Source organism: Nocardioides sp. NPDC057767 (assembly GCF_042798275.1).
GTDB lineage: Bacteria > Actinomycetota > Actinomycetes > Propionibacteriales > Nocardioidaceae > Nocardioides.
Genome location: NZ_JBHVKJ010000003.1, coordinates 1 through 56066, shown reverse-complemented (window position 1 = coordinate 56066; position 56066 = coordinate 1). Strand labels below are relative to the sequence as shown.

Genomic DNA, 56066 nt, shown 5'->3' with positions numbered 1-56066 from the left:
TGAGCGGCGAGGAGGTCGGCGAAGCGGAGCATCCGCTCCCGCCGGAAGGCGACTCCCGCGCGCGACCAGCCCCCGTCCTCGTACGCAGTCCGTGCCGCCCGCACGGCGGCGTCGACCCCGGCGGCGCCGGCGTCGGCGACCTCGGCGAGCAGGGCCCCGGACGCGGGGTTCCGGTTCTCGAAGGAGCCCTCCGCGGTGTCGACGGAGCGGCCGCCGACGAACGCTCGCGTCCGGGGGCGGACCTCGGTGGCAATCTCTCGCCAGTCCTGGTGGGTACGCACAAGCAAGTCCTTTCTTTGCGCTTCACCGCAAATATGAGGCGCGCCACACCAGGTGTCAATCGTCCGCCCACAGATTTCACATACGCGTTACGGTTGAGCATGGCTCGACGCAAGGACCAGGCCGCTCGGCGCGAACACCTGACCGCGGCAACGCTGACCGTGATCGCCGCTCACGGGTTGGCCGGCGCCACGATGAAGAACATCGCCGCCGAGGCCGGCATCTCGCCCCGCCTGATCGCCTACTACTACCCCGAGCTCGACGGCCTCATCGAGGCCGCTCACCAGGCCGCGACCGACCGCTACTACTGGTCGCGACAGGCAGCCATCGAGGGCGATCTGTCCCCCGCCGAGAAGCTCGGCCGCCTGATGTACTCAGGCCTTCCCCGCGGTGAAGACCTCCTGCTGAGCCAGGTTCTCGACGAGATCTCGGTCAACGCGAGCCGCAGCCCGATGCACGCCACCCTGATGACGCTGCTCTTCGACCGCGAGGTCTCGCTCTACACCGCGGTGCTCGAGGTCGGCCGCGCGACCGGCGCGTTCTCGCTGACCGACTCGGCCGAGGCGATCGCGCGCAACTTCGTGGCCCTCGAGGACGCCTTCGGCCTCCATCTGCTCGCCCACAACTCCTCGCTCAGCCTCGAGCGCGCCGAGCAGCAGCTGGCCAGCTACGCCCACTCCGCGCTCGGCGTCCGGGTCACTCCGATCGACCCGAACTTGCCGAAGGACGCAAAGAATCCGCCGGCTGCGAGGTAGCAGTCAGGCGGTCGCGACCTGGGCCGGCCGCGCGGTGCGCGACAGTGCTTCGACGCCCCAGCAGACCAGGCAGCCGACGAGCGGGATGGCCACGCTCGACACCATCATGAAGAGGTCGGTCACGAACGTGTCGCCGACCATCGACTCCCAGACCCTCCCCGACCAGGTGATCCACACCATCATCAGCACTGCGGGGACGATCAGCCCGGCCAGCCACAGGAAGCCCTGGCGGCGCGCGATGCCCCACGCGGCCACGAGGCAGAGCACCGTGACCACCATCTGGAGCCGGATCATCCACAGCCACCACTCACCGTGCGGCAGATCGAACGCCCCACGTGACTGGAGGAAGTTCGCCACCAGCCAGAACGCGTCGAAGAACCACGGCACGAGCAGGAGGAGAGGCGCCGTCATCCGACGAAGGACCGTTCGTCCGCGCCAGACCAGCACCGCTGCGTACGTCAGGTAGACCAGCGTGAACAGCACGCCCTGGAACGCGTAGATCTCGGGATAGCCGAGCTCCCACTGGAGCTGGCTCAGAAGCACCAGCCGCAGGGCCTCTGCCACCGCGACGACCACTGCCGCCACCACCGAAAGCCCGACCCGATTCGTCCGCTCCGCGGTTGTCGTCATGTCCAGCAGTATCGCGGGTTCGCCGACGTACGCGTCGGTAGAGGACCGCCGTGTCGGTCATTTCGCGACACGGCGAGCCGGATGATCAGTCCTCGGCGCGGTCCCCGATGATGACCGGGCGGCCGGCGACGTACCCGGCGACGAGCTGGACCACCGCGATGCCCAGCAGCAGCGCGATCGGGACCGACCACGATCCGGTGGACTCGCGCAGCAGCCCGACGAGGAACGGGCCGCCGGCGGCGAGCAGGTAGCCGATGCTCTGCCCCATCGAGGAGAGCGCAGTGGTGCCGGCGGTGGTCGCGGTGCGGATGCTGAACAGGGTGAGGACGACCGGGAAGACCGCACCGCCGATGCCGATCAGCACCGCCCAGACCCAGGCGCCGGCGACGGGGGCGATCCAGAGCCCGGCGAACCCGATCGCGAGGAACGCGGTCAGGACCGCGACCAGGTGGCCCTGCGACGATGCCCGGATCGCGAGCGAGGGCGCCAGGAAGAACACCGGTACGCCGACGAGGATGCTCACCGCGAGCAGCAGCCCGGCCGTCGCGTGACTGAAGCCGGCGTCGGCGTAGATGCTGGGCAGCCAGCTCATCACGACGTACGCGAACAGCGACTGGGTGCCGAAGAGGATCGTCACGGCCCATGCCACCGGCTCGCGCCACAGCGAGACCCGGGTCGCGGCACCGCGGCGGTGGCCGTGGTCGCGCAGATGCGGCACCCAGGCGAGCAGGGCCAGGGCGGCGAGCAGTGCCCAGACGCCGAGACCGACCCGCCAGCTTCCGGCCGCCTGGGCGATCGGCACCGTGACCCCGGCCGCGATCGCCGCACCCAACGACATGATCGCGCTGTAGGCACCGGTGACCGCGCCGACCCGGTTCGGGAAGCCCTCCTTGACCACGGCCGGCAGCAGCACGTTGGCGAGCGCGATGCCCGCGCAGGCGACGAAGGTGCCGGCCAGCAGCAGCCAGGGGTCGCCGATCACTCTGACCAGCAGCCCGGCCACCAGCAGGCCGAGCGCGACCCCGATGCCCCGATGCACACCGAGCCGGCGCGCGAGGGTCATCCCGGTCGCACCGACGACGGCGAAGCACAGCACGGGAAGAGAGGTCAGGAACGACCTGGTTCCGGCAGAGAGCCCGTCGAGCCCGTCGAGCAGCGCACCGAGGGAGGTGATGCCGCCGCGCAGGTTCGCAGCCACCAGCAGGACCGCGACCAGGAGCCACACCGTCGACCTCAGGTTCGACGGCGGAGCATCGGGGCGGGACTGGAGTCGGGAGGTCACGCCCCCTAGGATGCCAGACATCGGATGATTGGATGAAAGGACGGCATCGTGCCGCTCTCCACCACCACACCTCGCTCCCTGGTCGACCAGGCGATCGACGGCATGCGCGCGCTGCTCGCCGACGGCGAGTGGGCCGTCGGCGCCCGCATCCCGCCGGAGCCCGAGCTCGCCGCGGCTCTCGGCGTCAGCCGCAACACCGTGCGCGAGGCGGTGCGGGCGCTGGCCCACACCGGCGTGCTGGAGGTGCGGCGTGGGGACGGGACGTACGTCGCCTCTTCCAACGAGGTCGCGGCGATGATGCGGCGGCAGGTCGGCCGCGTCGACCTGCGGCACGTCCTCGAGGTCCGCCACGCGATCGAGACCCAGGCGGCGGCGCTGGCCGCCGAGCGGCGCTCCGACGACGACCTGCGGGCTCTGACCACCGTCATGGACCGGCGTGCCGCGGCGGTCGAGGCCGGCGACGCCGAGGCCTTCGCCGAGGCCGACGCGGAGTTCCATCTCGGCGTGGTCACCGCGACCCACAACCCACTGCTCATCGAGCTCTACGCAGGCTTCGAGGACACCCTGCGCGCGACCATCCACCTCGACGACGAGACCGCCGAGATCGCCGACGAGCACATCGCCGTCTTCGACGCGATCCGCGCCCAGGACCCCGACGCCGCCGCGGCCGCCGTCACCGGCCTGCTCCACACGCTCGCCCGCTGACGCCTGAACCAATCAACCTGGGGAGGGCTGTCCGAACCTGGTTCGGACAGCCCTCCCCAGGTTCGCTCGGTGCCGGAGCAGATCGCCGGCATCCGGGGGATCGCCGAGCGTCTCGCCCGCCGGCGCCGGCTCCGCTAACCGCGAGGGAGTTCGACCCGGATGAACTTCGGCCGGTAGAGGAGCGGGTTGCGGAGCACCGCGCCGAAGTCGGTGCTGTTGCGGCTGTAGGACACGATCACCGAGCCCGGCTCCTCGAGGATGTCGGGGTGGGCCAGCGGCATGTAGCGCAGCTCGCCACGCGCCACCCCGGAGGGCAGGGTGCCGACCGGGGGCTGCGCCCGGAACGGTCCCGTCGGTGACGACGAGGTCCAGAAGACCAGGTCGTCGCCCAGGAACTCGCCGCTCTTGCTGAACGCGTACCAGCGACCGTCGCGTTCGAAGACGCTCAGCGTCTGGGAGACGCCGTCGGCGGCGGGGATCAGCTCGCTCGCGGCGCCCGGCCGGCGGCCCCAGCGGGCACCGTCCCAGTAGGTCCAGCGGTCCGGGTCAGCGACGTGGTCCGGCTCGACCCGGGCGACGTGGAGCGAGAAGCCGGTGCCGAGCTCCGGGTCGGGCTCGCGCGCGGTGCCGTAGAGGTAGAGCCACTCCCCCGACACCGCCGCCGCTGCTCCCCACATCGGCCGGCGGGTGTCCGCGTCGTCGGCACCGACGTCGGTCACGGCGATCAGCTGCGGGACGCCACCGTCGGGGACGACGAACTGCGCGATCGAGGGCCCGAGCGCCTCGAAGCCGAAAACGTCACCCGAGCCGGTCGCACGCACCCGCTGAGCCGCCACGACGACGAGCGCGTAGCCGGGCTTGTCGAGGGTGGTCACCGACATCGGCCAGTAGCCGACGCCGTCGTCGCGGTCGGGGATGATGGCGCCGCCGGACTCCGGCAGGACGACGCGCAGGCAGTCGGGCTCGACGAGCAGCATCGAGTTGCGTACGAAACCGGCGCCGGGGAGCTCTTTGGCTCTCAGGGTGTCGCCGAACATCCAGATGCTCCGTCCGTCCGCCAGGGTGGCGCTGACCCCCACGTCACCTCCCTGCAGGGCCGGTTCGGCGCGCAGCCTGGTGATCCGGTTGAGGTCGTCGACGTCCTCGACGGGACCCGAAGGTACGCACTGGGTCGTCGAGGCGAGACTGGGCAGCGGTCGCGGCACGGTCTCGGCGCGCAGCGCGGAGGTCAGCGCGGTGGCCAGCACCGTCAGGCAGGTGGCCGAGACCAGGACCAGGCCGAGGGTCCTGCGCCACCCGCTCACCGAGACAGACTCTCCTTCGGGGGCGAGGAGACCTCGGACCAGCCATCGGGTCGCCACCAGCACGACCAGCCCGAGCAGGGCCGAACCAACGATCGTCACCAACGGTTGAGCGATGCCGGTGCGGGTCTCGACGGCCCACAGCAGCGACTCGGCCGCCCCGGTGACGGTCCAGCGGGAACCGGTCGCCCACGGTTCGGCGAGCAGCAGAAGGTCGCCGGCGAGGACGAGGGGCACCGGGCCGGCGACGATCACCGCTGCCGCGAACAGCAGTCCCGGCAACCCGCCGACGACCTCGCAGGCGAAGGTCAGCGCGCCCGCGGCAACCACCGTCGCGGCGAGGACGGATGCGACGAGCATCCGCTCCCCTGCCGGTGCGGGCGCGGCGAGGAGCCACCCCCAGATGCCTGCGCCCACCGCCAGCGTGGCGAGCGCGGTCAGCCGGGCCAGGAGCCGGGGCAGCGTACGTGCCAGCGGCCCCCACACGAGCGAGACGACGCACACCAGCAGAAAGCCGGCCAGCGCGGCGGAGAAGGTGACCGGGGCCCACGACCGCTCCTCGTGCCGGTCGTCGGTCGGGGCGAGCGCGACCGTCCGGCCGCGGGTCTTCTCGATCCGCGTGACCTCGGCATGGATCTCCCGCGCGAGCTCGGGCCGGTGGGCGGCCGCGATCCGTAGCTCGTCGCGCGTCCCGGACAGGTCCAGATGGAGCGCCGCGACGACGTCGCCGCGCTCCAGCAGATCCGCCGCCTCGGCGGGGTCGTCGACCCCGCCGGCCGTGAACGGGTGCCCGGGTACCGCGTTGACCTGCTTCACGAGCGGCGCGGTGACGACGTCGGGACCGACCAGCACGACCGGCGCCTCGTGCACCTCACCGGAATCGGTACGCAGCCCGGTGACGATCCAGCCCAGGGCGATCAGCACCAGGACGGCGCACAGCACGACCTCACCACGACTCCCCGGCCGCACCGCTCACCGCCCCTCCTCGGTCACCGCACAGCGCGGCGCTCATCGAGGGTCATGTAAGCAGTGCGACCGGGTCGCCCGCCACCGGCCTAGTTCGCAGTGGCGCGCCAGCGCTGCGAGCCGGCCGCGGCGTCGGTCTGCTGGATCACCAGTCCGTCGGCGCCGGCCGCGAGGCTGAGGCCGCTGTGCTTGGCGGAGATCTTCAGGGCCGGACCGTCAGTCACGATGACCCAGCGTTGGTTGGGCGTGCCCGTGCAGGTGTACTCCACGACCGGGTCGCCGCTCGTCTTCGAGCTGTAGGCGACGTCGGCGCACAGACCGGTGCCGGCGTTCTTCAGCTGGTAGCTCCCGTCGTCCTCGTTCCGGGTGACCACCCACTTCTGCGACGCCGCCGCCCCGACCGCCGAGGTGGTCAGCTGACCGTTGCTCGATCCCGTGGCGGCGTCGAGCGCGAGCCCGGAGGCGGCGTTGCCGAGCGAGTACTGGCCGTCCGCCAGCGCCGGCGGCACGACCTCCTCGTCACCGACCGTCATCGCGAAGACGTGCACCGCCGCGTTGGCGGGCAGGGTGACCGCCGCGATCTCCTTGGCCGGGTCGGTACGCAGCGTCTTGGTGAACAGCCGGTAGGAGACGGTCGGGTAGGCCGGGCCGCTCGGCGTGTTCTTGCCCAGCGTGGTGACGGCCACCTTGGCGCCGTAGCTGTCGGTCGCCGCACAGCACCAGTTGGGGAAGCCCAGCGTCCCCGTCGAGGAGGTGCCGTCGGCGTAGTGCACCGTGGCCTTCCCCGATGCCGACAGGCTGGTGCCGGTCCCCAGGAACGCCAGCGCGTTGCCCTTGCCGCTGATCCGGATGGTCTCGCCGCCGGAGGCGACGTTGTCCTTCGTGCCCGGCACCGAGTCCGGCCAGGTGAAGTCGAAGCCGCTCGCGCTCACCGTCGCCCCTGGCGTGACTCCCTTCTCGGCGAGCTTGCCGGCCAGGAAGCTGCTGCCCCCGCCGTCGATGTCTCCCGGCGCCGGGTCCTCGGCCTTGGTCACGCCGACATTGTTGAACGCCGACGCGAGGTCCGGGTGGGCGACGGTGGTCGTCGCCGAGTCGGTCACCGTGTACGTCCGGTCGTGGGTCACGTACGTCGCGTTCACCTCGATCCGGACGCGCCCGGGTTCGGCGTCCGCCGGCGGCGTGACGCCGAAGGTCGCGGTGCGGGAGGCTCCCGGAGCGAGCCCACCGGAGACCCCGGCAGCCGGACGTACGTCCCAGCCCTCGGGCGCGGTGGCCGTGATCGACTCGAGCTGTACGCGGGAGTCGGTCTCGTTGGTGAAGGTGGCGCTGACCTCCGCCTCCTCACCGGCGACCGCGATCGCGGCGGTGGCGGCGTCCAGGCCCACGTTGCGGTCGCCCGGGTGGCTGCCGCCGACGGCCGAGGAGCCGTTGAGCGCGACCACGGCCGCCGCGGACGTGGACAGCTTCCCCGTCTTCACCGACGTGATGCCCGTCGCGGAGTCGTGGAACCACCCGGTCGCGGCGCCCTCGAGCTCGGCGGCGGAGCCCCGCTGCGGCAGCTCCTCACCGTCCAGCTCCACGCTTCCGGGCTCGGCATCGGCATGCACAGTGAGGCCGTACTCGCGCGAGGCGGGCTTGCCTGCATAGGAGCCGTCGACCTCCCCCAGCCGCACCTCGACACGGCCGCGGCCCTGCTCGGGGGCGTCGACCTCGAACTCCTGGGTGGCGGACTCGCCGGAGGCGTGCGCCTGGCTGCGCCCGTCGTCCTCGTAGTTCACGAACGACGAGGAACCCTGCGGGTAGACGTCCAGGTCGAGGCGGCCCGACTTCTTGCCCTGCTGCCAGTCGAGCGTGCCCTCGGGGAACTGCGGCACGACCGCCCCGGCGCGTACGAACAGCGGCAGCGTGTCCAGCGGAGCCTTGTAGCCGTCGATCGTGGTCGGCCCCTGGTGGACCCGGCCGCTCCAGTAGTCGACCCAGGTGCCCTCGGGGAGGTAGATCCCGTCGCGGGTCGAGGCGTCCTCGTAGACCGGGGCGACCAGGAAGTCGTCGCCGGCGAGGAACTCGTACTTCACCGCGTCGCCCCAGGTCTTCGGGTCGTCGGGGTAGTTGAGGTAGAGCGGCTTGACCGCGCCGACACCGTTGCGGTTCGCCCGCATGGTGTGGGTGTAGAAGTAGGGCAGCAGCCGCTCGTGCAGGCTCAGGTACTTCCGGTTGATCGAGGTGTAGGGCTCGCCGTAGCGCCACGGCTGCTTGTCGGAGGCGGCCCACCCGCTCATCAGGTAGGTCATCGGCAGGAACATCTTCCACTGCATGTCGCGGACGTACGTCTCCGCGCTGCCGCCGAAGATGCCGTCGACGTCGCCGGTGGCGAGGTGCTGGCCGGACATGGTGGAACCGGCGTACGTCGGGATCTGCCAGCGGATGTAGTCCCAGCTCCCGGACTGGTCGCCGCTCCACACCGCGGCGCAGCGCTGGGTGCCGGCCCAGCCCTCGACGGTGAGGACGGTGGCGCGGTCGGCGCTGTTGGACTCGATGCCGTCGCGGGCCTGCTCGCAGGCGTCGAGCGCGAAGCGGTAGCCCGGGCCGACCCACGCGACGTCGGTCTTGCGGACGCGTACACCGGCCTGGACCTCGCTCTCCTGCTCGGTGAGGTCGTCCTCGGTCCACAGGCCCAGCTCGGCGCCGTGGCCGCCCAGCATGTCGCCGGTCTCGGCCAGGTCCTCGTAGCCGCAGCCGTAGCCGTCGTTGACCAGCATCCAGCCGAGCGGCAGGTCGTGCTCGGCGTAGCCGTCGGCGATCGCCTTCGAGTCGCGCAGGGTCTCGCGCTCGCCGCGGTTGGCGTTGTGCAGGTAGCAGTCGGCGTCGCCGACCTCGAGGGCGTACATCGGGACCGCGACCGGCCGGCCGGTCAGCTCGGTGTAGGAGTCGATGACTCGCTCGGCGTCACCGACGAAGTAGTAGGCGTCGAAGCGCTGCTCGTCGTGGGTCGTCGTGGTCGGCGCGCCGAAGTCGTAGCTGCCGGGCGCGAAGGTGTTGCGCAGCACCCCGTAGCCGCGGGAGGAGACGTAGAACGGCACCGCGTTGGGGTTGCCGCCGTCGTTCCAGTTGAAGTCGCGCGAGATCTTGATCGTCTCGCCGCGGTGGCTGAACCGGCCGTTCTGCATGCCGCCGCCGAAGAACTGCTCCTCGGCGCCGCGCTCCAGGTGCTGCGCCGTGCCGTCGTCGTCCCAGGTCAGCGGGGAGGACTCCGCCATCAGCACGCGCCCGCTCGGGTCGGTGAGGCGCAGGGTGATCGGCCGCTTGGTCACCGTGAGCACGGCTTCGCCGGTGCTGATGACGTACGCCGCGTCGGTCTCCTTCACCTGCGACTGCCCGCCGGGGTAGTCGCGCTTGACGACGATGTCGGCGTCGGGAGCGTCGGGGTCGGTGGGGTCCTCGTTGGCCGGGTCGTCGAACTCGCCGTCGGGGGCGAGGCGTACGCGCACCATGTCGGCGTCCTCGAAGGTCACGCGCAGGGCGGCCTCGCCGGACTCGAAGGTGTAGCTGTCGCCGTCGCGCTCGAAGCCGGTGACGTCGCCGAGCTCGCCGGTCGCCTCGGCCGCCACCGAGCCCACCGGGCTGAGCGCGACCAGGCCCGCCGCCAACGCGACTCCCGCGACCAGAGACCGTCTGAGTGATTGATTGAACATGATCGCATCACGCCCTAATTAGTCAGAATCAATCGAAGTCGAGGGCGACTGTAACGTAGGTCACACAGCCCGGTCCACCTTCGGTCCACCGATCAGCGCGAGCAGTCGCGCGGCTTCGCCTGCGACCGCATCGCGACCAGCGCCGAGGTACTTGCGCGGGTCGACCTTCGTCTCGTCCATCAGCACCGCCCGCACCGCGCGAGTGAACGTCGCGTTGAGATGGGTCGCGATGTTGACCTTGGTCATCCCCGCGACGACGGCCGCGACGATGCCCTCGTCGGGGACCCCGGAGGATCCGTGCAGCACGAGCGGCACATCGACGGCGTCGGCGAGGCGAGCGATGAGCTCGTTGTCGAGCGAGGCCGTGCGCGTCGTCATCGCGTGCGAGGAGCCGACCGCGACCGCGAGCGCATCGACACCGGTGGCCTCGACGTACGCCGCGGCCTCGTCCGGCCGGGTGCGCACCCCTGGCGCGTGCACCCCGTCCTTGCCGCCCACCTCGCCGAGCTCGGACTCGACGGAGACACCGCGCTCGTGGCACCAGGCCGCGATCTTGGCCGTGGCTGCGACGTTCGAGTCGTAGTCGAGCTTGGAGGCGTCGAACATCACCGAGGGACAGCCCAGCTCGACAGCCTCCTCGACGAGCTCGACCCGGGTCGCGTGGTCGAGATGCACGCACACCGGCACGGTCGCGCGCTCGGCGATCGCGAGGGTGGCGCCCAGAAGCGGCGCGAGGCCGCCGCGGTAGTCGGCGGTGTTCTCGGAGATCTGGAGGACGACCGGGCGCCCGGCCTGCTCGGCGCCGGCCACGATCGCCTCGGCCAGCTCGAGCTGGATGACGTTCATCGCACCCAGCCCGCCTCCGGTCCCGCGGGCGTTGTCGAGCAGCAGCGACATCGGTACCAGGGGCATCTCAGGGCTCCTCGTCGATCCGTTCGACCCTGACGCCCGCCAGGACCGAGGCGTACGTCTCGGTGTCGATCTCGCCCGCGACCGGCGTGGCCACCGCGGCGGCACCCAGCGCGGCGGCATCGCGGAGGATCTCCGGCCACGGCCTCGCGTGGGCGAGGCCGCGGGCGATCCCCGCGGCAGTGGCGTCGCCGGCGCCGGTCGGGTTCCCGGCGACCCCGGCGGGCGGGCTCACCTCCCAGCAGTCGCCGTCGGCACAGGCGATCAGCCCGAGGCGTCCCCGGGTCAGCACGACCGGTCCCCCGTGGCGGGTGGCGAGCTCTTTCACCGCGACGAAAGGATCGTCCGGACTGTGCCCGAGAAGGCGTGCGGCCTCGTCCTCGTTGGGCGTCAGGACAGCGCCGGTTCCGACGGCGGCCGCGAGGGCCACGTCGTCGAGATCGAGGAGCACCGGGACGCCGGCGGCAGCGGCGAGGCGCGCGATCCGCGCCGGAAGGTCGACGGGCACGCCGGGCGCCAGGCTGCCGGAGACGGTGAGAGCCGTCGCGTCCACGACCCAGTCCCCGAGGAGGTCGAGCAGCCGCAGGTCGGCGCCGGACGCGGCCTGCCTGCCCGGCTCCCACAGCGAGGTCGTCGACTCGGTGGCGGCGACGACCACGGTGCGGCGTACCTCTTCGAGCTCGGGCAGGAAGGTGGAGGGCAGCTCCCCCGCGAGGGCTTGGGCGAAGGCCTCGTCGGCGAGACCGACGGCGTGCGTCGGCTCCCCCAGCTGATGCAGCACCCGGGCGAGGTTGACGCCCTTCCCGCCGAGCCGGGTGGTGACGTCGGCGATCCGGTGGACCTCGCCGACGGTCAACCGGGGCAGCCGGTAGGTCACGTCGATCGCCGGGTTGAGCGTGACGGTGATGATCATGGGTTCGTCCTCACCGCGGCCAGGGCCAGCCTGGCGGCACCGATCAGGCCGGCGCGGCCGCCGAGGGCGGAGAGGCGCACGGGCGGGACGGCCGTCACGCCGGCCCGCTCCCGCATCCGGACCTGCAGCGGGTCGAGCAGCGCTCTCCTGGCCTCGGCGACACCACCGCCCAGGATGATCTCGGCGGGCGCGAGCAGGGCACCGACGGCGAGGAAGCCGTCGGCGAGGGCGGTGACCGCCTCGGACCAGACCTCGGCAGCGAGGCGGTCGTACTCGGCCCGCGCGACCAGCTCGGCGACGCCGGAGACCTTGGTGTCGCCGCCCAGCGACGCGTACCTCTCCAGCATCGCGCGCGCACCCGCGTACGCCTCCACGCAGCCGCGCAGTCCGCAGCCGCACCGCGGCCCGGCCGGGTCGACGACCAGGTGGCCGATCTCACCGGCCTGTCCGGAGACGCCGAGGATCGCCCGACCCTCGACGTACGTCACCGCAGCGACACCCGTCCCGAGGACGGCCACGAACGCGGAGGCCGGCGAGCCGGCGTCGTCCCAGATCGCACCGGCGGCAGCGGCCGTATCGTGCGCCACCGTGACCGGAAGGCCCAGGTGCTCGGAGAGCGGGGCCGCCACGAGAGTGTCGACGAGACCGAGGTTGACCGCCCTGCGGGAGATGCCGGCCTCGGTGTCGACGAGCCCGGGGAAGGCGACCCCGACCGCGGCGACCTCTGCCCGAGCCGCGGGACTCAGGCCGGCGAGGAGTCCTTCACCCAACCGCGCGATGTCATCGAGCACCGCCGGACCGATCCGGGTGGCCACCCGCGACTCGGCGAGCACCACGTCAGCGGCGCCGACCACCGCTCCGCGCACCGAGGTGCCGCCGACGTCGAACGCGAGGGCGAGAGGTCGCATCACGCGGGCGGAGGAGCAGCCGGGCTGAGGATGATCGAGCGCGTGAGGTTGCGCGGCGCGTCGGGATCGAGCCCGGCTCGCCGGGCCCGCTCGACGCAGAGCAGGTGCACGCGCACCAGCTCGGCGAGCGGGTCGACCTCGTCGTGGATCAGGTCCGCGCCGGTGACCGCGACGTCCTCGGCGAACCCGGGCACCAGGTCGCCGAAGGCCCACACGACCCGGCCGGGAGCGCTGATCGAGAGCGGACCGTGACGGTATTCCATCATCGGGTAGGACTCGGTCCACAGCTGCGCGGACTCCCGCAGCTTGAGGGCCGCCTCCTGGGCCACGCCGTTGGTCCAGCCGCGGCCGACGAAGGTGAGCTGGTCGGCAGTCAGCGCCGGACCGAACCCGCTGACACCGGCGTCGATGATCCGCTGGGCCTGCTCGGCAGCCAGGCCCAAGTCGTGGCCGAGATGCCATCGCAGCATGGCGAGCGCGGTGGTCGCGAAGCGGGTCTGGACCACCGACTTCTCGTCCACCTCGGGCATCAGGATCGGCTCCGCCAGCTCGAGCGCCGGGGTGCCGGGCGAGGAGGAGATCACCGATGCCGGGATCGTGCCCTCGACACGGGTGAGCAGGTCGATGACCTCGGTCGTGGTCCCGGACCGCGTGATGGCGAGCAGCCGGTCGTAGCCCCGGTCGATCCGAGCCTCGGTCGGCGTCCAGGCGTCGGTGACACCCTGGCCCTGCTCCTCCCGGAGCGCGGCGTAGGCCTGGGCCATGTAGAGCGAGGTGCCGCAGCCGACGACCGCGACCTTCTCCCCCGGCTGCGGCAGGGCGTCGGCGAAGTGTTCGGCGGTGCTCCTGGCGGCCATCCAGTTGGCGGGCTGGGTCGCTATCTCGGCAGCGAGATGCGTCGTCGGTGCGGATGCGGTCATGTCTGAATCATCCAACGGCGTGATCGTTTATGTCAACATCAGTGCCCAAGTGATCATTTTCGCTCAGTCGCGATCACGATCTCCGTCCCGTGCTCGGCCAGCGCCTTCGCGAGCGGCTCGGGCACCGCACGGTCGGTGACGAGCATGGAGACGCAGTCGAGGTCGCGGATGCGCGCGAACGTCGGGTGCTCGAGCTTCGTGCTGTCGGCCACGACGATGGTGCGCTGCGCGGCCGCGATGAAGTCGGCACTGATCTGGGCCTCGGCCGGGTGGATCGTGGTGAGCCCGGCACGTGTGCTGATGCCGTCGACGCCGAGGATCGCGGTGTCGATGTGGATCTTCGACAGCACGCCCTCGCTCAGCGGGCCGACCAGCTCGTAGGACTGGGTGCGGGCGGCCCCGCCGGTCACCACGATGTTGACGTTGGGCCGGATCGAGAGCTCGTAGGCGATGTTGAGCGCGTTGGTGACGACCGTGATGCTGTCGTCCTCGGCCAGGTCGGGGTGGCGTCCGATCGAGCGGGCCACCTCGCTGGTCGTCGTCCCGCCGTTGAGCGCCACGGTCTCGCCCGGCACGAGCAGGTCGGCGACCGCGGCCGCGATCGCCCGCTTGGCCTCGGCCTGGCGGCCGATCTTGTACTGCAAGGGCAGCTCGTAGGCCGAGCCGAGCGCCGTGGCGCCGCCGTGTGTCCGGGTGACCAGCCGCTGGTCGGCGAGGTGCCCGATGTCGCGGCGGGCGGTCGCCGCCGAGACACCGAGGGCGCTCTCCACCTCTGCGATCGAGACGTGCCCGTGCTCGCTGATCAGCTCGAGCAGCTGGTTGAGTCGCTGTTGCCTCATGGGCCCCCTTCCTGGGTCCCGGACAGCCTACGCAGTTCCGGCGCCTCAGGAGCCGCAGTGGAACATCGCGTCGGCCCAGTCGGCGTGGTCGTTGCCGTTCCCGTCACCGGCATCGCCCACCACCAGGTCGACGAAGTCGGCACCGGTGAGGTCGGCGGTGATGGTCGCGGTCGCGCTGGCCGGCCCGAGGGTGCCGGTCTCGGCGACCGTCTGCCCGTCAGCGACGACGGAGAACCTGACCGACCCCCGGGAGGTCTGCACGTCGTCCACCCCCACGTCAGCGGTGAAGCCGGTGCAGTTGCCGGCCAGGTAGTAACGGACCTTCGAGACCGCGTGCGCGCCCAGCCCCTTGGCGTAGACCTTGCCGGCCAGCGTGATCGGACCGCCGTCGCCGGCGGCGTTCTCCCCCACGCTGGTGTCGCGCTCGACCGGCCCCCAGCCGTTGGTGGCCGAGATCCAGCCGAGGTCGCTGGCGTAGGTGTCCGCGGTCGGCGGGGGCGGCGCGGTCTGCACCGTGGCCGACCGGGTCACCGTGCGCGTCGCACCCCCGATGTCGTACGTCGCGGCTGCGTCGAGCGGATAGCTCGACTCGGCCGCGTCGGCCGGCGGTGTGACCTTCCAGGTCACAGCGTGGCTCTCGCCCGGAGCGAGCGAGTCGAACTCGGCCGGCGTGGTGGCCTCCGCCGTCCAGCCGTCGGGGACGTCGAGGCCGATCGACCCGGCGCCGGTCGCCGACGCTTCGTCGCTGGTCAGCGTGGTGGTGACCTCGGCGGTCGCGCCCGGGAGCAGCTTCTCGTCGCCGGCGTCGACGGCGAGAGTGGCGCAGGCGGGCAGGTCGGCAGCCGCACCGAGGTCCTCGACGGTGAAGTCGTCGATGCTGATGTCACCGTTGGCTCCGTTGTCGTCCACGGTCCGCAGGCCGACCCAGTAGTCACCGCAGCCACCGGCCACGAACTCCTCGCTGAACCGGGCCGTCTCCACCTGCCTGCCGATCGGGCGGGCAGCGACTTCGACCGAGCGCGGCTCACCGCTCGCGACCGAGTCGTAGCCGGTCACCCACTCGTAGTCGTCGGCCCGCTCGGTCTGGTGGTCGAAGGAGACCCGGTAGCGGTGGCCGGGCTCGAGACGTACGGTCTGCGGGACGGTGCGGTAGACGAGGCCGCCGTTCTCGGCGTGCGACTTGAGCGACCAGTCGCCGCTGATCACGTCGTCGGTGACCTTCCCGTTCCAGCCGCTCTGCGTGTACGGCTCGTGCCGCTCGGCCAGGTGGGTGCGCGGGTCGGTGACGCCGCCCGAGGTGCCCTTGACGAACGGCGACCAGCCCTGGACGACCTCCTCGAAGTCCTCCTCGACGATGACCTTCGCCCCCGGCGCGGCCGGCAGGTCGCGGTCGATCGCGACGACGCGTACGTCATCCAGGCGGACGCGACCCGAGCCCGCCTCCGCGGAGATCTTGACGGTCGCGGTGCCGTCGCCGGCGGCGTCGAAGGGCACCTCGACCCGCTGGAAGTAGGTGCTGTGCAGCTCGTCGGCGGCGACCAGGTTCTTCGCGGTCGAGCGCTCGACGCGGTTGGTGTAGGTCTTCCCGCCCGAGGTGACGGCGACGGTGGTGGCCCGGCTCCGGCCGGGCTCGACCTCGACCCAGACGCCCAGCGCGTTGCGGCCGCTGCGCAGGCCGGTCAGTCGCTGGCTGATCGCGGCCTTCCCGCCGGCGCCGAGGACGGCGACCTGCTGCCCGGTCGAGGTGCGTCCCGTCGCGGCCGGGCCGCTCGGGTGCCACGCGTCGAGGTTGCCGGCGTTGAAGCCGGGGTCGGCGATGTGGCTGCCCTGACCCCACTGCGGCGCGGGCGAGCCAGCGGGAGCCTTGGTCAGGACGTACGCGGTTCCGGGCTTCGCATCGAGCGTGACCTTCCCGGAACGGACCGGCACGCTGCCGGCCGCGACCCGGCCCTGCTCGGTGAGCTCGTAGACGTTGAGCCGGCTGCTCCCGCTCCACGCGTCGGTCAGGCTCCAGGTGGTCCGGCCGCCGTCGGTGTTGTGGTGGTAGAGCTTCGAGTCGTCCTGCCACGGGAGCAGGTAGGCGTCGCCGTCGAGGACGAGATCGCCGTCCTGGTAGACCTTCCGGGTCGCCTCGGTCGTCCCGGTGTTGACCACCCGGACGCCACCGTCCTGGACGATCTCGTCCGGGCTCCAGCGCAGGATCGGGTTGCGCTGCAGATACTTCGTGGGCAGGTTCGTCCGCCAGATGTTGTCGTAGAAGGCGTCGACGTCGTTCTCGCCGGTCCACCCCTCGAACTCGACGATCTCGGTGTGCCCGAGCAGCTTGTGAGGGTTCCAGGTGTCCTTCTGCCCGTTGCGTACGAACCGGATCAGCTGGCTGTTCAGGCCCTTGTTGGTGGACCCGCCGTAGGACTCGTCGTTCGCCCAGTGGGACCAGAGCGCGTCCTCCTCGAAGTGGTAGGACCACTCGGTGCCGATGTTCCAGCCCTGCCCGCGCAGCTCCTGGGCGAGCCGTTCCTGCAGCCAGCCGTAGGAGTAGTAGACGTCGATGTAGAGGAAGTCGAGGTTCTGGTGCGTCTCGCGGCGCAGCTGCGCGAAGCGGTCGACGATGTTCTTCGTCGCCAGGTCGGTGCGCTGGTCGATGTAGTAGGACTGGTCGATCCAGTCCCAGCCAGGCTTGCTCTCCTCGACCAGGGTCTCGTCGAACGTCTTGGCCTCGGGATAGGCCTCGGTCGCGTTGACGTGGACGCCGAAGTCGGCGCCCCACTTCTCGCCCTCACGGGCCAGTGTGTTGAGGTCCTCGAGCCCACCGGCCCGGGTGTTGTAGTTGCCGCCGTAGTCGGGGTGCGCGGAGTCGTGGCCCTCGGAGCCGTAGCCCTTCAGGACCGCCAGCTGACCAAGCCCGTCGGTGGCCAGCGAGACCCGCTTGACGTCGTCGAGCGTACGCAGGAACGGATGCGTCGCCTGGCTGGCGAAGTTGAACGGGATGTGGGTGACCACCCGCTCGGGCGTCTCGTCCGCGCCGTTCACCGGCCGCTGGATGTCGCGCAGCGCGATCGCGCCGTCCTGCCAGTCGACCCGTTCGTCGCCGTTGGCGTCAGGAGTGACGGTGACCTTCGCCCACGGAAGATCCTCCGTGTAGGGCGAGCCGGCCGCGCGGTAGGTCCACTGGCCGCTCCACAGCCCGACCCGGCGGCCGTCGTCGGTGGCACTCACGCTGCGCCAGATCCGGCCGCGCTCGTTGGTCGCGTCCCCGCCGCTCTGGTCGTAGACCGAGTTGGTCTCGATGGCGGCGGCCAGCTGGTCGGTGTCGACGATGGCGTACGCCGACCCGACCGGCTTCTCGGTCGTGGCCAGGTCCGCGGTCACCTCGGTGTGGGTGTCGCCGTTCTTGGTGCGGTCGGCGCTCACGACGGCGGTGCTCACCGTCGCGCCGGCCTGGTCCGAGCTGACCGAGAGGAGATCGTGTCCGGGGATGTCGAGGGTGCCGACCTGGTGCTCGGCGGTGTCGGTGACCTCGGTGACGGCGAAGGTGACGACGTCACCGGCCACCTCGAGCTTCGCGTCGAGCTCGACGCCGGGTAGGTCGGCGAAGGTCAGCCGGTAGGTCGCGGTGTCGGCGTCGACCTGGGTGCCGACCACGGTCGCGGTGTGCGCCGTGCCGTTGATCCGTACGGCGGTCGGCGTGGCCGCCGCGCCGCCGATCTCACCGCCGGCGGTGTGCAGGTAGCCGAGGACGGCCGGGAAGTCCTCGGCCACCTGGACGCTCAGCACGGGCGAGGTCAACGTGAACCCGCCCACGGGGGCGGCATGGCTTTCCGGGGCGATGGCGACCACGCCGGCGAAGGCCGTCACGGACGCGAGGAGGGCGGTGGGGAAACGCTTCGGCATCGTGACTCCCGATGGTGGGGGTGGGCCTGACGAGGTCCGTCCATCATGCAGAGTTTTGCGCGAATTGGCTACGTTCTGAGCAAAAGTTGTCATAACCTCGGTCGGGTGAGCCCCACCTTGACCTGGCGCGACGGCGAGTTCCTGAAGCACGGCGTCCCCCACCGGATCGCGTCCGGATCAATCCACTACTTCCGCATCCACCCGGACCTGTGGGAGGACCGGCTGCGCCGGGTCGCGGCCACGGGGTTCAACACCGTCGACACCTACGTCGCCTGGAACTTCCACGAGCCCGACGAGGGATCGGCGGGCTTCACCGGGCCTCGCGACCTGGCCCGCTTCGTCACCATCGCCGGCGATCTCGGGCTCGACGTGATCGTCCGCCCCGGCCCCTACATCTGCGCCGAGTGGACCAACGGCGGGCTGCCGTCGTGGCTGACCGCGCGCACCCGGGCACCGCGCAGCACCGACCCGGTCTACCAGGACGCGGTCTCGCGCTGGCTCGACGTCCTGCTCCCCCACCTGGTTCCGCTGCAGGCGGCCCACGGCGGGCCGGTCGTGGCGGTGCAGGTGGAGAACGAGTACGGCTCCTACGGCGACGACGCCGCGCATCTGACCTGGCTCCGGCAGGCGCTCCTCGACCGCGGCGTCACCGAGCTGCTCTACACCGCTGACGGCCCGACCGAGGTCATGCTCGACACCGGCATGGTCGAGGGCACCCTCGCCGCGGCGACCTTCGGCAGTCGCGCCACGGAGGCCCACGCGATGCTGCGGTCGCGGCGGCCCGGCGAGCCGTTCCTGTGCGCAGAGTTCTGGAACGGCTGGTTCGACCACTGGGGCGAGAACCACCACGTACGCTCCCCCGCCAGCGCCGCCGGGACGCTGCGCGAGATCATCGACCTCGGTGGCTCGGCCAGCGTCTACATGGCCCACGGCGGCACCAACTTCGGGCTCTGGGCCGGCGCCAATCACGACGGCCGCCGCATCCAGCCCACCGTCACCAGTTACGACTCCGACGCCCCGATCGGCGAGGACGGCCGGGTCTCGGAGAAGTTCGGGCTCTACCGCGAGATCCTGGCGCCGGCCACCGGGCGCACCGTCGACGAGCTGCCCGCGCTGCCGCCAACGCCTCCGCGTCACGCGTCTGCCTCCGCGCCGGTGTCACCCGGCGTGGACCTGCTGTCCTTGGTGACGGGCGCGCCGGCGACCCGCGCTGCGCAACCGCTGAGCTTCGAGGAGCTCGGTATCGACACCGGCCTGGTGACGTACCGGTCCTCGGTCACGCTCCCCGGCCACGACCTCCATCTCACCGTGCGCGGGCTGCACGACCGGGCGTACGTCTTCCTCGACGGGCACCCGCTCGGCATGCTCGAGCGCGACGACGCCGAGCCTGCGGTGCTCATCCTTTCAGGCCTCGGCCGGGTCGCCGAGCTGACCCTGGTCGTGGAGGCGCTCGGCCGGATCAACTACGGCCCGCTGCTCGGCGAGCACAAGGGGATCCTCGGCGGCGTCCAGGTCGACCGCCGGCTCGTCCACGGCTGGGACCACCACCCCGCTCCCCTCGACCGCTGGGACGACCTCGACCGTCTCCCCCGTGCCACCTTCGAGGTCGAGTCCCCCGCCGACGGCTGGCTCGCCGTCCCCGGCGACGGCGACCGGTACGTCTGGCTCAACGGCACCCTGCTCGGCCGCTTGTGGGGTCGCGGCCCCCAGCGACGCCTCTACGCCCCCGCTCCCCTGTGGCGGGCCGGTGCCAACCAGATCGCCGTCCTCGACCTCACCGCCGCGCCGACCCACGTCGAGGTGCACCCGGACCCGGACTTCGGGCCGAACGAGGAGTACGTCGAGTCGCTGCCGACCGGCCTGGACACGTGACTCGAGAGCAGGACGAGACAGCCCGGCTCGCTTGACCTCGTCGAGGTCACCACACGGTTAGCCTCGTACCTGTGAACCCACTCAGCCCCGACACACCTGACATCAAACCCAGGTCGCGCGCCGTCACCGACGGCCTGGAGGCCACCGCTGCCCGAGGCATGTTGCGGGCCGTCGGCATGGGAGACGACGACTTCGCCAAGCCGCAGATCGGCGTCGCGTCGTCGTGGAACGAGATCACCCCGTGCAACCTGTCCCTCGACCGGCTCGCCAAGGCGGTGAAGAACGGCGTCCACGCGGCCGGCGGCTATCCGCTGGAGTTCGGCACCATCTCCGTCTCCGACGGGATCTCGATGGGCCACGAGGGCATGCACTTCTCGCTGGTGTCGCGCGAGATCATCGCCGACTCGGTCGAGACCGTGATGAGCGCCGAGCGGCTCGACGCCTCCGTGCTGCTCGCGGGCTGCGACAAGTCGTTGCCCGGCATGTTGATGGCGGCTGCCCGGCTCGATCTCGCCTCGGTCTTCCTCTACGCCGGCTCGATCATGCCCGGGCAGCTCGACGGTCGCGATGTCACGATCATCGACGCCTTCGAAGCCGTCGGGGCCTGCCTTGCGGGGAAGATGAGCCGCGACGAGGTCACCCGCGTCGAGAAGGCGATCTGTCCCGGTGAGGGCGCCTGCGGGGGCATGTACACCGCCAACACGATGGCTGCTGTCGCCGAGGCGATCGGCATGTCGTTGCCCGGCTCGGCCGCTCCCCCCGCGGTGGACCGGCGTCGCGACGGCTTCGCCCACCGCTCGGGCGAGGCGGTGGTCGGGCTGCTGCGGAAGGGCATCACCGCGCGCCAGATCATGACCAAGGAGGCCTTCGAGAACGCCATCGCCGTCGTGATGGCCCTCGGCGGCTCCACCAACGCCGTGCTGCACCTGTTGGCCATCGCCAACGAGGCTGAGGTCGAGCTGACTCTTGACGACTTCACCCGGATCGGAGACAAGGTCCCCCACCTTGCCGACCTCAAGCCGTACGGCAAGTACGTCATGAACGACGTCGACAGGATCGGCGGGATCCCGGTCGTGATGAAGGCGCTCCTGGACGCGGGCCTGCTCCACGGCGACTGCCTCACGGTGACCGGGAAGACCATGGCGGAGAACCTCGCGGAGCTGAGCCCGCCCTCGCTCGACGACGAGGTGATCCACTCCTTCGAGCGGCCGATCCACCGTACTGGTGGTCTCACCATCCTCAAGGGCTCGCTGGCGCCCGAGGGTGCGGTCGTCAAGACGGCCGGGTTCGACGACACCGTCTTCCGCGGCACCGCCCGGGTCTTCGACGGGGAGCGGGCCGCGATGGACGCCCTGGAGGCGGGGCTCATCGTCGCGGGCGACGTCGTGGTCATCCGGAACGAGGGCCCGAAGGGCGGACCGGGCATGCGGGAGATGCTCGCCATCACGGGAGCCATCAAGGGTGCTGGTCTCGGGAAGGACGTCCTGCTGATCACCGACGGCCGGTTCTCCGGAGGAACCACGGGCCTCTGTGTCGGCCACATCGCCCCCGAGGCCGTCGACGCCGGCCCGATCGCCTTCGTCCGCGACGGCGACCCCATCGTCCTCGACGTCGTCAACCGCACCCTCGAGGTCGAGGTCGAACCCGAGGAGCTGGAGCGGCGCACGGTCGGCTGGGAGCCACTTCCCCCGAAGTATCGTCGCGGCGTGCTCGGCAAGTACCGACGTACGGTGCAGTCAGCCGCGGTCGGCGCCGTCACGAGCTAGTCGGCTGCCCGAGCCTGCGGAGCCATCACCCGCAATCATGACGCGAGGTCCGCGAAGGCAACCTCGAACGCCTGCCGGACTACCGATCCCGGTGTACGGTCGAGGATCCCGAACACCACCTGCTCGAACGTCGCCTCGAACCGGCCTCCCGGCCCGAGCAGGTCCCGGAACGATCCGGCCACCATGGCCGGGTCGTTCTGGAACACGCCGCATCCCCAGGCACCGAGGACGAGGCTGCGATACCCGTTGGCCGCCGCGGCCTCCAGGACCCGAGCCGCGCGGCCCGCGAGCACGGCCGGGATCTCGTCCATACGCTCCGGGGCCTTCTTGCGGATGACGCCTGCGTTCGGCGCCGGTGAGGTCAGGAAGCCGACCTCGAACGGCTCGTCGAGCAGCTGGCCGCGGTCGTCGCGAAAGACCGGAACGGCCGGCGAGTGGATGACCCGGTCGCTGTAGAACGGGTCCCGCACGGCGCGATGATGCACGTAGTAGGCGGGCGCCTCCAGCAGGCAGGTGTAGAGAGCCGAGGCCCGGCACAGCGCCTCCTCCTGTGCCTGGGCTCCGTTGACGTACCCGCCGCCGGGGTTGCGCGCCGAGGCGAAGTTCAGCACCGCCACCGTGCCCAGCAGCCGCCGCGCCTCCCACAGGCTGCTCCCGCCGGTCACCGCGAACCGCGTCTTCACGGGCTCGATCACCGGCACCTCGACCGGCTCCGGTCCGTAGATCCGGGTCCCCGCCCGCGCCGCCCGGACGGCGTCGCCGATGACCACCTTCGTGCCATCCGTACGCCGGTAGAAGCCAGCCTCGATGAAATGCTCGTTCTCCCGCGCGAGCGCACGGAGCCGCGCGCTCATCCCGTCACTCTCGTGGCGACAGCCGCCGCACCGACGACCGCCCGCTCGATCTTCTTCACGGTAAGCATCGTCCGGCCCCGAGGTTTCCATCGCAACCAGGTTTTTCCGGCCACGCGACCTGCGCTGACGTTCCCCGGTCGCGATGCGCGTCATGATCACCCGGTGAGCACCGTTGCCAGCCTGACCATCGCCGTCGTCGGCGTCTTCTTCCTGGGGATGGGGACGTACGCGCTGATCTCCCCGGGCGCCCTCGTCGCGCCGTTCCGCCTCACGGCGCAGTCACCGGAGTCCCGCTCCGAGGTCCGCGCGGTCTACGGCGGCTTCGGCATCGCCATGGCCGCCGTCCTCGGCGCCGCCGCGCTCGACGTCGGCGGCATCCGGTCCGGCGCCGTCATCACCGTCGGTCTCGCCCTGATCGGCATGGCGGGTGGCCGACTCGTCTCGCGCCTGCTCGATTCGGCCGTACGCTTCTACCCGATCTGGTTTTACTTCGGAGTCGAACTCGTGGCGGGCATGGCCCTGCTTCTGTGCGCTTGATCACGGTTGATTCCGCTATGCTCGCCGCCGTGGGATCTCGGCCGACATTAGACGCATCCGTACACCCGCCACGTCCTCGCTCCCCTGAGGTGAGCAGCACGGGCCGACGGGTCGACTGGCACAACGATCCTTCGGCTCCCGAGGTCAACACCATCAGGCCGAGCGCCGGCGTCTTCGTGCTCGACGACCCGGGTCGGATGCTGCTGGTCCGCCGCGACGACACCGGCGACTGGACGATGCCGGGCGGGGCGATGTATCCGGGCGAGTCACTCACCGCCTGCGCCGTCCGCGGGACGCTCGAGGAGACCGGCATCACGATCGAGGTGACCGGCCTGGTCGGGATCTGGACCGACCCCCGCCATCGCATCGAATACACCGCCAACGGCGAGGTGCGCCAGGAGTTCAGCATCATCTACGCCGGCCGCTACCTCGCCGGCGAGCCCACCCCGTCGGCCGCGAGCACCCAGGTCGAGTGGCTCTACCCCGAGAGCATCCCCAGCCTTCAGATGGACCGCAGTCAGCGCATGCGGATCGACTGGGCCCTCAACCGCAACTTCCCCCACCTCGACCCCAACCCCTGAGCACGTCAGGCGCCAGGACTACGAGGCGCTCGCCGCCCCCGGAGGAAGTAGATCACCGGCCCCACGAAGTTCACCGCGATGACCGCAGCCCACGTGGCCTTGCTCCCGTTGACCAGTTCCCGTTTCCGAACGGCCAGATCGGTCCACGCCGTCACAGCCAGCGACAGCTGGATCGAGGCCAGAACCAGAACGGCTGCCTGCTGGCGACTGCTCAGCTCGCTCCACCGTTTCAATTCCATCACTTCCTTCCGAACGCAGGGGCGTTCCTCGGTGTGGTTCAGCCGACGTAGTACGTCGCGCTGTTGAGGTAGGCGTAGGTGACGCACAGAGCGCCGAGGACGGTGTTGAGGGCCGTAGCCAGGAGGAACTTGGCGTAGTTCTCCTTGCCCTTGCGGCGGGCGGTGCGGTGGTTCATGGGGTCTCTCCGCGATGGTGCTGGTGGCCCGGGCAAGCTGACGGTGCACGACCGCACCCGGTGGACGACTCGCGACCAGCCTGCCGACCTCCGGCCGCGGGGCGTACGGTCCTTGTGCCCGCCCCACAAGTCCTTGGTCACACCGATCGACGCGACCCGTCGCAGGGCCGAGAACCACAGAGGTTGGGTATGGCGTCGCTGCGCCCAGAGGGGTAGACAGGGAAGAACCGGCGGTGCCGGTCGGGCACTGCCCTGTCCTAGAAAGGAGCGGGCTGTGTACGCACGTTCCACCACGTTTCACGGGAGCCCCGGCAACATCGACGCGGGCATAGCCTTCGTCAAGAACGAGGCCGGTCCCATGCTCGACAGCATCGAGGGCTGTCGCGGCCTCTCGATGCTGGTCGACCGCGAGTCCGGGCGATGCATCGCCACGAGCTCGTGGGAAGACGAGGCAACCATGCACGCCAGCGATGGGCAGCTTCGCGCGCTACGCGATCGAGGGAAGGACATCCTCGGCGGCGACATGCAGATCGACGAGTGGGAGATCCTCGTCATGCACCGCAGCCACCACGGCGAGTGCGCCCGAGTCAGCTGGCTGCAGGGCGACGTCGACGCCATGGCCGAGATCTTCCGGGTCGGGATCCTTCCCGAGCTCGAGCAGACCGATGGATTCTGCAGCGCCAGCCTGCTGATGAACCGGTCCTCCGGCCTCGGCTGCGCCACCACGGCCTGGGAGTCCCGCGCCGCGATGGAAGCCAGCCGCTCGGCGGCCGACGACATGCGCAACCGGGCCGCGACCGACACGGGCAGCGAGATCGTCGACGTGCACGAGTTCGACCTCGCGTACGCCCACCTGCACGTCCCCGAGATGGCGTGACCTCCACATCCCTTCGCCGAGCCCGGCCTGGCCGGGCTCGGCCACAACCATCAGCGGTCGCCGCAGGTGCCCACACCTCACGCGTGCCGCTATGCCGGCCGCTCCTCGGCGAACCGCAGCAAGAGGTCGTCAGCCGTGCCCGTCGCGCGAGCGATCCTCGCCTCGGGCACGCCACAGATCCGAAGACAGGTCGCCGCGATCGCTCGCGCCTGCGCAGGTGTGACCTCGACGCGGCGCGAGCGGATCCGGATCACGACCTCGACCGCCTGGACCAGCAACCCACCCAGCTGGTCCACGCTCACGGTGGCGGCAACAGGGCCACTGACGATGTGGGCACCCAACCGACCGTACGCAGCAGTCAGCTCTTGCAGCGCAGGCTCGAACTCCCCGAAGACCTCGCTGCTCCTGACATCCGGCATCCGGTAGAGCCGGCCGATGTTGTGCGGCACCGTCGCGAGCGTGTCCGCGTCGATCAGCGCGAGCAGGTAGAGCGCCGCCTCGGGGACGTCCGCCGGGCAATCCCGCTCGATCTTCTCGACCTTCTCGAGACTGGGCCGCACCGAGAGCTCGAGGAGCTCGGCGAGGATCCCGGGCTTGCCCGCGAAGTGGTAGTACAGCGACGCCTGCCTGATCCCCACCTTCTCCGCGATGTCCCGCGTCGAGGTCGCCGCGAACCCGCGGTTGACGAAGAGCTCCGCCGCCGCATGGAGGATCTCGTCGCGTGGTGCACGTGCGCCGGCCAACCGCGGGACCACCCGAGGCCGGCCCGGTCGGGTTGCGGTGGCGAGCGCGTATTGGCTCATCGCGATCCTCTCGTCCGAGTCCTGTCACACTCACGATCGCCGCGGACGCCCATGGACAGGGAGAGAGCAGCCGGGGAGCATCGCCGTTGATCCCAGTGGTCCCCCGGTCCCCCGCATTCGTTGTTAGGTTGGTGCGAGTCGTCCTGTCGCCTCGGCACGCGCGACGAAACACCGAACCGCACCGGGAGGCCGGATGGCTGAGCAGTGGTACGAGAGGCTGGTCCGTCTTCAGGCCGCCAAGGGCTGGAGCAACCGGGAGACCGCGATGCACTACATCGCTCTGTCGCCCTTCCACGAAGAGACCCAGCTCGACTCCGTGCTCGCGACGTTCAAGCGCTACCGGCGCGGCGAGATCGCCAACCCGTCACCCGAGACCCAGCAAGCCATCGCCGCGATGTTCGACCTCCCGGTCGCCGACTTCTTCGCCCAACGCCCGCTCGCGAACCAGAACGTCCCGGACCGGTTGAGCCCGACCGAGTTCACCGATCTGGTCGCCGCGCTGCGTATGCCGAAGGTCGGCGAGGCCCATCTCGCACAGGCCGAGGCCGAGGTCGAGCGCCTGTGCACCGCCTACTCGGCCCAGGACGCCCGCTCGCTGACCATCGAGGTCGACGACTGGCTGAAGGAGCTCGCCTCTCTCGTACATGAAGGCCGGGTCTCCCTCGCAGGCCACGAGCGCGTCATCCACCTCACCGGCTGGTTGTCGCTTCTTCGGGCATGCCTCATGTGGGACCAGGGCGACGAGCAGGCCACCCATCAGGCTCGCGTCGCAGCCGAAGGTTTCGCCGCCGACCTGGGCGACAACGTGATGGCCGCGTGGACGTGGGAGATCCGCGCCTGGATGGCGCTCACCCAAGGCGACATGCCCAACGTCATTGCTGCCGCCGCCGCCGGCATCCGCTGCGCCCCCAACGCCTCGGTCGCGGCGCAGCTCCACGCACAGAAGGCCAAGGCGTACGCCCGGATGAAGGACAGCCACAAGACCGAGGTCGCCCTCGATCGAGTCCGCGAGGTTCTCGACGGCAACGACCTGCCGTCGAACGTACGCAACCACTTCAACGTCGACCCGACCAAGGCCTCCTTCTACGCCATGGACGCCTACCGCACGCTGCACGGCCGCGAACGCATGGCCGACGCCATGGCCGACACCGTCATCGCCACCAGCACCCGTCCGGACGGCACGGTCATCAGCCCCATGCGACTTGCCGAGGCACAGCTGACCAAGGCCGTGCTCGCTGCGCGCGACGGCAGTCCTGTCACTGCGCTCGAACTCGCCGAGGCCGCTCTCGACCACGAGCGCCGGTCGCAGCCCAGCCTGTTGCTCGTCGCCAGCGAGGTCGCCCACGAGCTCGAGTACCGCTCCCCCGCCGACGGCGCCGAGTTCCGAAACCACCTGCGTGAGCTCAGTGGGCCGGCATGATCAGGCCGTACGCAGCAGCCTGAACTCGTCCTTGTGAAGCACCTGCAGCACCAGCTTGGCCGGATAGCCGAAGGCGTCGCGCCCGGCATCGGACGGGAATGGCTCGATGGCGGATACCTCATGCCACTGCCCGTCCACGAACACCTCGCAGTGCCCGGCGGCGACGATGTTGCGATACCAGTTGACGTCCTCGCCGTAGGTCAGCTCCGCGATGAACCCTTCCGGCACGCGCGCCAACATGATCGGCGTCTCGTACGTCTTCCCCGACTTCCGTCCCACGTGACGCACGAGCGAGAACGGACCGTGCCCCGAGCGGGCCACCCGGATCGTCACCCGGTTGAACGTGTTCTTCATAAACCACAGCCACTTGCGACGCATCTCAGTCTCCTATGAGCTTCAGGTTCACCATGGGCAGTCCGTCAACCTCGTGGCCGACCGCCGTCTCGATCGCGCCGCGCAGGCGCTGCCACGCCTTGGGATGTGCCTGCTGATAACGACCCAATGCGGCAGCCGACTCCTCCCCGGAGAGCAACCGTGCCTGCGCCGTGACCCTGGTTCGTGTCCCGATGCTGACGCGGCACGAAGGCTCGGCAAGGAGGTTCTGGTACCACTGTGCACCCGTGCCGAACCCGCTCACCACCACGATCTCGTCCGCGCTCGGCCTCTCGACGACCTCGAGGCACACGTACCGTGCGACGCCCGATCGGCGGCCGACATGCTCGAGCATCAGCATCCGGGACCCGAGGAGCCACCCGGCGTTGTGACGGTAGAGCCAGATCGGCGCACGTACGACAGCCCGGGTCCGCAGCAGCCGGGACACGATCGAGTCGATCATCGACGTCACGAACCGACCTTACCGACCGCCTCGGTCGATCTGGCCCGATCTGGCAGCACCGGGGTTACGCTCCAGGAATGGCAACGCTCGAAGACCTCGCCCGGATCATCGGCGAGCTGCCCGAGGTCACCGAGGGCGAACGGCACGGACACCCGACCTGGTCCGTACGCCGCAAGAGCATCGCCTGGCTACGCCCGTTCAGCAAGGCCGACATCAAGCGCTTCGGCGACCAGACCCCGCCGTCCCCTCCGATCCTCGCGGTCAACACCGCCGACCTGCACGAGAAGGAAGGCGTCCTCGCCGCCGGCATCGACGGCGTCTTCACGATCGAGCACTTCAACAACTATCCCGCCGTGCTCATCGAGCTCAGCGTCATAGACCGGGGTGACCTCCGCGACCTCTTGGTCGATGCGTGGCTGGCCGCCGCCCCAGCTGAGCTGATCGAGGCGTTCGACGGCTAGGGCACCACGACGATCGCTGTACTGCTAACCCGCTCGGGCTCGCGGTGCGCGAATGCGGCCGCCCCGAGCGCGCCGGCTCGGCCGTTCTCGGCATCGAAGCCTAGTTGTCGCCGATCACTTCTTCCCTCATTGCCTTCAGCAGAGCCGATTGCGAATCGTCGAGCTCTATCAACCTCCCGGTGAGCTCGGTGTCCAGCGAGTCTCGACCGGTGGTCAATTCCGCCAGGGCCGTCGCGTCAGGGGAATCGATACTTGAGAAGAGCTCAAGGGTTTCCCGTTGCGCGCGAAGACGTCCTGCGGTCGCGTGCACACGTCCGGCGGCCGAAAGGAAGCTCTGATGCAGGTGCTTCACCCGGTCGGATACGTATAGGTCCCATTGCTCGGGCCTGGGCTCCGGCCAGTTCTCGTAGACGGCTTCCTCGGTGCCTCCGTGCCGACCTCGCTCCGCCTCCAGTCGGGAAGCCAAAGACGCGGCTCGGATCCATTGCAAGGTGGCCTCATATGTCGCCCGCCTGGTTTCGTGCGCCGCTTGGAACTTGAGTTCCTGCAACCTCCGGCGGTACGTCCACCGAGCCCCTAGCCAAGCAGTGACCGCCCCTGTTAGAAGCCCCAGCAACGACGTCAGCAGTACTTCAGAGAGGTCCATCGAATCACTCCAATCGTGACCGTCGCGTGGACCAGGATGGCCCTTGCACTCTCTGGTGCTGAGCAGGATGGCGCTCCAAGCAGTTCGTCGCGCCGCCGCCTCCATGCCGTCGCCAGCCTCATAGTCACGTCAATCGTGCCGAGACCCGGAGAGCCGCGTGCCCCATCGCCCAACTTGGGGATCACGGTCAAAGCGCGGGCGGCCTCCGGTTGCGTCAAACCGCCCAGTATGACGCGCCACGTTTGCAGCCTCGTGGCCGAGCAGCACCGCTGGGCCTGGCGCACCGGTCGGGACCTACCGGAGCATCTGCGGCGTCTATGCCGAGTGTCTTCCGGTCTCAGCTCACAAATTGTCCGGCTGATGTGGCCCATCGCCGTCGCTGCTGCCAGTGCCGAGTCGACCTCTGCGAAAGCCAACCCCTGACGAGGCGATTGGCCCTAGGGTGACTGTGGAGGAGAGCACGATGCACGAACATGCGGCAGTCCGTGCGGGTGAGGAAAAGGAGACCCTCGCCCTACTGACACGTCTGGCACGACAAGCGGTCGGCCGCCAGTACCCACCCCCTGTTGGACACACGGGTTGGACCGCGGACGCCGTTCTGGACCTGATCTCCGACACGTTCGTCCGGAAGGGCTCGTTCGTCGCAGCAGCCGTCGTTTCGACGACCGCTGACGCCGAGCTCGAGCGCTACCTGCTGAAGGTCTTCAAGAACGTACTGCGCGACCAGGCCCGGGAGACTGAGCGCGGGAAACTTATCGCTCGACTTCGAACCATCCTTGGTTCCGAGGACGACTTCGCCCACCACACCGTCCCGTATGACTCGTGGCGACTTACCAGCTGGCCGCAGATCGTCTGGCAAGGCGACGTGGAAGAACTCATCGCTGCGGCGAGCAAGGTCCGAGGCGTCGTTGCCACTCGCTGGAACACTAGCGGGCCGACACCGCGGCCAACGAAGTGCGCAATCGTCTCTGTCAGCCGAGCCGCACTAGACGAGGCCAGAGGTCAGGTGCGCGACGCCGATGTCGCTCGCGTGGTGCAGATTTGCGTCCCTGCAGTTCCCATCGACGCAGTCGATGCTGAGGCACCAGGATTCACTGACGTCTCCGCGCGCTCGTCAGTTGTCGATGTCCTCGACGAGCATGACGACGGGCCAACGCCGGAGCAGGTCGCGGAGGCAGTCTGGGCCACGTTGGATGACGACGAGCGCATCGCCGTCCTACATATGGGCCAAGGAGACCGCGCTGTTGCGTCTGCCCTGGGAGTCGGAAGGCGCGCAGGTGCTGCAGTGGCGGCCAGTGCGAAGGACAAGATCCGCTCCGCCACTGCGGAGGGCCAAGAGGACTCCGTTGTGTTCCTCCTGCTTCGGTGGGCTGACTCGGAGCAGGAGAGCGACCCAGCGGTGGGCGCGGAAGGGATCGGATCACTGTGACGGCACTTGAGTTAGCCCGTCTGTCTACCGGAGGACGTTTCTGGACATGCAGGAGGCGTCCCCGTAATGCCACCTCGGGCACAGGAAAGGAGCCGATCGCTGATGCCTGACAACCGCGACCAGGCGCTGCGCCATGCTCTTGAAGCGAACCTTGCCGTGGTGCGCGCCGCTGCAAGCGGCGCTACGCCTGATCCCGGTGTTGGTGAGGTGTGGCGAGTGCGCTGGGACGATGCCGCTGGAGCCGTAATGATCATCGCCGTCGATAGCTCCACCGAAGTGAGCGGTCCAGCCAAGTCTGTTCGCGCAGCGCCTGTCAGCTTCGGCGACGAGCCAGACGACAGCGCGGTTCTCGCGCCAGCCGCCGCGCATGACCTCGGCTTCGACCTTGCGGTGTGGGTCAACGATGCCGCCGACGTCCCGGTCCGTGTCCTCGAGGCCAAACTCGGCCAGTGCACGATCGCTGAAACCGGAGCCTTTCCTCGCGGGACGCGCAACTGGGGTCCCACAGATCCCCGCTCCCGGCATCGCGCCCGCCTGCAGGACCTCATGGACCGACTCGCAGGCGCGTCGTGGGTTCCTGTTCGTGCCGGAGCAACGTCGTTGGCCAGCATGCTGGCCAACGCCGACATCCGTGATGTCGCCGAAGCTCTCGGGTCCATCCCCGCAGCGATGCAGCTTCGTCGAGGTCAGGGTTGGTTGACGCCTGACCAAGCCCACAAGCTGGCTCCGATACTTTCAGTCGCCCCGGAAACGCTCCTGGCAGCGAGTTCGCCACTCCCTGCCGAACTCATCACGGCCATGGACCAGCCTCGCGTCCGCGCTCTCGTGGATCGCGTGGCGCAACAACGCAAACAGGACGAACTGACGGCATGGAGAAGCGCCGCGTACGGGGTATACGCCCTAGCAGCCCGTGAACACACACGCGCCACCGCAACCAGCTGGGCGGGTCGAGCCAGTGCCTACTTCGACGCCATCCTGGACACCCACGACCGAGGTTCTACCCAATGAGCGTTCCCCCGACTGCGCGGAACCCGAAGCCACCGCGTGACCTCGTCAACAAGCAGGCACATCGCGTGGTCGCCGTCGCCCGCGACCGACTCGGCAGCAAGTTCAGCAGTCTAGCGGTAGACCCGTGCCACGTACTCGAGGATTGGGATGAAGTCGATTTCCGACTCGTTCCTCAGCCGGCGACAACGTCCGGCCTAGCGATCGACGATCCAGGGGCCACAGACGTCGGATGCAGTGTGGCTGGCGCATACCTGGACGGCACGGATCCATCAGCACTCCCGATCATTCAGGTCGCCCATGCAGCCAGTTCTGGCCGCCGGGCGTTTACCGCCCTTCACGAGCTCGGACACCACCTGCAACGCACCGACATCAACCTCGCGGCGGTGGTTTGGGACCAACAATCCCTAGACATGTTCGAGGATCTGGCTTGTGATGCCTTCGCGGCCGAGGTACTCCTGCCCGACCAGAGTGTTGAGTCCATCATCGACGCCAAGGGACCAACCGCCTCCGACGTCGTCGCGCTCTTCGAACGCACCGGTGCGTCACGGTCAGCAGCCTGTGTCCGTGCGTCCCAGCGCCTTCCCGCGCCCGGTCATGTGCTCCTCCTCAAGGACGACGGAAGCGTCTTCTTCGCAGCAGCCAACGGGATGCCGCCGTTGCGCAAGGGCAGTGACCAGTCCGGCGTCGACGTCGTCGCGCGCGGGCTCCGGACAGCCAACAGTCGAGGGCGAGGCCGCTTCTACTACCGCGACGGCATCGCCGGCGACGAGCTCTTCATCCAGACCGCTCGAACTGACGAATACCTAATCGTCGTCGCTGTGACAGACCATGCCCCCTGGGAGGGCTTCACGCTCCCTAGCCGCGACACCGGGCCGCGGCCCGGCAGCTACGAGTGTGCTGACCCCGGATGCGGTGCGACCTATGTGACCTTTGAGCCGCGATGCCCACGATGCGGCGTCCCACCATGCACCGACTGCGGCAGGTGCAACTGTGCCCCCACCGTCGCGGAGAAGAACTGCACGTCGTGCTGGATGGTCAAGCCCGCGGCGTTCTTCGTCGGCGACGTCTGCGGCGACTGCGCCTGACGCCGCCGCAGGCGGCGACATAGCAACCGCTCAGGTCGGCCCGCCGCCATACCCGCCCTGGTACGGCATCTGGACGACGCTGAGTGTCGGTGGTCGCTGGCATGCTCATATTTCAGGGTCACTGAGCCAGTCGGAGAGATAGCCCGTCTGTTCCCATCGAAGGCCCCAGCCGAACATGAAAGGGACAGAAACCGTGGCAATCCTGAACACCGAGAACACTGGCTACAACCAGCACAGTCCGTTCCACCGACCGCCGACCGTCGAGGAACTCCTCCAACAGGCCCGCCGCCGCATCCAGGTCAGCGACGCCGAACTCGATGAAGCCCGACGTCGGCGAGACCTCATCGGCGCCGCGCTCCTGAAGGAGTTCCGCGACAGCCGCGTCTATGTGAACGGGTCCGTCGCCCACGGCGACGCGCTCAACCCGCTGACTGACATCGACCTCGGCGTAGTTGTCGCCGAGGCCAAGTACACCCATGGCCCGGGCAAGAAGGGCTGTTCGGACCTGCAGGAGCGTGCTGCGAATGCCATCCGTGCGGCGCTCCGCGAGGAGTTCCCCGGCCTGCGCGTCGAATGGCGCGGCCGCCGGCGCTCCATCCTGGTCCGGTTCTCCAAGGCCGTCACTTACGGACAGGACGACTTCACCGCTGACGTCATCATCGCCGTCGACAACCCCGAGGACGAGGGCTTGTTCATCCCGAACTACCAGACGTGGAGCCGCTCGCACCCCGAGGAACACACCCGGCTCGTGCGTGCGGCCAACAAGGCCACCGACTACACCTACGCGCGCGTGGTCCGCCTGACCAAGCACTACAACCGCCGCAACCAGAAACCCCTGTGCTCCTGGAACATCAAGGCCCTCGCCCTTGACGCACTCACCAGCCGTACCCCTCTCGCCCAGGGCATCCTCACCTGGTTCGACCATGCCATCACCAGCCTGTCCAAGGGCCTGACCGAGGACCCCGCTCACGTTGCGGAGAAGCCCATCTCCATCAACGAGAAGATGACGCGCACGGAAGTCGTGGATCGGCTCAAGAAGTCCCGGGAACGCCTATTCAACGCCCTCGCCCTGGAGAAGGCCGGCTACCTCGTCCTCGCACACGAGCAACTCGCCAAGTTTTTCAACGACGAGGAAATGCTGCCGTACCCCGACCTGGACGCTGTGCGTCTCGAGACCACCCGCAAGTACATCAACGACAGCCGCACGCCGACCGGCGGCAACACCACCACCCCGGGCCAGACGGCCGGCAGCGCCGCGGTCGCTGCCCCTGTCGTCGGGCTGCACCACGGGCAGAGCGCGTCCAACAGCCGTTCCTGGGGTGAGGGATGACAACCGACCGCGCCCGCAGCCAGGGCGGTGGGCGTCGCCGCGCTGGCGGACACTCCGCCCGCCATCGCGGCCACGTCCACCGGCCCGGCGGCACGAACGCCTGGTACGGCACCAGCATCAAGTTCCAACGCGCTCTGCTGTCCGACCTCGACACGTTCGTCGAGCACCACGGGCAAGTCACAATCAGCCTCGCCGACCAGACAACCCACGGTGCCGCCCGCCGCACCGGTCAGCGGATCCTCGTCATCCAGCACGCCGGGATCGACGTGCCCGCGCGCCGTGACCCCGTCCCGGTCCGAATCGAGTTCCACGAGAACCCCAACTACAGCACCCACGACCTGCCGCCGATGGACTACCCACACGTCCTTGCCGACCCTGGTGCACTCTCCAAGCACCGCTTCAACGACGACTCCCTGTGCCTGTGGTTCCCCAAGGACCCCGAAGAACGCCGCTGGCAGCACACCGACGGCCTCGTCACTTTGCTCAACACCGTGCGCAACCACCTCTTTTTCGAAGACCACTGGCGCTCCACCGGCGGGTTCGGAGGCCCTGGCCAGCCCACAGGCGAGTGGCTGGGTGACGAAGCACCGCACCCGATCCCGTGCGAGGTGCGCGCCGCATGACCACAACAAGCCCCCTCGGACCGGCCACGGGGGCACAGTGCATCCTCATCACAAGCGCCCCCGTTTCACCGAGCTCGACCGCAGCACCCAGCGCAACTGCTCCACCGGCCGCATCAACAACGCTCGACACGTCGCCAACTTCCAGTCCGTCCACGGCCGCAAGCGCCCTCCCCAACAGCACAACGACACCGTTCGTCGCCAGCACCACGACACCCCCCTGCGGATCCGACAACCCGGAAGCCAGCGATGGGCTCGGTGACTTCACCTACGCCAACCTCGTCACCATCGCCGCCGCCCTCATCGCCGCCGCCAGCGTCGTCATCACCCTGCTCGTCAACGCCGCCCACGGCCGCAGAGACAACCTCGCCACCCTCTACGCCAACGCGCTCGGCGCTGTCGCCGAGTACCTCGAAGGCCCATATCGCATTCTGCGCAAGGACGGCGAGAGCGGCACGCGATTCGCCATCACTAGCAAGTTGTCCGACGTTAAGACGTCGATCGACCAAAACCAGGCGCTCCTGCGACTCCATGCACGCGAGGGTGTCGCCGACGCATATGACGACTTCGTGGTCGCTGCGAAACGGGAAGCCGGCAAGCAGATGCAGATGGCATGGAAGGCTCCGCCCGTCACGACAGACGACGGCGTGAACCTCTACATCGCCCTGCCGCGTGGCGACGCTGAGGCGGCCCGGGCCCGGCTCGTCGAAGTCATGCAGGCCGACCTGCTCCAGCGATGGTGGAGCGGCAAGTCACGTCGTCGCTATGGCACTGCGATACAGGCCGTTGCCGACGCCAGAAGGTCGACGCCTGAGTCTGCTCCCGGCAAGCCGGGAACATCAGCGTGACTCCCCGTGTCGTTCGCGTGCCGATGCCGTGGTCGAGCCATGATGATCCGCCGCAACGAGCGGACGATCTGTCGTCCTCTGGAATGCAGATAGGCCCGTCTATCCGCCGCTTGAGTGTCGCAGCGCGGCCTCGTGGCTCCGGAACGAACATGAGGCTGGGACTCGCGGCTCGCGACTTCCGCCAACTCCCTCACATGCGGAATCGACGGCACCGTACGGTTTGAACGACCGCACGCAGGGAGCATGCCGACGACACCCAGGCTGCGCCGGCGGGAACCTCGACCGACACGGCCACGTTCTCACCGCCTTCGTCGCCGGCGCCTGACCCGTTCAGCAGGGGCAGGTCAAAGTTGAGCCCGAAGTTGCGGCCACTGAACTGAGCGGCGTGATTAGGCCCCTATGCTTCGCGCATGGCGCTGCAGCTTGACCCCGACCGAGATGTTACGACCTTCACCTGCGAGCACGGCGATCTCCACGAGCGGATCTGTGGCTTCATCAACCATGACGAGCGCGGCGCGTTCGCGATCTACTTCGCCGACTGCGTCCACCACAACGGCGTGCACGAGGCGTACATCGACGTCATACTCGACAACGACTGGGACCCTGATCACCCGACTTCGCCGAGCCCGGATCGAGTCACTTTCGGCTGCCGCTACGGCTGGATCGAGGGCCATGGTTTCGCCTGCTCACTCGTTCAGGGTGGGAGCGCTGGCCCGAACGTAAGCTATCGCGGCCACAAGCTCTCACGAGACGAGGCGCTCGCTCATCCTTGGCTCGCGGAGTTCTGGGAGGCTATCGACCTCATCATCGAACATGACTCAACGGTTCGAGGTCACTTCACCGACGACGACGCGGCGTAGCTACGGACGAGATCGATCGTCAGGAACCTCTGACGACCGCGGAACGTAGTAGGTGCGCGGCTCAGCCGGGATCGATGCTATTCACACGTGCGTCGTTTCACCGCGACTGTGAGACTTCTACCGCTGCTGGGTCATGCGCATCCAACGATCGGGCGGCGCGTCGTGAGCCCGCATCGCCGCCTCCTCTAGACCCTCCCAGCGGTCCAAGACATGCCGTTCGAACTCACGCGGCAGGCGCACACCGTGGTCTTCGACGTAGTGCGCGAGCCCCTGCGGCCACAGATACGACCCGTCGGTCAGTTCTGCGTTTCCGTTGGCCGAACAATCGCACAGCCGACAGGGCGAGAACCCCATCATGTGCAGCACGGGCAGACCGCCCCGAAGATAAGCGACCACGAGTTCCCGCTCGTCGTCATCCCAAGTCTCATCAAGGTGCCGCCGCGGATCTGGCAGCGTGGGTTCGTACTCGCTACGCCAATACCCGACACGGATGAGGATCGTCATATCAACATCTTGACGCAGCAGTCGTGGCGAGTCGCTTCAGCGTGCACACTCGGGCCAGCTCCCTCGGCTTCGAAAACTGCGTCATTCCGCCGCACGGGACGCTCACTCATACCAAGATCCGTGCGATCACCGCTACCGTGCCAATGTGCCTCCGTGCTTCGACGTATATGTCTGGGTTGAGCCGGACGACCGTGCCGCGACGCTGTCTCGGTTCGTCTCTAGCTACGTGGATGTCGGCGACCCCGGCGACCCGAGGTTGGAGGCGTTCCTTCGCGCGTTCGTCTACGAGAGCCCGTTGCCTGGAGACGCCGAGGCGTTGGCCGATCTTCGTCGAGATGCTGGTGCCGACTTGGCACTCTCTCTGTACTTGAGGGCACGGGACTTCCACGAGGCGATCGTGACCCTAACCGAAGAAGGCGCCGTCGTGCTCGGTCTGGGAATCGATGACCCTCTCAACGGGCCCGGTGTCGAGGCCCAGGCATCTGACTGGATGGTCACGTTGATGAAGGAGTTCCGCGGGAAGGCAGGGATCGGCGGCGCGGAGCTGGCACCGCCTCAATCAGCCGAGGAATGGGCCGACGACGGGCTCGTCTTGATGCGCGTTGGGACGATCTGACCTGCACGCTCTTGCCGCTGGTCGTGCTTCAGCGGTGCTTCTCTTGAATGATCCGATTGAGAACGTCGGAGGGTGTCTCCCCGGTCCTATCGGCCAGTTCCTCAGCAGTCCTGGCCGCAAGGTACGTCAACCGGTAGGCGGCCGCAAGGGCGTCCGTCTTTGCGGCCTCATCGAGCAGGTTGTAGAGATCGGCGTCCTCACCTTCGAGGTACGCCAGGACTGCAGCGACGGAAGCCTCGTATGCCGCTTCACGTCGCTTCCGTTCACTCGCCATGATCGAGATGCTGCCAGCCAAGCTGTTGCAGCCGCCACTTGCTCGCCCGGATCTGCCGCGATGAGAGCGCGTCTTACCGCCGCGACGAGCGCGTCAGGGGATGAAGATCGAGATGTCCGATTCGGCATCCTCGATCGCGCCACGCACGCCCGGATCATCGCGCATGCGCTGCAACTCAGAACGCACGAGCGCGACGTCCATCTGCCCATGGATCCGTGCAACGTGCCCCAGGCACGTGATCGCAATACGGCGCAGGCTGGGACTGTGATGGCCGAGCAGTTCGAGACACTTGTTCTGGCACCAACGCCAGTCATCGTCGTGGAAGACCAGTCCGACAAGCGCTTGCGCTGATGAAGCATCATCACCCGCTGCCAGGGCAGCCTCGAGTTCCTTGCGACTCGCCCAGGCTGGCTTCTCGTACTTTCGTCCGCTCACACCGCGAAGTGTGCCCCAGATGTGCTCCGCGATTGCGCGTGCAGCGCGGCTGCGGGCTGCGTCACTCCGCCGCCTGTGCAGCCGGATCAGCACAACGCTGGTGTGCTGGGCCGCGTGTTCTGCCTATTGATCAGTTTGATCAGCAAGGATGCCTCCATGGACGTGCAGGAGCTTCCGGAAGATGAGGCCACCAGACTGCGTTCAGCTGCCTACACCTACGAAGAAGTCGGGAACACCGCGATTGGTCCGGTCGCCGGCTTCAACTGGTTCGAACGCTCGGCCATCTTGCAGCGCCGAGACTTCGAACGAGCCGCACAGGACCTACTGTCGTGGCAGGTGCAGGCGCGGTCGGGTCTGCACGTGTCTGCATCCCACACCCCGCTTCAACCCGCCACAGTCGTGCTTATGCGGCTCGGACCGAGTCCGCTGTCACTGCGCATCCCTTGCCGAGTCGTGTACCTCATCGACGATGGCGACCTCAGGGGCTTCGCCTATGGCACACTCCCTGGCCACCCAGAGGCAGGAGAGGAGCGCTTCGCGCTACGCCGTCACGCCAGCGGCAGCCTCGAACTGACTATTTCGGCCTTTTCGCGGCCGGCATCCAACGTGGCCAAGCTCGGCGGACCAATCAGCCGTGTGGTCCAAGACGCCATGACCAGGAGATACCTGCGCGCGCTCGACATGCCCTAATCTCCATCCGGCACCGTCGTTTCGCACTGCGGACAGGGCGCGTCAATCCGCCGCGAGCGCGCTACATCGCCGCGATGGGTCACTCACCGAAGGGGCGAGCTGTCGAGGTCTCCCTCTCCTATGGCGTCCCTATGGCGTCGTCGTGGCGAGGAGGCGTCGCGCACGACGGCCCAGATCGCTCAGATCCACCCGACCCTCCTCAGCCGCGGCCGCCAGGCGCGCGGCGAGGTCCATTGCCTCGTCGAGCTCGGGTGCAGTGACTGCGGACTCCTGGCCCATATCGCGAAGGATCGTGATCTCGGTCCTGGACGCGATCAAGGGGTCGGTGACCCCGTCGATCCAGACTCGAGTGCGGCGGCCGTCGCCGCGTTCTTCCCCGGTGATGCGCTCCAGGGCGAAGATACGGTCGGCGCGCGCGAACTTTCCGAAACCCAATGCCACCATCCGGGAGTCCGATGCCATGTACTCATCTTGCCATCACGCATCGAACTTTGATCTGGCCTGCAACCCCGGCTGACAGCAGGTCCCGCGCCACACCGCCGCCTACGACGCGGGCTGATGCGCGGTTCTTGAGCGGTCGGAAGCGCTCAATCCCGTGCGGCGGCCGCAACCGTCAGACTGATCCTCGCCACCTCTTCGATCTCAACCGGCTGATCGCCGCGGACGCGGTGGATCTTCACCACCGCCTCGGTGGGTGAGGTCTCGAACTCGAGGAAGTGCTTGAAGAACGGCGGCTCGTCGAGGGAGTAGATCTCGGAGACGAACTTCTGGATCGGCCCGAAGGGCGGGTTCAGGCCGGGGAAGGCGATCTGCGCGCGTCGTCTGGTCCGCCAGCCGACGCCGTCGACCACGGCGGCTTGGCCGCCCACCTCCTCCTGCTCGGCCTTGATGATGGCCGTCGCGTCCGCCTCACTGATGAATTCGTACGGCGTCGAGACGCCCGGACGGCAGCGCGGGCTCACCCACGCCTTGGGATCTGCGATCAGCGAGTAGGCGCCGAGGAACACCAGGTGGGCGAGGAGTACGGCAGCGCCGACCGCGACCAGGGTGAAGAGGGCCGCGCCGACCGCCACGGCCGGCCACCACGTTCTGAGCTCGTTCGCGAGCTGGCCGGGCGCCTCGAAGCCCGGTACGTCGAGCAGACCCGGCACCGCCGCCCCCACCAGCAGGACACCGACGGCCAGGATGACGAGGACCATCAGCGGCGTGTACAGGCGCTCGTGCTCCCGGCGCAGCCAGTCGACGACCAGCATGCCGATCGCGGTCACCGTGAGGAGCGCCGGCAGGGCGAAGGCGGCTCGCATCCACCCCGAGTCGACGGCATCCGCGACCCACCACCAGAGCATCAGCGTCACGGGCGCCGTGAGGAACACGAGGGGCTGAACCACCCGGCGCCACCGGAGCCACGCCTGCACCCGGCGTACGGGCTCGTCGTGCAGGTGGCGGGTGAGCAGGTCCGGGGCGAGGATCGCGACGAGCACCACCACCGCGATCACCGCCAGCGGCACGAGTCCGAGCAGGCCGCTGAAGAACAGCAGGGTCAAGCCCTCGCCGTTCATCACCCGCAGCATCTCCCCCAAGACGACGGCCGCCTGTGCGAGCAGGGCCCACACGACCGAGCGCTCGAGCCAGCGTGCGGCCTTCGCGCCGTTCACGGTGGTGACGATCCGTTTCCGCCACCCGACGGTCGCCACGACGGCGTAGAAGCCGACCGCGACGAACAGCCACCACGACACCGCGCGTCCCTCGCCTGAGCCGAGCTGATCCACACCCCAGGGCACCAGAGCCACGACCACGAGAGCCGCCAGCACGCACGCGAAGGCGAGGTGATGCCATCCGGGAACCTGCTCGACGGGGTGCCACCATCTCGACCAGCGCACGCACCAGGCGTTGAGGCAGATCCACAGGGTGCTCCACCCGAACAGCACCAGGAGCGCTCCTGCCGCATCGGGCAGGTACTGATGCAGAAACATCGTCGCCAACACCCCGGCGACCAGCGCTTCGAGGCGTAGGAGCAGGCGGCGTCCGAAGAGACTGCGTCCGGGACGTTGCGGCAGCTGGTGCAGCAGCATCAGCACCATCATCGCGGCGATGGCCGCACCACCGGCGCCGGCGAGCCACCGGCCCAGGACCACTCCCCCGCCGAACAGCACGACGGTCAGCAGCAGCCGCCAGATGCTGGGGACCAGCTGCTGGGCGAAGTACGCCAGGGACTCGGCCGATCCAGGGAAGAGCCTGGTCGGCCGGAACCGTAGGTCCATTCGCGCGTCCGAGACGGCCGTCCGGATCGGATGGGTGGCGTGGGTGTACGCGCCGCCACCACCGCTGACGATGTGCCACCGGCCGTCGCGTGAGCTGCCCTCGCTCTGCGGGTCGTACAGCTGGAAGTTGTGGGTGTCACCGCCCACCGTCGCGACGTAGCGGTGCTTGCTCTCGGCCACGACGTCGTAGACGGTCTCGCCGGCGCTTCCGGCCACGGCGCCCTTCCGGCGCTCACCGTTGACGAACAGCGGCTTGCCGGTCATCAGGATCTTCGGCTTCCCACCACCCAGCTCGTTCAGCCATTTGAACTGCCGCTCGTCGATGGTCCCGTCGATGCCGGTGTCGATGCACACCAGGTCCACGTGCTCCGCCTCGATGACGAAGTACGGCGCCGGCTGCAGCTGGGCCTCTGGCGCCGGCTGGTCATCGTCGGCCGGCTCGCCCCACCGCGCCGGGGCGGCGTTGCCCACCGGTTCGCTGGGCGTACGCCACATGATCCGGCCGAAGCGGTCCCGGATCTGTTGCCAGGGTCCGAGCCTGTCGCCGAACGACGGCGCCAGGAGCTCGCTGGGCCAGGTCGGCGGATCGTCCGCGGCGTACAGGAACTGGTGGGCGAAGCCGTAGAGGCCGTCGTACCAGTCGTGATTGCCCGGCATCGCGTAGACCGGGACGTCCTCGGGAAGCGCGAACTCGTCCCGCACCTCGGGGGGCGTCTTGAGCCCCGGCACCCGGTTGGAGCGGTAGGGCTTGTAGAAGCCGTCCACGTAGTCGTTGACGTTGCCGGACGGGTAGATCACGTCGCTCAGCACGAGCACGAAGCTCTTCTTGTCGCCTTCCGCACACTCGAACGCGGCTCGCGCCAACGCCGGCGCGACGACGTACTGCGACGGGTCCTGCTCGCCGGTGTCGCCGATGACCAGGAACCTCGAGACCCCGTCAGCGGCGATCGTCAGGGGCACGTCCTTCCTCGTCCAGTGCCTACGCAGGTCCTCGACGAGCCCCTGCGTACCTTTGCCCAAGATGTCGTTGACCGAGTCGATCAGGCTGCGTGCGGTGATCCAGGAAAGGCTGTTCCACTTGGTCGGATCGTGCAGCAGATAGGCCCTCGTACGCTCCCAGTCCGTGCTCCCGTTCGCGGAGCCATCGGCGTGGGTCATCGACATCCCCTCCGCAGGACCGGAACTGATCGGTTTGGACCCGTGCAACCGCATGCAACAGGTCTAGACAGAGTCCCACGCGGCGCCCCGGTCGCGCCCAGGACTCCCCCAGATTGGCGTATGACAACCCGTCGGCAGCGGACAGATGATGAAAATCCAGGCCCCGAAAGCCGACCGAAGCTCGGTGCCACGGCAGGTCACATCAGGGGCATCGAAGACGGAAGGAACAGAGGTCATGAAGCTTTTGATGAAGAGCTGTGCCATCGCGGCGGGGCTCGTGCTGGCCGGAGCCGGAGCCGCGAGCGCCGGAGAGGTGAACGGCACCGGCGGCGAGATCCCCGCACCGGACCACGCCTCCTCGGAGTGCGTGTTCTCCGGCCTGGACACCGCGGACGCCATCGAGGGCAACCCGCCGCAGTTCAACGACGACGCACTGGGCGTACGCGGCAACCAGAGCCCCGGCGGCGAGGACCGATACCACGGGGTGCAGAGCTACGGCATCTTCGTGCGGGCCGGGCTCAAGGAGTTCGTGCCGTCACCCGGCGAGGCCTGCCGGGGCAACCACTGACGGCTCAGCTCAGTCAGGGGGTGAGTTCCGGAACTGGAACTGGACCCGCACGTCGTCGTCCAGCCGGACCAGGATGGTCGTGCCGCCCGCGCTCCAGGTGTCGGGCACGAGGAACATCCGGTCATCGCCCTGGATCAGGAGCCTGAGCCGCCAGTAGCGGAACCGGTAGTCGTCCTCACCGGCATCCGGGCGTACGACCTCCTGGACCCCGGCGGTGGCCGGGATGTGCAGGCGCTCCCGGGTGTCGAGGACGACGCTGGGCAGGCTGCGCAGGTTGCGGGCCTGCTCCATCGCCAGCCCACGACCGGTCCACTGCGCGGTCGTGGCCGTCGCCCAGACCACGCAGGCGGCGACGCCCACCCAGAGCAGCGCGACCCGCGGCTCGAACCTGCCGCGCAGCCGGAGGGCGTACGCCACGAGCGCCGCGCCGGCTCCGAGCAGGACCGGCGTCAGCAGGGAGTAGTAGGCCCAGCCGCCGATCACGGAGTACGCCGCCAGCAGCACCGTCCCGGCCGCCAGCAGGACCAGCCCGGTGCCGAGGACGGTCGTGACCACCCGGCGGAACCAGCTCTCGGTGTCGTGCCGGCCCACCCAGCGGTGGAGGGCCACCACCGCGACGCCACCCAGCACCAGGACCAGCATCGGGGTCAGCAGCGGCTGCGGGCTGCGCATGACGTACGCGCGGGTGCTGAGTCCGATGACGTCGACGTCGAGGCCGAAGTAGTCGTACTGGGCGCGGGCAGCGACGTACCCAAAGTAGAACAGGACTCCGCTGATCACGGTCACCGGCGCGACGAAGCTCGTCGCCAGGCTCACCCAGCGGTCGATCCCTGCCGACGGCGTCTCGGACATGACTCAGCCCGACTCGGTCGAGTCCGTGGCGTCCGTCGACTCCACCGATCCGGTCGGCTCGGTCGGCTCGGTCGGCTCGGTCGGCTCGGTGTCCACCTCCGGCGCCTCCAGGTTCACCTCGGTGTCACCACCCTCGACGTTCTCGAGCTCGCAGGGCTCGGCCGGGCAGGTCATCTCGCCGCCGAGCCGCAGCACGGCGTCCTCGCCCTCCTGCTCGTCGGTCCAGGGCACCAGCGAGCGCATCGGGATCTGGCAGCCGGTGGAGTCGGCGGTGAAGACGAACCCGTCGAGGCAGGACGTGCCGTCGCACGCCGCGTCCGCAGCCGGCTCGAAGACCTCCGGCTCGACTTCGTACCCGGTGACCCGGACCGAGATGCCCTCGGGGACCGACGGGTTGTTGCCGTCGGGCCAGAGCCAGCTGACGTCGGCGCAGACCACACCGGGCGTGCCGTCGAGCGGATACGATCCGCCGCCGATCGGGAGCGTCGGCACGGCCACCACCGGCTCGTCGGGGTCCGTCGGATCGTCGGGATCGGGGTCTCCGTTCCCGGTCGTCGCTGAGCTCGCGTCCGTGATGTCCACCTCCGACCCTCCATCGGTCGAACCACAGGCGGCAAGGAACAGCAGTGCGCTGGCGATGACGGCGAGGAGTGAACGACTCATCCACATGATCAACACCTCCTGAGAACTAGGAGGTACGTCCGCGGGCGGCTGATACCCCCGCCGGTGCAAGGCGACGAAGGGTCATACCGCCCCATGCCGGGGCCGTTCGCCCCTGTCCTCCGAGGTCGGAGCGACCAAGGCTGGATGCTGAAACAGGACGACCGACGGTGGTGATGTGTGGTGGATGAGATCGATCCCTGGACCCTCGGGCTGCTGTCCTCCCCCGAGCCGTCGGTGGCGTGGCGAGCCCACCGGCTACTGTCCGGGCTCGGTGATGACGACCCGGGTCAGCGACGGCGCCGCGAATTGGTGGCCGAGAGCGACAACGTGCGGCGGATGTTGGCCCACCGACGCCCCGACGGCACCATCCGAAAGGGCAACGAGACCAACGCCTACCGCAAGTGGCAGGGACCGCACTGGACACTGGCCGGGCTGGCCGAGCTCGGCTATCCGCCCGGTGACACCTCGCTGGGACCGCTGGTCGACCAGGTCTTCGCCTGGCTGCTCGCGCCTCGCCACCTGCGCCCACCCTCGACCGCGGTGCTGCCGGGTCAGGGCGACCGGATCAGACGCTGCGCCTCCCAGGAGGGCCTGGCGCTGTGGTACCTGCACGAGCTGGGGCTGGCCGACGAGCGCACCGAGATCCTCGCCGCCCGGCTGATCGAGTGGCAGTGGCCCGACGGCGGCTGGAACTGCGACCGGAACCCCACCGCCCACACCTCCTCGGTCCAGGAGACCCTGCTCCCGCTGCGTGGCCTGGCCCGCCACCACCGGTCCGCCTCGACTGCACCGCCGGCGCAGATCACGAACGCCATAGACCGGGCAGCGGAGGTCCTGCTCCGGCGCTGCCTGCTGTGGCGACGCCACGACGGCGCCCCCATCTCCCCCGACTGGGGACGCGACCCGCTGCGCATCCAGTGGCCGATCCGGTTCTACGACGTCCTCTTCGCCCTGACCGTGATGGCCGAGACCGGCCACATCGGCGACCCTCGCTGCGCCGACGCACTGGCCCTGCTGGAGAGCAAACGTCTCCCCGACGGTGGCTACCCTGCCGAGATCCGCACCGCTCGCACCGTCGACGTCGTCGCCAGCGACGGCACCTTCGCCGACTGGGGACCCACCGGGCGCACCCGACCCAACCCCTACGTCAGCATCGACGCCACCTGGGTCCGCATCCGGTCCGGTCAACGGACCGGAACGGGGATCAGGCCGCACCGACGAGCTCCAGCCAATCGGTGAGCGCGTGCGCGCCACGCGCCGACCGGTAGCCGACATGACCGTCGGGACGTACGGCGGTGATGCCCGTGCCGGGCCAGCTGTCGATGCGGTGGACGGTGACACGTGGACCGAGACCTTCGACCTCGGCCCACTCCGCATCGCGCGCCAGGAGCAGGTGTACGCCGGGCGCGGCCGTGAGGTCGTGCAGCCGCGCCTGCCGACCGCCGCACGTGACTGCGCGGTCCGGCAGCCGGGCGCCCGGGCGCGGTCCTCGGGCCAGGAAGCCGTCCGTCACCGACAGAGCAATACCCGGATAGCGCACCCACGGCTGGGAGAGAAGGGCGATGACGGCAGCCATCGCGCGGGGTTGTCGCAGCACCGCGGGCAGCGCGGGAGCGAAGAGCGGCAGCGCCCTGCCTCGCAGGAGCTGCGGCAACGGGTGGGTGGATGCCTCGGCGAAGAAGACCGCGTGGGTGAGGGCGAGCGCCTGCCGCGCCGCCGGCCGGCGCTCGTGCTCGTAGGAGTCCAGCAGTGCGGGGCGCCCGCGGTCGGCGTACGCAAGCTTCCAGCCGAGGTTGACGGCGTCGATGATGCCGGTGTTCATGCCCTGGGCGGCGGCAGGTGAATGCGTGTGCGCGGCGTCCCCGGCGAGGAAGAGCGGCCCCTGCCGGAACCGTCGCGCCACGCGGTGCTGGAGCCGCACGCGCGCCGACCACGGCATCTCCCGGACCCGCGCCTCCAGCCCGGCGTCGTCGATGAGGGCCTGCACCTCGACAGCGGGCACGGCCTCGCCGGGCTGGCCGAACGGCTGACCCCCGTCGCGGGCCGGGCGGGTGCCGAGCAGCCGCCACGTCGCTCCCTCGCCGAGCGCGAACAGGAACAGCAGGCCTCGACGACCCGCGACCACATGGAGTACGTCTGGAGTGAGACCGGCCTCGAGCTCGAGGTCGGCGAGCACGATCTCCTCACGGTACGGGCCGCCCTCCCAGGCGATCCCCGCGGAGTCACGCACCGTGCTGCCGGGGCCGTCGCAACCGACGACGTACCGAGGCGTGACCAGCTCTCGACCACCTGCCGATGTGAGAGTCGCACGCGCCTGTCCGCCCGTCACCTCGACCGCGTCGAGCTCGACTCCCCACTCCACCTCGACGCCTCGCCGACTCAGGGCTTGGGTCAGCACCTCCTCGACGTCCGCCTGGCGCACCATCGTCAGATGCGGGTACGGCGTACCTGGCATGGCCGCCTCCCCCAGCCCGACATCCACGACCCGGCTACCGAGGTGGAGCTGCGCGCGCGGGGTCCGGTCGGCGCGGTCGAGCAGGGCTGCCGTCACCCCGAGCGGGCGGAGGCACTCCAGGGTCCGAGAGTGCACGATCATCGCCCGCGAGCGCCGGAACGCCTCGCTCCGACGATCGACCACGCGTACGGTGGCGCCGTGCTCGTGGGCCTGGAGGGCAAGCGTGAGACCGGTGGGGCCGGCCCCGACGACGAGCACGTCGGGTGTGCTCATGACGTGGCCGGACGCCACCACTCGGGGACCGCCGGGTCGGTGCGGCCGTGGCCGCCGAGCAGGCTGGGATCGGCGAGGACCTCATCACGGTGCAGCCCGGCCACGACCCGGAAGTCGATCGACCCCGGCTCGCTCACCAGCGCGAGCACCCGCCACAGCGATCGGGCGTAGTGCTCGGCGCGGTCTGCTCCGTCCCACTCGTAGACACCGCGGTAGCGGCCCTGCTCGTCGTCGGTCAGCCAGAGCTTGGAGACGAATCCCGGGAACCCCACGAACAACGGGGTGTTCAGCCAGCTCTCCCCCCGGAACAGCGCGTGTCCGCGGCCGCGGACCAGCCTCAGCCGGAAGCACACGACGAGCAGGCACGGCTCGAGAGGTTCCCGGGCGACCGCCGTCTCCCGGTACACCCCGCCGGTGGTCCCGTCGGCGAACCGCAGTCGGCGGCCCACGTTCAGGCGCGGCCAGCGCACCACCCCGGTGGTCAGCATCCGCGCCGACTCGACCACACAGCGAGCCACCGCACGCCACGCGGTCGCGGGCGGCAAGGGTCCTGACGGGGAGTCAACGGGATTCGACTTCGGCGCGTCCGTGGTCATCGGCGGATCCCTCTCGTACGACGGGTGGCGATCTGGTGCTTCCCAGGCAACGCGATCAGGTCGCGGCCGACGAGGGGACTTCGTCCTCTCCGTCGGTGACGGACGCCCTTCGGCCGCTCTCGGACAGAGGCTCGCGCTGTGGTCGATCGATCCCCTGGATGAGCGATGCCCGCGCGTTCAACACGGCTCTAGAGTGCGAATCATGAGCGTCGTCATGCTCACGGGGGCGTCGGGGTTCCTCGGTCTCCACGTCCTCCAACGCCTGCTCGATCAGGGCCACGAGGTCCGTGCCTTCGTGCGGACCCCGGAGAAGCTGCGCCACAACCTCGAGCCGCTCGGCGTGGACCCGGACGATCGACGCATCCAGGTGGCCCGCGGAGACATGACCGATGCCGGAGCCGTGAAGGAGGCGGTCAGCGGCTGCGACCAGGCCATCCATGCGGCCGCCACGTTCTCGTACCGGCGTCAGGACGCCGACCGGATGGTCCGCGAGAACCAGGTAGGCACCTCCACGGTCCTGGACGCGGCGATCGACGCCGGTTGCAGCGGCATCGTCCACGTGTCCTCGACCGTTGCACTGCTGCGACGCGGCGCGACCCTGGATCACCAGAGCCCGACCGGTGTCGTCATCGGCCCCTACACCCAGAGCAAGGTGGAGTCCGAGCGTACGGCCCGGCTGCGACAGCAGGCCGGCGCTCCGGTCGCCATCGTCAACCCGGGCGGCATCTTCGGTCCCCACGACCCCTACCTCGGCGAGAGCGATCAGGTCATCCGCGACATCCTCTGCGACCGACTTCCCACTTGGCCGCGGGGCCAGGTGCAGTGGGTGGATGTACGCGACACCGCCGAGGTGGTGGTCGCAGCACTCACGCGGCCCGGACGGCGCTACCTCGTTCCCGGTGAGAACGTCGCGACTCCGCACGAGACGCTTCGCACGGTGACGGGACGCCGACTTCCGGCCGTACGCATGCCGCTGTGGGCCGCGCTCCCGGTGGTGCACCTCGGCTATCGCACCGGCTGGTCGTTCCTCCCGCACGCGTTGGAGGGGTGCCGGCTCGTCGCGCTCGACACCCGTGTCGACTACTCCGCGACGTCCGACGAGCTCGGGATCGGCGGACGATCTCTGGTCGAGTCCATGCGCGACACCGTTCGTTGGCTCGTCGAGGCCGGCCACATCAGCCCCCGTGCCGCCGGCCGCGCCATCCAGACATAGAGATCCACCGACGAAACGGGTAGTCCGAGTGAAGGGAGGTGCCGGGGATGGGTCGCCAGATGACCATCACGATCCTCGATCCTGATGTGGAGCGTCTCGAGGAGCTCAGCTCAGTCCTGCGCCGAGAGCTGCTGGACCTCGGCGTGGATGATGTCGAACGCGCGAGCGCGGGCGAGGCGCCTGCCGGCACCCGTGGCGTCGACGTCGCGGCGATCGGGGTTCTTCTCGTGGCCTTCCAGGAGCCGCTGGTCGCTGTCACCGCCATCGTGGGAGTGATCCGCGGGTGGATGTCCTCTGCTCGCGGGGCCCGTGCGGTCGAGCTCACCATCGGCGACCAGACGCTCAAGATCGACTCCGCGTCGCGCGAGCAGCAGGATCGACTCATCGATGAGTTCGTCGCGGCCCTGCGTGGATCCGGGGAGGCAGGCCCACCTGCTTCCTCACCGGTGTCATGACCGCGGGGCGGCGCAGCGCGCTGGTGGTGGCGAACGACACGTACCACGACCAGCGGTTGAGCAGGCTTCGCGCGCCCGCCACCGACGCCGAGCAGCTGGCAGGCGTCCTCCGGAACGCCGAGATCGGCGGCTTCGAGGTCGAGGTGTCGCTCAACGAGCCGGAGCACGTGGTCCGGCGCAAGGTCTCGAGCTTCTTCGATGACCGCGGGCTCGACGATCTTCTCCTGCTGCATCTTTCGTGCCACGGGGTGAAGGATGAGGACGGCCGGCTCTACTTCGCCACGCCGGACACCGAGATCGACCACCTGGACGCCACGTCCCTGCCCGCCGACTACGTGAACAGGCAGATGACGAAGAGTCGGTCCCGGCGCATCGTGCTGCTCCTGGACTGCTGCTACAGCGGCGCCTTCGCGCGCGGGATGATGAATCGCGGCGATGAGCGCATGGACATCATGGAGCGTTTCGACGGCCGCGGGCGGATCGTGCTGACGGCGTCGAGCGCGATGGAGTACTCCTTCGAGGGCGACCAGCTCGCCGGCCAGGGCAAGCCGTCGGTGTTCACCTCGGCCCTGGTCGAGGGCCTGGCCACCGGCGAGGCGGACCGGGACCGTGACGGTTTCGTGTCGGTCGACGAGTTGTACGACTTCGCCTTCGACCGGGTGCGTACCGTTACGCCGTCGCAGACTCCGGGCAAGTGGGTCTTCGACGTCCAGGGAGACTTCTACATCGCCCGCAGCAACCGCCCACCCGAACCGGTGGACCTGTTGGCCGATCTGCGTGGTGCCATCTCGAGTCCGTTCACCAACGTACGTCTCGGTGCGGTGGAGGAGCTGACCGCATTGCTGGACGACGCGGACCCAGCTAGCGCCGCCGCGGCCCGCGCGACGCTGGACGACATGGCCGAGCACGACCCTCAGCGCGTCGTACGCGTGTCGGCCGAACGAGCTCGCCGGCCCGCTGAGGCCTCGCCCTCACCACCGCCGGCCGCGCCTGCCGAACCCCAGCCACCCGCGTGGGTACCGGCCGTCGCCTCGACAGCTGCCGTGGCGCTCCTGGCTGCGGTTCCGTTGCCGTTGCTGGCCGAGACCACGACGTCCTGGAACTCGTTCGCGGTCGTCACACCGTTCGAGGTGGCGCTGGCCTCTCTTGCTCTCCTCCTCGCCGCGGGCCGGCTCCGCCGTCAGCAGCTGGCCACCGCCGACGCTGCGGGGCTGTTCGTCGTGGTCGGGATCCTCGTGGGCGCCGCCGGCATCGGACTGGTGAAGTTCTCGCTCGAGGACATCGGCGGCATCGGCGTTGCTCTGAGCCTTCTTGTCGTGTGCGGCGGAGTGGGGGCTGTCGCGGCAGGCCGGGCGTGCTCGAGCGCATCACCGCCGGATCTCGACCGCGGTCCTGTAGAGCCCGTCTGGCTGGTGTCCGCCATGGCCGGCGCCGGCCTGGCCACCCTCGCGCTGTTCCTCCCCTACGACGGCTTCAGCTCGTTCTGGACCGAGGTCGAGGAAGGCGCAAGCGCCGAGTACATCTTCGAGCCAGCGGCAGCGGTCGGTTGCCTGGCCGTCGGCCTGCTGACTCTCTCCTCCCGGCGTCGGTTCGCCACGGCCGTCCTGATCTCCGCCGGTGCCCTCATCGCAGTCCACTATGTCGGGGTCGTCATAGCGGCCTGGCAGGCGATCGGCGAGGAAGGCGAGGTGCGTTCCGCCGGGTGGGTCGGCATCGCAGGAGGCCTGCTGGCCGCCTTCGCTGCCTGGCGGATCCAGCAGTCGCTGACCAGGCTCCACGCGGGGTCCGGCACCACCTGACCACGACCTCAGGTGAGGCCGAGCATGGCGATGTCCAGCTCGGGCAGGGCGGACAGCTCCGCGGCGACCTCGGCTGCGCGCCCACGGACCGTGTCTGAAGCCATCGTCTCGGCGACGATCGTCTGCAACCTCTCCACCTCGCCGCCCTGGGGGATGTGGAAGGCAGAGCCTCCGGAGTGGGGCAGGGCGGTCCCCACGCCTGCCTTCACGATTGCAGCACCGTTCGCGCCCTGGTCGGCGAAGAGGGGCACGATCACCTGCGGGACGCCGGCAGCGAGCGCGTCGAGGACAGTGCCCGATCCGCCGTGGTGGACGACCACCGCTGCGCGGGAGAGGACGTCGGCGTGGTCGGCCCACGTCTCGATCCGTACGTTCGGGGCGGCAGCGATCCGTGCGGGGTCGAGGTCATGGCCGATGGTGAAGACGGCTCTGACCGGAAGGGCGCCCAGAACCTCGGCGACGATGCCGAACCACGGCCGCATCGGGGGCATCGTGGGCGCGACGGTGCCGAGGGTCGCATAGACGAAACCGGGGTCGACATCGCGCGCGGGGGGCTCACCGACCCGGTAGCGCCCGGTAGCGGAGACCGGCGAAGGGTCGAGGCTCGCCGGGAATCTGGTCAGGAGCGGCGAGTCGACGATCTCGCGGTGCAGCCCTGGTCTCCAGGCCTCGAGCACCGGTGCCGCCGCGCTCTCGAAGAACGCGATCTGAGAGCAGAGGCTGACGCCGAGCCGCACGTGGGGAACACCCGCCTCCGCGGCGGCAAGTGCAGATGCGTACTCGGCGGGGTCCCGCAGCACCAGGTCAGGCCGGAGATCGTCGATCGCGGCGCGGACTGCCGGGATCATGGCCTCGGAGTTGAGCCGCCCGAAGAGATCCCGCAGCACCAGCTCCCGCGACACCTCCATCGGCGATTCGGCCACCCGTTGCCAGATCGCTGCCACCGACGCCGGGTCGGGCGCGGCCCCGACGCGGAACTCGAACTCGTGGGCGGCCGCCGCCAACCCTGGTGGGCCGACCACCGTGACTTCGTGCCCACACTCGGCGAGGCGCTTCAACCACGGCTTCATCGGGTTGAAGTGTCCGGCACCTGCCGTCGATACCCCCAGGATGCGCATGCTGCGACTGTGCCCGGGCGCGACGCGGTCCGGCAAGCGTCTTCGGCCCGCTGAAGCCGCAGATCCTCCATCTGGGCGATGCCCACGAACGCGGCCGCTGAAACGCTGACGAGCAAAGGCAGCGGGCGATCGGAGGCCTACCCATGCGGCACATCATCTACACCGGTAACGGCACCGCGCCTCCGGGCGTCGGACGTCCCCACGTCGGCCGCTTCTTCACGGTCGAGGACGACGGCGCCCTGCGCTACTTCCGCTACGACGGATTCGGCGAGCAGGACCCGACGGGCGCGAACGGATTCGTGGGAAACAACTCGGGCAACCAGATCGGCCGAGGCTTCGACCATTTTCTCCATGTCGTGGGCGGCGGCAACGGCATCCTCCTCGCTGTCGCACCGAACGGGGACCTCACCTGGTTCAGATACACCGGGGCGGGCGAGCACGACCCCAGCGGGACCAACGGCTTCGTGGAGAACAACCCCGGCAACGTGATCGGCAACGGCTTCCACACCTTCCGCCACCTGTTCGTCTCTCCCCGCGAAGGACAGACCACGGCGACGACCATCTTCGCCGTCGCCGAGAACGGTGATCTGCTCTGGTTCCAGTACGAGGGCCACGGCGAGCACGACCCCGCCGGGGTCCGCGGATTCCCTGGCCCCAACCAGGGCAACCAGATCGGCAACGGCTTCCTCGGCTTCCGTCGCATCGTGGGCGTCGGCGACGGGGCATTCCTCGCCATCCGGGACAACGGCGACATGCTCTGGTTCCGCTACACGGGCAACGGCGAGCTCGATCCGTCCGGCACCAACGGGTTCGTGGACAACAACTCGGGTAATCAGATCGGCAACGGCTTCGACACGGTGCGTCACCTGTTCGGCGGGTTGACCGACCGCGCCGGCCTCGAGGGACAGCCGGCGCCTGCGCGGATCTTCTACTTCGTCGACACGAACGGTGATCTGCGCTGGCTCCGGTACGGCGGCAACGGCGAGCAGGACCCGACCGGGGCGCTGGGATTCGACGGCCCCAACCAAGGCAACCAGATCGGCAACGGCTTCTCCGCCAGCACGATGGACACGACCAACATCCCGCGCGACCCGGTGGAGCGACTGGGATCAGCCATCGAGTCCGCCAACCAGAAATGGAAGGACCTGCCGGAGGGAGAACGGCAACAGCCCGAGTCGCTGCCCGCGCCGGAGCCGTTGGCGGTCCTGTGCGCGCAGTACAAGGAGTCGGCCGCCCTCATGCACGCCGAGGCCCGCAGCGCCAGCCAGGCCGGGTTCGGTCAGCTCGCGGAGGTCGCCACCGAGCTCGCCGAGGAGTACGACGAGTTCGTCCGCATCGCGTGTCCCCCACCGGTCGAGTGACCCGAGCCCTCGCGTCGACTCAGATCGGTCCGGCCAGCTCGGCGAGCCGGGCGAGCCCGGGCTTGGTGTGCTTCGCCAACCGCTCCCGCGCATCGTCCAGGGCTGCGGAGGCGGGATGGCCGGGCGGGACCCGGGCCGGGTTGAGCGCGACCCGGTCCGACCAGGCCTTGATGTCCGGCTCGGAGGAGAACGACATGGCCGCCTGGGTGCCCAGGACGTTCATCCGCGCCCATGTCGCCATCGTGTTGCCGAGGGGACTCGGTGGGCAGACCCGGTTCTTCTCGGCGTCGGAGTCGCGGGTCGCCTCGACGTAGCCCGTGATCGCGGCACCGAAGCAGGGGAAGCCGGCCCGGATCGGCTGCAGCGTGATCGCCTCGGGACCCCAGACCGGGACCAGGGGCGGATACTTCAGGCCGTCCGCGGCGCAGTGGACCACCAGCGCGTCGGAGGCGACGGCGACGGATCCGTCGGCGAAGGTGAGGGAGCCGCGGTCGACGTGTCGGATGTGGCCGCGGCGTACGACGTTCTCGAGCGTACGCAGCTTCTCCAGCTCCCACGTCGCCAGCGTCGGCGCCTTGGCCATCGTCGGCATGACGGTGCGGTCGATGCGGAGCATGATGCCGGCCTCCTCGAGGCGACAGAACAGGTCCTCGGCCGAGGTCGACTGCTCGGCGGCCTGCATCGTGTCGGCGGCCATACCGAGGAAGATCGCGGGATCCGGCTGGACGACCGCGCGGTTGAGCATCCACGGGTCCCGCGGCCGCACCCAGCAGATCGCGTCCGGGTCCACACCACGCGAGAGCAGCCAGACGCACGCGTCGGTCGCGGTCTTGCCGGAGCCGACGACGACGTACTGGCTCGGCGCCTCCTCGAGCCGCGCGAGCTCGTTGACCGGCAGCACCCGGGCGTGCTCGGCCACACCGAACGGCGGCGGCTTCTCCGCGGGGATGCTGGGCGCCAGGTAGCGGGCGTCGACGACCCGGGCCCCCGGCATCTCGAGCCGCTCGCCCGAGATGTGCGAGACGACCGTGTTGTCACCGACGTACTCGCTGTTCGGGAAGAACTCGACCTTCCCCGACTCCACCATTCGGTCGAGGACCCGGGCGTAGTAGGCACAGATCTCCGCCTGCGTGGCCCGCTCCTGAAGACCCGCCTCGGGTCCGCGCTGCTGAAGCTGCCCGCCGCCGAGCAGGGTCGAGGCGACGCCGTAGAAGGCGGAGGCCTGGTGCAGCCGTACGAACGGGTACGCCTCCAGCCAGTGTCCACTGACGCCGTGACGGCGGTCGACCAGCGCGACCCGTACGTCGGCATGCTCGATCAGGGTGTCCGTGAACGCCATCCCCATGGCGCCGGCGCCCACCACCAGGTAGTCGACATCGACCGTGCGAGTCATGGATCAACCCAAGCACGGCGGTGCCCTCGAGGGCCAACAGGCGGTGGGACCTATACCCGGTCTCGGGCACAGGCGATGAGCGCTGCGAGGTCGAGACCGTAGGTGGGACCGCCGCCCTGCCCGTACGTCTCCAACCGCCGCGCCGCCCGCTCGATGAGCCGCGAGGCGCCGACGGCGTTGCCGCGCTCGTGGTGGGTCAGGCCGACACACAGCTGGGCAAGTCCCTGCCACAGGCCGCGCTCCTCCTCCGGGCACGACTTCCACCGGACCTCTAGGGCCTCGTGGGCGGCGAAGGGGCGTCCCTCGTCGAGGAGACGGCGGGCGTACGCCAGGGTCTCCTCCGGCGGGAGCGGCTCCTCGGAGATGGGCTCGACGCCGACCGCGCCGTACGGCAACGGGCGTCCGAGGGCGTCGCGCGGTCGAGCCTGTTGTGCCCGCCCTTGTTCGTTCCGGTCGCGATCGCTCACCATGTCAGCCCTCCTCGGCTCCCACCCTACGGACCCGCTGAGATAACCGATTGCGCGGGACGGCGCGGCCGGTGAGTCTCAGCCCATGGAGTTCTTCTGCTATCACCGCGACCGCCCGGGGTCGACGCCACTGCGAGCTGAGATGGTTGAGGAGCACTGGACCTACATGGACCGGTTCGCCGCGACGATGATCGCCCGGGGCCCGACGTTCACCAGCGACGAGACGCTGACCGGAAGCGTGCACATCCTCGACCTTCCCGATGCCACTGCAGCTCGCGCGTTCGCGTTCGAGGAGCCCGGCTACCAGGCCGGTGCCTACCGGGACGTGCTGCTACGGCGGTGGCGCAACACGCTCGGTCGCACCATGTGGGACTTCGGCGACGGACTGCCGGGCAGTGACCGATATCTCGTTCTCGGCTTCTGCGAACCGACGGACCACATCGACCTACCGGTCGGCGAGGACCTGATCGCCTGCGGGCCTCTCCTGTCCGACGACGGAGCCGTGGTCGTCGGGGCGGCCGTGCTGCTGGAGGCCGCCTCCGCGGGCGACGCGCACAGGGTCCTCTCCCCCACTGACTTCGCGGCGTTCGAGGCCCACCAGTGGGACTTCGGCGGTCGACCAGCCTAAGTGGCCCGCACACGCACGAAGGGCCCCGCCCGCGGGGGCGGGGGGGGCCC

55 protein-coding genes (1 of these 55 running past the window's edge) are annotated in these 56066 nt (G+C 69.4%); 25 read left to right on the top strand and 30 right to left on the bottom strand.

The window, feature by feature from the left end; genetic code table 11:
* On the bottom strand, positions 1–281 hold the 5' portion of the coding sequence (locus tag ACFVDI_RS02625; protein ID WP_378900058.1) for an aldehyde dehydrogenase family protein. It extends 1204 nt beyond the left edge of the window; 281 of the gene's 1485 nt are visible here — the first part of the coding sequence; the start codon lies at positions 279–281; the stop codon falls past the left edge of the window.
* Positions 282–380: 99 nt separating this feature from the next.
* Here ACFVDI_RS02625 and ACFVDI_RS02620 point away from each other — a divergent pair, with 99 nt between their 5' ends.
* Positions 381–1034: a TetR/AcrR family transcriptional regulator gene (locus ACFVDI_RS02620; protein WP_378900055.1), complete on the top strand. Its 654-nt coding sequence runs from the start codon at positions 381–383 to the stop codon at positions 1032–1034.
* A gap of 3 nt (positions 1035–1037) precedes the next feature.
* Here the strand turns inward: ACFVDI_RS02620 and ACFVDI_RS02615 are convergent, their stop codons facing one another.
* Together ACFVDI_RS02615 and ACFVDI_RS02610 are read right to left on the bottom strand one after the other, a co-directional pair.
* Complete coding sequence (locus ACFVDI_RS02615) at positions 1038–1664, bottom strand: hypothetical protein (protein ID WP_378900052.1); 627 nt, start codon at positions 1662–1664, stop codon at positions 1038–1040.
* 85 nt (positions 1665–1749) lie between these two features.
* Positions 1750–2946, bottom strand: a complete 1197-nt coding sequence (locus tag ACFVDI_RS02610) for an MFS transporter (protein ID WP_378900049.1) — start codon at positions 2944–2946, stop codon at positions 1750–1752.
* 48 nt (positions 2947–2994) lie between these two features.
* Between ACFVDI_RS02610 and ACFVDI_RS02605 the strand changes: the two genes are divergently transcribed.
* Positions 2995–3651, top strand: coding sequence for a FadR/GntR family transcriptional regulator (locus ACFVDI_RS02605; RefSeq protein ID WP_378900046.1), 657 nt, complete (start codon positions 2995–2997; stop codon positions 3649–3651).
* Positions 3652–3785: 134 nt separating this feature from the next.
* On the opposite strand, the gene ACFVDI_RS02600 is transcribed toward ACFVDI_RS02605, so the two are convergent.
* The 8 genes from ACFVDI_RS02600 to ACFVDI_RS02565 all read right to left on the bottom strand — a co-directional run bounded on the left by ACFVDI_RS02600 (position 3786) and on the right by ACFVDI_RS02565 (position 17990).
* Positions 3786–5894 carry a hypothetical protein gene (locus tag ACFVDI_RS02600; RefSeq protein ID WP_378900043.1) on the bottom strand — a complete coding sequence of 703 codons (2109 nt, stop codon included), beginning with the start codon at positions 5892–5894 and terminating at the stop codon, positions 3786–3788.
* Positions 5895–6007: 113 nt separating this feature from the next.
* Complete coding sequence (locus ACFVDI_RS02595; protein ID WP_378900040.1) at positions 6008–9610, bottom strand: TIM-barrel domain-containing protein; 3603 nt, start codon at positions 9608–9610, stop codon at positions 6008–6010.
* 60 nt (positions 9611–9670) lie between these two features.
* Entirely contained in the window at positions 9671–10522 is an 852-nt protein-coding gene (locus tag ACFVDI_RS02590; RefSeq protein ID WP_378900037.1) for a ketose-bisphosphate aldolase, read from the bottom strand.
* Position 10523: 1 nt separating this feature from the next.
* Positions 10524–11432, bottom strand: a complete 909-nt coding sequence (locus tag ACFVDI_RS02585; protein WP_378900034.1) for a 1-phosphofructokinase family hexose kinase — start codon at positions 11430–11432, stop codon at positions 10524–10526.
* Positions 11429–12340, bottom strand: a complete 912-nt coding sequence (locus ACFVDI_RS02580) for an ROK family protein (protein ID WP_378900031.1) — start codon at positions 12338–12340, stop codon at positions 11429–11431. Before ACFVDI_RS02580 ends, ACFVDI_RS02585 begins: the two co-directional genes overlap by 4 nt.
* Positions 12340–13260, bottom strand: a complete 921-nt coding sequence (locus tag ACFVDI_RS02575) for an SIS domain-containing protein (protein WP_378900028.1) — start codon at positions 13258–13260, stop codon at positions 12340–12342. Before ACFVDI_RS02575 ends, ACFVDI_RS02580 begins: the two co-directional genes overlap by 1 nt.
* A 53-nt stretch (positions 13261–13313) precedes the next feature.
* A complete protein-coding gene (locus ACFVDI_RS02570) occupies positions 13314–14099 on the bottom strand; it encodes a DeoR/GlpR family DNA-binding transcription regulator (protein ID WP_378900025.1) in 786 nt (261 codons plus the stop codon).
* 45 nt (positions 14100–14144) lie between these two features.
* The gene (locus tag ACFVDI_RS02565; RefSeq protein ID WP_378900022.1) at positions 14145–17990 is read right to left on the bottom strand and encodes an endo-alpha-N-acetylgalactosaminidase family protein; all 3846 of its coding nucleotides are present in this window, start codon (positions 17988–17990) and stop codon (positions 14145–14147) included.
* Between the two features lie 105 nt (positions 17991–18095).
* On the opposite strand from ACFVDI_RS02565, the gene ACFVDI_RS02560 reads away from it, so the two are divergent.
* Together ACFVDI_RS02560 and ilvD are read left to right on the top strand one after the other, a co-directional pair.
* Entirely contained in the window at positions 18096–19862 is a 1767-nt protein-coding gene (locus ACFVDI_RS02560) for a beta-galactosidase family protein (protein WP_378900019.1), read from the top strand.
* Positions 19863–19933: 71 nt separating this feature from the next.
* Complete coding sequence (gene ilvD / locus ACFVDI_RS02555; RefSeq protein ID WP_378900016.1) at positions 19934–21628, top strand: dihydroxy-acid dehydratase; 1695 nt, start codon at positions 19934–19936, stop codon at positions 21626–21628.
* A gap of 35 nt (positions 21629–21663) precedes the next feature.
* Here ilvD and ACFVDI_RS02550 read toward each other — a convergent pair whose 3' ends face one another.
* The gene (locus tag ACFVDI_RS02550; RefSeq protein WP_378900013.1) at positions 21664–22482 is read right to left on the bottom strand and encodes a TIGR02452 family protein; all 819 of its coding nucleotides are present in this window, start codon (positions 22480–22482) and stop codon (positions 21664–21666) included.
* A gap of 162 nt (positions 22483–22644) precedes the next feature.
* Here ACFVDI_RS02550 and ACFVDI_RS02545 point away from each other — a divergent pair, with 162 nt between their 5' ends.
* Positions 22645–23019: a DUF4345 family protein gene (locus ACFVDI_RS02545; RefSeq protein ID WP_378900011.1), complete on the top strand. Its 375-nt coding sequence runs from the start codon at positions 22645–22647 to the stop codon at positions 23017–23019.
* Between the two features lie 89 nt (positions 23020–23108).
* On the top strand, positions 23109–23600 hold the full coding sequence (locus tag ACFVDI_RS02540) for an NUDIX hydrolase (protein ID WP_378900009.1): 492 nt from the start codon (positions 23109–23111) through the stop codon (positions 23598–23600).
* Positions 23601–23605: 5 nt separating this feature from the next.
* Here the strand turns inward: ACFVDI_RS02540 and ACFVDI_RS02535 are convergent, their stop codons facing one another.
* Both ACFVDI_RS02535 and ACFVDI_RS02530 read right to left on the bottom strand, forming a co-directional pair.
* Positions 23606–23839 carry a PLDc N-terminal domain-containing protein gene (locus ACFVDI_RS02535; protein ID WP_378900006.1) on the bottom strand — a complete coding sequence of 78 codons (234 nt, stop codon included), beginning with the start codon at positions 23837–23839 and terminating at the stop codon, positions 23606–23608.
* Positions 23840–23877: 38 nt separating this feature from the next.
* Positions 23878–24015, bottom strand: a complete 138-nt coding sequence (locus tag ACFVDI_RS02530; protein ID WP_328531243.1) for a hypothetical protein — start codon at positions 24013–24015, stop codon at positions 23878–23880.
* Positions 24016–24289: 274 nt separating this feature from the next.
* Between ACFVDI_RS02530 and ACFVDI_RS02525 the strand changes: the two genes are divergently transcribed.
* Positions 24290–24892 carry a hypothetical protein gene (locus ACFVDI_RS02525; protein ID WP_378900002.1) on the top strand — a complete coding sequence of 201 codons (603 nt, stop codon included), beginning with the start codon at positions 24290–24292 and terminating at the stop codon, positions 24890–24892.
* Positions 24893–24981: 89 nt separating this feature from the next.
* On the opposite strand, the gene ACFVDI_RS02520 is transcribed toward ACFVDI_RS02525, so the two are convergent.
* A complete protein-coding gene (locus ACFVDI_RS02520; RefSeq protein WP_378899999.1) occupies positions 24982–25695 on the bottom strand; it encodes a TetR/AcrR family transcriptional regulator in 714 nt (237 codons plus the stop codon).
* A 193-nt stretch (positions 25696–25888) separates the two neighbouring features.
* On the opposite strand from ACFVDI_RS02520, the gene ACFVDI_RS02515 reads away from it, so the two are divergent.
* Positions 25889–27115: a hypothetical protein gene (locus tag ACFVDI_RS02515; protein WP_378899996.1), complete on the top strand. Its 1227-nt coding sequence runs from the start codon at positions 25889–25891 to the stop codon at positions 27113–27115.
* Here ACFVDI_RS02515 and ACFVDI_RS02510 read toward each other — a convergent pair whose 3' ends face one another.
* Positions 27116–27493: a nitroreductase family deazaflavin-dependent oxidoreductase gene (locus ACFVDI_RS02510; protein WP_378899993.1), complete on the bottom strand. Its 378-nt coding sequence runs from the start codon at positions 27491–27493 to the stop codon at positions 27116–27118.
* Position 27494: 1 nt separating this feature from the next.
* Positions 27495–27950, bottom strand: a complete 456-nt coding sequence (locus ACFVDI_RS02505) for a nitroreductase family deazaflavin-dependent oxidoreductase (RefSeq protein ID WP_378900438.1) — start codon at positions 27948–27950, stop codon at positions 27495–27497.
* Positions 27951–28027: 77 nt separating this feature from the next.
* Between ACFVDI_RS02505 and ACFVDI_RS02500 the strand changes: the two genes are divergently transcribed.
* On the top strand, positions 28028–28411 hold the full coding sequence (locus ACFVDI_RS02500) for an MmcQ/YjbR family DNA-binding protein (protein ID WP_378899990.1): 384 nt from the start codon (positions 28028–28030) through the stop codon (positions 28409–28411).
* Positions 28412–28511: 100 nt separating this feature from the next.
* On the opposite strand, the gene ACFVDI_RS02495 is transcribed toward ACFVDI_RS02500, so the two are convergent.
* A complete protein-coding gene (locus tag ACFVDI_RS02495) occupies positions 28512–28961 on the bottom strand; it encodes a hypothetical protein (RefSeq protein ID WP_378899987.1) in 450 nt (149 codons plus the stop codon).
* 559 nt (positions 28962–29520) lie between these two features.
* On the opposite strand from ACFVDI_RS02495, the gene ACFVDI_RS02490 reads away from it, so the two are divergent.
* The 7 genes from ACFVDI_RS02490 (at position 29521) to ACFVDI_RS02460 (ending at position 36237) form a co-directional block, all read left to right on the top strand.
* Entirely contained in the window at positions 29521–30486 is a 966-nt protein-coding gene (locus ACFVDI_RS02490; RefSeq protein WP_378899985.1) for a hypothetical protein, read from the top strand.
* Between the two features lie 102 nt (positions 30487–30588).
* Positions 30589–31494: a hypothetical protein gene (locus ACFVDI_RS02485; protein WP_378899982.1), complete on the top strand. Its 906-nt coding sequence runs from the start codon at positions 30589–30591 to the stop codon at positions 31492–31494.
* Complete coding sequence (locus ACFVDI_RS02480) at positions 31491–32579, top strand: ImmA/IrrE family metallo-endopeptidase (protein WP_378899979.1); 1089 nt, start codon at positions 31491–31493, stop codon at positions 32577–32579. Before ACFVDI_RS02485 ends, ACFVDI_RS02480 begins: the two co-directional genes overlap by 4 nt.
* A gap of 193 nt (positions 32580–32772) precedes the next feature.
* Positions 32773–33909, top strand: a complete 1137-nt coding sequence (locus tag ACFVDI_RS02475; RefSeq protein ID WP_378899976.1) for a hypothetical protein — start codon at positions 32773–32775, stop codon at positions 33907–33909.
* Complete coding sequence (locus tag ACFVDI_RS02470) at positions 33906–34532, top strand: hypothetical protein (protein ID WP_378899973.1); 627 nt, start codon at positions 33906–33908, stop codon at positions 34530–34532. The genes ACFVDI_RS02475 and ACFVDI_RS02470 overlap by 4 nt, the downstream gene beginning before the upstream one ends.
* Entirely contained in the window at positions 34529–35377 is an 849-nt protein-coding gene (locus ACFVDI_RS02465) for a hypothetical protein (protein ID WP_378899970.1), read from the top strand. Before ACFVDI_RS02470 ends, ACFVDI_RS02465 begins: the two co-directional genes overlap by 4 nt.
* A 410-nt stretch (positions 35378–35787) precedes the next feature.
* Positions 35788–36237: a hypothetical protein gene (locus tag ACFVDI_RS02460; protein WP_378899967.1), complete on the top strand. Its 450-nt coding sequence runs from the start codon at positions 35788–35790 to the stop codon at positions 36235–36237.
* 117 nt (positions 36238–36354) lie between these two features.
* Here ACFVDI_RS02460 and ACFVDI_RS02455 read toward each other — a convergent pair whose 3' ends face one another.
* Positions 36355–36741 (bottom strand): hypothetical protein, encoded by a 387-nt coding sequence (locus tag ACFVDI_RS02455; protein WP_378899965.1) that lies wholly within the window; start codon positions 36739–36741, stop codon positions 36355–36357.
* 145 nt (positions 36742–36886) lie between these two features.
* On the opposite strand from ACFVDI_RS02455, the gene ACFVDI_RS02450 reads away from it, so the two are divergent.
* The gene (locus ACFVDI_RS02450; RefSeq protein ID WP_378899962.1) at positions 36887–37357 is read left to right on the top strand and encodes a hypothetical protein; all 471 of its coding nucleotides are present in this window, start codon (positions 36887–36889) and stop codon (positions 37355–37357) included.
* A 28-nt stretch (positions 37358–37385) separates the two neighbouring features.
* Here ACFVDI_RS02450 and ACFVDI_RS02445 read toward each other — a convergent pair whose 3' ends face one another.
* Positions 37386–37631 (bottom strand): hypothetical protein, encoded by a 246-nt coding sequence (locus tag ACFVDI_RS02445; protein WP_378899959.1) that lies wholly within the window; start codon positions 37629–37631, stop codon positions 37386–37388.
* Positions 37632–37724: 93 nt separating this feature from the next.
* Positions 37725–38066 (bottom strand): hypothetical protein, encoded by a 342-nt coding sequence (locus ACFVDI_RS02440; RefSeq protein ID WP_378899956.1) that lies wholly within the window; start codon positions 38064–38066, stop codon positions 37725–37727.
* 156 nt (positions 38067–38222) lie between these two features.
* Between ACFVDI_RS02440 and ACFVDI_RS02435 the strand changes: the two genes are divergently transcribed.
* Positions 38223–38756 (top strand): DUF1990 family protein, encoded by a 534-nt coding sequence (locus tag ACFVDI_RS02435; RefSeq protein ID WP_378899953.1) that lies wholly within the window; start codon positions 38223–38225, stop codon positions 38754–38756.
* Positions 38757–38885: 129 nt separating this feature from the next.
* Here the strand turns inward: ACFVDI_RS02435 and ACFVDI_RS02430 are convergent, their stop codons facing one another.
* Both ACFVDI_RS02430 and ACFVDI_RS02425 read right to left on the bottom strand, forming a co-directional pair.
* A complete protein-coding gene (locus tag ACFVDI_RS02430) occupies positions 38886–39218 on the bottom strand; it encodes a hypothetical protein (RefSeq protein ID WP_141793738.1) in 333 nt (110 codons plus the stop codon).
* 125 nt (positions 39219–39343) lie between these two features.
* Entirely contained in the window at positions 39344–42175 is a 2832-nt protein-coding gene (locus ACFVDI_RS02425) for a metallophosphoesterase (protein WP_378899950.1), read from the bottom strand.
* 235 nt (positions 42176–42410) lie between these two features.
* Here ACFVDI_RS02425 and ACFVDI_RS02420 point away from each other — a divergent pair, with 235 nt between their 5' ends.
* Positions 42411–42743, top strand: a complete 333-nt coding sequence (locus ACFVDI_RS02420) for a hypothetical protein (RefSeq protein WP_328531270.1) — start codon at positions 42411–42413, stop codon at positions 42741–42743.
* A 9-nt stretch (positions 42744–42752) separates the two neighbouring features.
* Here the strand turns inward: ACFVDI_RS02420 and ACFVDI_RS02415 are convergent, their stop codons facing one another.
* Entirely contained in the window at positions 42753–43595 is an 843-nt protein-coding gene (locus ACFVDI_RS02415; protein WP_378899947.1) for a hypothetical protein, read from the bottom strand.
* A 3-nt stretch (positions 43596–43598) separates the two neighbouring features.
* Positions 43599–44258, bottom strand: a complete 660-nt coding sequence (locus ACFVDI_RS02410; RefSeq protein WP_378899944.1) for a hypothetical protein — start codon at positions 44256–44258, stop codon at positions 43599–43601.
* Between the two features lie 180 nt (positions 44259–44438).
* Between ACFVDI_RS02410 and ACFVDI_RS02405 the strand changes: the two genes are divergently transcribed.
* A complete protein-coding gene (locus ACFVDI_RS02405; protein WP_378899941.1) occupies positions 44439–45497 on the top strand; it encodes a hypothetical protein in 1059 nt (352 codons plus the stop codon).
* On the opposite strand, the gene ACFVDI_RS02400 is transcribed toward ACFVDI_RS02405, so the two are convergent.
* Positions 45463–46986, bottom strand: a complete 1524-nt coding sequence (locus tag ACFVDI_RS02400) for an FAD-dependent monooxygenase (RefSeq protein WP_378899938.1) — start codon at positions 46984–46986, stop codon at positions 45463–45465. The two genes, ACFVDI_RS02405 and ACFVDI_RS02400, sit on opposite strands and share 35 nt — an antisense overlap.
* On the bottom strand, positions 46983–47582 hold the full coding sequence (locus tag ACFVDI_RS02395; RefSeq protein ID WP_378899935.1) for a hypothetical protein: 600 nt from the start codon (positions 47580–47582) through the stop codon (positions 46983–46985). The genes ACFVDI_RS02400 and ACFVDI_RS02395 overlap by 4 nt, the downstream gene beginning before the upstream one ends.
* A 202-nt stretch (positions 47583–47784) precedes the next feature.
* On the opposite strand from ACFVDI_RS02395, the gene ACFVDI_RS02390 reads away from it, so the two are divergent.
* The 3 genes from ACFVDI_RS02390 to ACFVDI_RS02380 are packed head-to-tail and all read left to right on the top strand — an operon-like array spanning position 47785 to position 51049.
* Entirely contained in the window at positions 47785–48795 is a 1011-nt protein-coding gene (locus ACFVDI_RS02390; RefSeq protein ID WP_378899932.1) for an SDR family NAD(P)-dependent oxidoreductase, read from the top strand.
* Between the two features lie 59 nt (positions 48796–48854).
* Positions 48855–49250 carry a hypothetical protein gene (locus ACFVDI_RS02385; protein WP_378899929.1) on the top strand — a complete coding sequence of 132 codons (396 nt, stop codon included), beginning with the start codon at positions 48855–48857 and terminating at the stop codon, positions 49248–49250.
* Positions 49247–51049: a caspase domain-containing protein gene (locus tag ACFVDI_RS02380; RefSeq protein ID WP_378899926.1), complete on the top strand. Its 1803-nt coding sequence runs from the start codon at positions 49247–49249 to the stop codon at positions 51047–51049. Before ACFVDI_RS02385 ends, ACFVDI_RS02380 begins: the two co-directional genes overlap by 4 nt.
* A gap of 8 nt (positions 51050–51057) precedes the next feature.
* On the opposite strand, the gene ACFVDI_RS02375 is transcribed toward ACFVDI_RS02380, so the two are convergent.
* Positions 51058–52167, bottom strand: a complete 1110-nt coding sequence (locus tag ACFVDI_RS02375) for a glycosyltransferase (protein ID WP_378899923.1) — start codon at positions 52165–52167, stop codon at positions 51058–51060.
* A gap of 143 nt (positions 52168–52310) precedes the next feature.
* On the opposite strand from ACFVDI_RS02375, the gene ACFVDI_RS02370 reads away from it, so the two are divergent.
* Positions 52311–53528 (top strand): hypothetical protein, encoded by a 1218-nt coding sequence (locus ACFVDI_RS02370; RefSeq protein WP_378899920.1) that lies wholly within the window; start codon positions 52311–52313, stop codon positions 53526–53528.
* Between the two features lie 19 nt (positions 53529–53547).
* On the opposite strand, the gene ACFVDI_RS02365 is transcribed toward ACFVDI_RS02370, so the two are convergent.
* Together ACFVDI_RS02365 and ACFVDI_RS02360 are read right to left on the bottom strand one after the other, a co-directional pair.
* A complete protein-coding gene (locus tag ACFVDI_RS02365) occupies positions 53548–54921 on the bottom strand; it encodes an NAD(P)-binding protein (RefSeq protein ID WP_378899917.1) in 1374 nt (457 codons plus the stop codon).
* 50 nt (positions 54922–54971) lie between these two features.
* Positions 54972–55391 carry a DUF309 domain-containing protein gene (locus ACFVDI_RS02360; protein WP_378899914.1) on the bottom strand — a complete coding sequence of 140 codons (420 nt, stop codon included), beginning with the start codon at positions 55389–55391 and terminating at the stop codon, positions 54972–54974.
* Between the two features lie 82 nt (positions 55392–55473).
* Here ACFVDI_RS02360 and ACFVDI_RS02355 point away from each other — a divergent pair, with 82 nt between their 5' ends.
* Positions 55474–56016 (top strand): YciI family protein, encoded by a 543-nt coding sequence (locus tag ACFVDI_RS02355; RefSeq protein WP_378899911.1) that lies wholly within the window; start codon positions 55474–55476, stop codon positions 56014–56016.
* Positions 56017–56066 lie beyond the last annotated feature (50 nt).

Bases quoted from the DNA above. Each gene is read 5' to 3' on its own strand.
- ACFVDI_RS02620 (WP_378900055.1), top strand. From the start codon at position 381: ATGGCTCGACGCAAGGACCAGGCCGCTCGGCGCGAACACCTGACCGCG.
- ACFVDI_RS02615 (WP_378900052.1), bottom strand. From the start codon at position 1,664: ATGACGACAACCGCGGAGCGGACGAATCGGGTCGGGCTTTCGGTGGTG.
- ACFVDI_RS02595 (WP_378900040.1), bottom strand. From the start codon at position 9,610: ATGTTCAATCAATCACTCAGACGGTCTCTGGTCGCGGGAGTCGCGTTG.
- ACFVDI_RS02590 (WP_378900037.1), bottom strand. From the start codon at position 10,522: ATGCCCCTGGTACCGATGTCGCTGCTGCTCGACAACGCCCGCGGGACC.
- ACFVDI_RS02585 (WP_378900034.1), bottom strand. From the start codon at position 11,432: ATGATCATCACCGTCACGCTCAACCCGGCGATCGACGTGACCTACCGG.
- ACFVDI_RS02580 (WP_378900031.1), bottom strand. From the start codon at position 12,340: ATGCGACCTCTCGCCCTCGCGTTCGACGTCGGCGGCACCTCGGTGCGC.
- ACFVDI_RS02575 (WP_378900028.1), bottom strand. From the start codon at position 13,260: ATGACCGCATCCGCACCGACGACGCATCTCGCTGCCGAGATAGCGACC.
- ACFVDI_RS02570 (WP_378900025.1), bottom strand. From the start codon at position 14,099: ATGAGGCAACAGCGACTCAACCAGCTGCTCGAGCTGATCAGCGAGCAC.
- ACFVDI_RS02565 (WP_378900022.1), bottom strand. From the start codon at position 17,990: ATGCCGAAGCGTTTCCCCACCGCCCTCCTCGCGTCCGTGACGGCCTTC.
- ACFVDI_RS02550 (WP_378900013.1), bottom strand. From the start codon at position 22,482: ATGAGCGCGCGGCTCCGTGCGCTCGCGCGGGAGAACGAGCATTTCATC.
- ACFVDI_RS02535 (WP_378900006.1), bottom strand. From the start codon at position 23,839: ATGGAATTGAAACGGTGGAGCGAGCTGAGCAGTCGCCAGCAGGCAGCC.
- ACFVDI_RS02530 (WP_328531243.1), bottom strand. From the start codon at position 24,015: ATGAACCACCGCACCGCCCGCCGCAAGGGCAAGGAGAACTACGCCAAG.
- ACFVDI_RS02520 (WP_378899999.1), bottom strand. From the start codon at position 25,695: ATGAGCCAATACGCGCTCGCCACCGCAACCCGACCGGGCCGGCCTCGG.
- ACFVDI_RS02515 (WP_378899996.1), top strand. From the start codon at position 25,889: ATGGCTGAGCAGTGGTACGAGAGGCTGGTCCGTCTTCAGGCCGCCAAG.
- ACFVDI_RS02510 (WP_378899993.1), bottom strand. From the start codon at position 27,493: ATGCGTCGCAAGTGGCTGTGGTTTATGAAGAACACGTTCAACCGGGTG.
- ACFVDI_RS02505 (WP_378900438.1), bottom strand. From the start codon at position 27,950: ATGATCGACTCGATCGTGTCCCGGCTGCTGCGGACCCGGGCTGTCGTA.
- ACFVDI_RS02500 (WP_378899990.1), top strand. From the start codon at position 28,028: ATGGCAACGCTCGAAGACCTCGCCCGGATCATCGGCGAGCTGCCCGAG.
- ACFVDI_RS02490 (WP_378899985.1), top strand. From the start codon at position 29,521: ATGCACGAACATGCGGCAGTCCGTGCGGGTGAGGAAAAGGAGACCCTC.
- ACFVDI_RS02485 (WP_378899982.1), top strand. From the start codon at position 30,589: ATGCCTGACAACCGCGACCAGGCGCTGCGCCATGCTCTTGAAGCGAAC.
- ACFVDI_RS02480 (WP_378899979.1), top strand. From the start codon at position 31,491: ATGAGCGTTCCCCCGACTGCGCGGAACCCGAAGCCACCGCGTGACCTC.
- ACFVDI_RS02470 (WP_378899973.1), top strand. From the start codon at position 33,906: ATGACAACCGACCGCGCCCGCAGCCAGGGCGGTGGGCGTCGCCGCGCT.
- ACFVDI_RS02465 (WP_378899970.1), top strand. From the start codon at position 34,529: ATGACCACAACAAGCCCCCTCGGACCGGCCACGGGGGCACAGTGCATC.
- ACFVDI_RS02460 (WP_378899967.1), top strand. From the start codon at position 35,788: ATGGCGCTGCAGCTTGACCCCGACCGAGATGTTACGACCTTCACCTGC.
- ACFVDI_RS02455 (WP_378899965.1), bottom strand. From the start codon at position 36,741: ATGACGATCCTCATCCGTGTCGGGTATTGGCGTAGCGAGTACGAACCC.
- ACFVDI_RS02445 (WP_378899959.1), bottom strand. From the start codon at position 37,631: ATGGCGAGTGAACGGAAGCGACGTGAAGCGGCATACGAGGCTTCCGTC.
- ACFVDI_RS02435 (WP_378899953.1), top strand. From the start codon at position 38,223: ATGGACGTGCAGGAGCTTCCGGAAGATGAGGCCACCAGACTGCGTTCA.
- ACFVDI_RS02430 (WP_141793738.1), bottom strand. From the start codon at position 39,218: ATGGCATCGGACTCCCGGATGGTGGCATTGGGTTTCGGAAAGTTCGCG.
- ACFVDI_RS02425 (WP_378899950.1), bottom strand. From the start codon at position 42,175: ATGACCCACGCCGATGGCTCCGCGAACGGGAGCACGGACTGGGAGCGT.
- ACFVDI_RS02420 (WP_328531270.1), top strand. From the start codon at position 42,411: ATGAAGCTTTTGATGAAGAGCTGTGCCATCGCGGCGGGGCTCGTGCTG.
- ACFVDI_RS02415 (WP_378899947.1), bottom strand. From the start codon at position 43,595: ATGTCCGAGACGCCGTCGGCAGGGATCGACCGCTGGGTGAGCCTGGCG.
- ACFVDI_RS02410 (WP_378899944.1), bottom strand. From the start codon at position 44,258: ATGAGTCGTTCACTCCTCGCCGTCATCGCCAGCGCACTGCTGTTCCTT.
- ACFVDI_RS02400 (WP_378899938.1), bottom strand. From the start codon at position 46,986: ATGAGCACACCCGACGTGCTCGTCGTCGGGGCCGGCCCCACCGGTCTC.
- ACFVDI_RS02395 (WP_378899935.1), bottom strand. From the start codon at position 47,582: ATGACCACGGACGCGCCGAAGTCGAATCCCGTTGACTCCCCGTCAGGA.
- ACFVDI_RS02390 (WP_378899932.1), top strand. From the start codon at position 47,785: ATGAGCGTCGTCATGCTCACGGGGGCGTCGGGGTTCCTCGGTCTCCAC.
- ACFVDI_RS02385 (WP_378899929.1), top strand. From the start codon at position 48,855: ATGACCATCACGATCCTCGATCCTGATGTGGAGCGTCTCGAGGAGCTC.
- ACFVDI_RS02380 (WP_378899926.1), top strand. From the start codon at position 49,247: ATGACCGCGGGGCGGCGCAGCGCGCTGGTGGTGGCGAACGACACGTAC.
- ACFVDI_RS02375 (WP_378899923.1), bottom strand. From the start codon at position 52,167: ATGCGCATCCTGGGGGTATCGACGGCAGGTGCCGGACACTTCAACCCG.
- ACFVDI_RS02370 (WP_378899920.1), top strand. From the start codon at position 52,311: ATGCGGCACATCATCTACACCGGTAACGGCACCGCGCCTCCGGGCGTC.
- ACFVDI_RS02365 (WP_378899917.1), bottom strand. From the start codon at position 54,921: ATGACTCGCACGGTCGATGTCGACTACCTGGTGGTGGGCGCCGGCGCC.
- ACFVDI_RS02360 (WP_378899914.1), bottom strand. From the start codon at position 55,391: ATGGTGAGCGATCGCGACCGGAACGAACAAGGGCGGGCACAACAGGCT.
- ACFVDI_RS02355 (WP_378899911.1), top strand. From the start codon at position 55,474: ATGGAGTTCTTCTGCTATCACCGCGACCGCCCGGGGTCGACGCCACTG.